The sequence below is a fragment of the Kovacikia sp. CALU 1929 genome, assembly GCF_056784235.1.
Genome location: NZ_JBXBCF010000090.1, coordinates 173,015 through 225,132 on the forward strand (window position 1 = coordinate 173,015; position 52,118 = coordinate 225,132).

Below are 52,118 nucleotides of genomic sequence, written 5' to 3' on the forward strand. Positions count from 1 at the left end.
TGGGGTGCCCCCGATCCATTGCCAGGGTGTACTGGGTCAGGTCATTGGTGCCGATGGAGAAGAAATCGACTTCTCTGGCAAACTGGTCAGCCATCACGGCAGTAGCGGGGATTTCGACCATGATGCCTGCTGCGATCGGCTGGATGCCAAGTTTCTGACTTTCTTCATCCAGCATTCCTTTTGCCATCCGCCATTCTTCCATGCGGGCAATCATGGGAAACATCACCTTCACATTTCCGCTACGGGATGCCCGCAGGATGGCACGCAATTGAGTTCGCAGAATTTCTGGACGGTCGAACCCAATCCGAACCCCACGCTCACCCAGAAAGGGATTTTCTTCATGGGGAATCGGTAAGTAAGGTAGAGGCTTATCACCGCCCACATCCAGAGTGCGGATGATCAGGGGGCGATCGCCCAACACGCTGCCAACCCTTTCATACATTTCGGCTTGCTCGTCTTCTGTCGGTGCCGAGGCGCGATCCATAAAAATGAATTCAGAGCGCAACAAACCTACGCCCTCGCCACCAAGCGATACGGTCTTTTCAGCATCCTCTACGCTGCTGATATTGGCGACCACTTCTACCCGGTAGCCATCGGTCGTGATGGCAGGGGTATCGGCAGCGGACAGTTCTTGTGCTCGACGAGCTTTGAAGCGTATCTGGTGTTGCCTGACCCGCTCCATTTCTGCGGGACTGGGATGCAGGCGCAAAATGCCCTTGCTGCCATCTAAAATGACAGGGGTTCCGTTGGGCAAATCGAGAATTCGGGGTTCGGCTCCGGCGATCGCTGGAATATCCATCGACCGTGCCAGGATGGAGACGTGAGAGGTTGCTCCACCACCCACAGTGCAGAAGCCCAGCACCTTTGACCGATCCATCGTGGCGGTATCGGATGGGGTCAGGTCTTCTGCCAGCAGGATGCAATGCTCAGGGTAGGTAACCGTCGCAACTGCCGAGCCAGTCAGGATGCGCAGTACTCGTTCGCCCACATCGCGCAGATCATTGGCGCGGGCTGCCAGCAGTTCGTTCTTCAGCTTCGAGAGGTGCTCTGCCTGTTGGGTGTAGGTCTGTTTCCAGGCGTAGGCTGCACTACAGCCTTTATCGATCGCGCTGGTTGCCGTATCGATTAGCTCCGGATCTTCCAGCAACTCCAGGTGGGCAGCAAAAATGGCGGCTTTACTCGCATCCCGTTGACCATGAACCTTTGCCCGCAGTGCTTCAACTTCCAGTTTTGCCTGTTGAACGGCTTTTTCCAGCCTGCGGCGTTCTTGATTGGGATTGTCTGCCTTCTCAGAAACGTGAATTTCCTGGTGCGTAATCCGATAGGTATTGCCAACGGCGATACCGGGGGATGCCGCTACTCCCAGGATAATATTTGGATCTTCAGAGCGGGGGCGGGGTGCAGGCTCGGTCATCTCAGACTGGGCAATACTGGCAAGGGCAGGCGCAGGTTTTGCCCCTTCCTCTCCCAATCCGGATCGCATTTCAGCACTGAGGTTAGCGATCGCCGCTGCCGCATCCGGACCCTCGGCAATCAGGCGAACAGTGTCTCGGTAGCCAATTTCCAACCCCATAATGCCCACCACACTGCGGACATTGGCTTTTTTCTCACCCTTTTGCAACCGGATAGTGGACTGATACTTTTTCGCCAGGTTAGCCAGCACCGCTGCCGGACGGGCATGCATCCCAACCGGATTGGGTACCAGAATTGGATCGGAGGTGATGACATTACCTGTCTGGACAGTGGTTTGAGGCGCTTCACTCGCCAGCGTCAGGTTTAACACTACATCGGTAGCACTTCTGACATTCCCAGAGTTGGGTGAAAATTGGGCGACGCGATCGCTATTGGTAATCACGATCTGGGTCAGCAAACTGCGGGCATGGGTGGCAACAAAATCGGCATCAAAATCAATTAAGGGTGCTCCAGCTTCCACGCGATCGCCCACCTTCACCCTGGGCGTAAACCCTTTTCCCCTTAAGGTGACCGTGTCAAGCCCAATATGCATTAACACCTCCAACCCCTCCTGGGTTTTCAGGGTCACTGCATGGTTAGAAGGGTGAAGCTGAATCACTTCTCCATCGCAGGGTGCCAGCAGACTCTGGCTGATGGGGTCAATGGAAATACCGTCTCCCACCATCTTTTGAGAAAAAACCGGATCGGGTACCTGTTCGATTGGCACCAAATGCCCAGAGAGCGGCGCAACCAGCGCCACACTAGTCCGTCGCTGAATCGATGCAACCATGGAACTCATCGATTTCTCCTATTTTGTTATCAAGGTTATTTGTTATCGAGGTTGAAGGGACTATTTTCTTGGAAAACGTAAAGTTAATTCAGCCTCATAAAGGGCTATAAAAAGATGGAGTTAAATAACTTTACAGTGGACAATTCAAACAGAACTGAATCCAGGAATGTAAAAGAAAAAGAGTTTTATAGTCCTCTTTTGCAAACCTTAGAAACAGTTTGTGGATAAACTTTGGAAGTGATATTTGTTTACAAACAGTCTCTTAAGTTAAAGTGTTTTGCAATTGTAGTTAATTATCAATTGGATAGTATTTCTGAACAAAGATAGAGTAACTTAAGCTTCTATTTATACTCCACTACATTAGTTGGCTATTTGTAACACAGCTTCAAAACATACTGTAAAGACCCAGCCAACAGATGCCCATTTATCTAAATAGCAGTTTTTTGGTGCCGCCATCGAATAAGCAATAGAGCATACCAATGCTTCCCTAACGGTTTGTACCCTGCGGGAAGCAATCTATAGCATGACAACTTATACCAGTTCAATATGAGTTTGCCTTAACAAGAGGCTTAAGCCCCTTGTCTACTTTTTGCCGGGATAGCTCTCATTTTAGAGAGACTTATTTTATGGATTACCGTTGAAACCAAGCAGTCAGGGCAACCGCCAACCCATCGGCGGCATCGTCTGGTTGGGGAATATGTTCTAAATTGAGTTCGCGGGTGACGGCTTGTTGAACTTCGCGCTTATCAGCGTTGCCATGTCCGGTTAATGCCTGCTTAATTTGGGCGGGGGTGAATTCAACGAAGGGGACTTGATACTGTGCCAGTACAAGCATGACCACACCACGCGCCTGGGCAACAGCGATCGTATTACCCATTCGGTAGAAAAATAGTTTCTCAATCGAAACCAGGTCAGGTTCCCAGTGCTTCAGCAGCGTATGCAAGTCTTCATAGAGCGTAATCAGCCGCTGCCCCATTTCCTGCCCTGCCGGGGTCTGTACAACTCCGTAATCCAGAACCGTAACCTGCTCAGCAATGCTGCTGGATGGCGATCCCTGGCATGAAATTGCCCCAAATCCCAAAATCGCCAAGCCAGGATCCAGTCCAAGAATGCGTTTTTCCATAAAGCACTGGAGATAAAGGATAAAGGCTGGAGGCTAAATTCATTTTTTAGCCTTCATCCTTTATCTTTCATCCTTCAGCTTTCTGCTCCTGGACACCAAACACCTCGGCAAACACCTTCTGTACCTTATAGCCGGAATCAATCGATTCCAGCGGGTCTTTCCGCAGCCGGTGACGCAGACAAAGAGTAATCACGCGGCGGATGTCATCAATGGTGACTTCCGTGTGACCTTCAAAAGCTGCGAGTGCTTTAGCTGCCCGGTTTGTTACAATGTCGCCCCGCAGCCCGTCTACATTTAGTTCCGCACAGACCTGGGAGATCTTCACCCGCAGGTCGTGATCGATCGCCACATGCTTCAGGCGTTCCTGAGCGCTGACAATCCGCTGTTGTAGCTCATCTTGCTGGGTCTGGTACTTTTCCAGGAAGACAGGAGGGTTCTGGTCAAATTCTGTTCGTTGTTCAACGATTTGTACCCGCAGAACTGGCTCTTTCACCGTCCGAATTTCGGCGTGCATCCCAAATCGATCGAGCAATTGGGGGCGGAGTTCGCCCTCTTCCGGATTACCAGAGCCAACCAGCACAAACCGGGCAGGGTGACGAACAGAAATTCCCTCCCGTTCTACGGTGTTCCAGCCAGAGGCGGCAGAGTCGAGTAGTACATCAACCAGGTGGTCATCGAGCAGGTTAACTTCATCGACGTAAAGGATACCCCGGTTTGCCTTTGCCAGCAGCCCCGGTTCAAAGGCTTTGACCCCTTCTGAGAGTGCCTTTTCAATATCAATCGTGCCGCAAACCCGGTCTTCAGTTGCGCCCAGCGGCAGATCGATCATGGAAACCTTTTTCTGAATAACCGGCAGCTCAATGCCCTGCTCTACCTGCTGGCGAATGGCTTCATCCATTAAGTCAGGGTCGGTGGGGCTGCTGTTGAAGGGGTCATCAGCAACCACGTCCATTTCGGGCAGCAAATCTGCCAGGGCGCGAATGGTGGTGGTTTTGCCCGTGCCGCGATCGCCCATGATCATCACACCACCGATTTTGGGGTCAATCACGTTCAGCAGCAGTGCCAGCTTCATCTCTTCTTGCCCCACGATCGCCGTAAATGGGAATACTGGACGACGACGAACGGGAGCATGGTGAATAGACCGACCGTTCTCAATTGCCGGGGTCGGGCTTACAGGATGAGATTTTTTAGACGGGGCAGATTGACTATCCTCAACAGCAGAGGGTTTTGAAAAGAATTTCACGGCTTTTCCGAACAATTAGGGATTTTGATCACTGCTTTTCATTGTGACATAGAGGGGGACAGGGGATAGGGGGTAGGCTGTCCTCCCAAGGCAAGCGCGATCGCCGTTGTATTGGCAACCATCATTTTGATATAGGTATCGGCACTGCTACCAGGAGACCCAATCGAATCAGAGTAAAGGGGTTGCGGTGCAAGTTTAACGTTGGCTTCCTCTGCAACGGTTGTAATTAGTCGGGGATTAATGGTGGTTTCCGCAAAAATTGTGGGCACTCCTAGGTTCTTGATTGAATTTGCCAGTTTTTGGACGGTTTGGGCGCTGGGTTGCTCTTCGGTGCTGATCCCAATCAAGGTTCCGGCGACGGTCAAACTGTAAGCGTTTGCATAGTACTGAAAGGCATCATGGGTCGTGACAAGCTGCCGCTGCTGGACTGGAATCGTTTGTATCTGTTGGGCAATCCACTGGTCAAGTTGCTGCAATTCTTGAGTCAGTTTGGCAGCATTTTGGGTAAAGGTTTCCTGGTCTTCAGGTGAAAGCCGGATCAATTCATCCCGGATCAGGGCGATCATTTTAATCACATGTTTCACATTGCCCCAGACATGGGGATCGGGGACTTTACCCTTGCTGCTTTCGTTCAGTTCTAGAGGCGGAATAATTTCACCCACTGCCACCTGGCGAGCTTGAATACCCGTTGCCGTAATCAGCCGAATCAATCCGGGTTCCAGGTTATAGCCATTGTAAAAAATCAGATCTGCCTTCTCCAGGGCAACCGTATCGGCAGGAACCGGTTCGTAAATGTGGGGATCGTCCCCTGGCTTGAGAATCGCTACCAGGTTGACTTCATCCCCCGCAATTTGTTGAGTCCAGTCGGTGATTAAGGTGCTGGTGGAGACAACCTCTGGTTTATCCCCAGGTGAGGTCTGTGCACCTTGAGGCGTAGAACACCCCCCCAACCAAAGCCCGATTGCCACGACCAGGGATGGAAGCGTGCAGGAGCGAATGTGTCTTACCATTCCTTTTGTCATACATCTAACTTTTCATAATTCTTTCATCTTTTTTCAGGTTACACTATATTTCATATTCGTTTCATATTTGAATTGGGTAAGGGTCGATGGGGCACGGAGAGGACCTGAAAGCACCTGACACCTGATTTTTGACACACTCTATAATTTCTTGCGATTGAAGGATGGTTCTAAATGATGGGCAATGGGGCGATCGCAGTTGATCATTTAAGCGTCAATTACCGGGCGGTCAAGGCGCTGTGGGATATCAGTTTCTCCCTGGTGCCGGGGCAATTGGTGGGAGTTTTTGGTCCCAATGGGGCGGGAAAAAGTACGCTGGTTAAAGCGATGCTGGGGTTGATTCCGAGCGTGACGGGTTCGGTGGTGTATGGTGATCAACCGCTCATCGATCAGCTAGACCGAACGGCGTATGTACCGCAGCGATCGCAAATTGATTGGACGTTTCCGGCAACCGTCTGGGATGTCGTGTTAATGGGCAGGGTCAAGAAAACAGGCTGGTTTAATCGGTTCTCTGGTGTGAGCCAGCGGATTGCGGCTGACGCGCTGGAACGGGTAGGCATGAGTGAGTACCGCGATCGCCGGATTGGTGCCCTTTCGGGAGGGCAACAGCAGCGGGTATTTTTGGCGCGGGCACTGGCGCAGGAAGCCGATCTCTTTTTCTTTGATGAGCCGTTTGTGGGGGTGGATCAGAAAACAGAAGCGGTTCTCTACCAAATCTTTAGTGAACTTGCCGATGCTGGCAAACTGGTCATGGTTGTGAATCATGACCTGGGTGAGTCAATTACTCACTTTGACAATCTGTTACTGCTGAACCGTGAACTGATTGCCATTGGTGAACGGGAGCAGGTGCTTACCACCGATAATATGGTGCGTGCCTACGGTGGGCAGGTCAAGTTCTTTTCTGACATGGCAGCGTGAGAATTAAACAGCAGGACATCAATAATGCTGGATTTACTGATTGAACCGTTGCAGTACGGATTTATGCAACGATCTCTGATCGTTGCGGTGACGGTTGGTATTATCTGCTCGGTGGTGGGCACCTACCTGATGGTGCAACGCCTTGCTATGCTGGGGGATGACATCAGCCATTCGCTGCTGCCGGGACTGGCAATCGCCTTTGCGCTGGGAGTCAATATTTACCTGGGTGCTTTTGTAGCGGGCGTATTAAGCACCGTTATTATTGCCTGGATTCATACGCGATCGCCGATCAAAGAAGATGCCGCAATGGGAATTGTCCTTTCGTCCTTCTTTGCCCTCGGTATTGTCCTGATTACGCTGATCCAGAAGGAAAACAAAATTGACCTGAATCACTTTCTATTTGGCAATATTTTAGGTGTGACTCAGGATGAAGTCCGGGACACTGCCATCATTGCTGTCCTGGTTTTGCTGAGTGTTTTTCTACTATATAAAGAACTTTTGTTCTACAGTTTTGACCCCTTGGGGGCGCAGTCCGCAGGGCTACCCGTTCACCTGCTCAACTCAGGTCTAATGATTCTGATTGCGCTGACAGTCGTTGCCAGTATGAAAGCTGTGGGAGTGGTTCTGGTTCTATCCCTGCTGATTACACCCGGAGCAACCGCCTATCTTCTGGTTAAACGACTGCACCAAGTCATGCTGGTAGGAGCGGTAATCGGTATCCTATCCAGTATTAGCGGTATGTATTTAAGCTATTTCTATAACCTGCCTTCAGGACCGGCGATCGTACTGGTGGTGTCAAGTTTCTTCACACTGGCATTACTGTTTAGTCCCAGCCAAGGCATTTTAACCAATCGCTTTCCCAAAACCGACTCTTCTCCTTTGTTAAGGGAACTGCGAGGGTTAATCGGGTTGAAGCCTTAGGGTAGTCGTAAGGGCGGGTTTAACGGCACATTCACCAACAGCACTAACATAACGGAAAACCTGCCCCTACAAGGTATTTACCCTTTATGGAATCTCCTGAGTACTACACCTGGCTATGCTGTTTATCGGACGTGCCGTAGCCATTCATGGACTCATGTCCATTCGCGTCCTTTTTTTGCCCGTTACCCTTGCGCGGCATAATGACCCCATAACCTCCATGATTACGCTCGTAGATCACATTGATTTCGTTTGTTTCAGCATTCAAGAACATGTAGAAATCGTGATCAATCATTTCTAGTTGTTCCTGTGCATCCTGCACCGTCATGGGTGACATGGCAAAGTATTTGGTGCGAACCACATGAGATGGCAGCGATGGTTCCCGATCTTGTAACAGATCTGTAACTATTGGTTGGTCATTCAACGCTTCGGCGGTCTTGACAGAAGAATGGTTCTTATCCTGCCGCTTTTCTTTGTACTTGCGCAGTTTGCGTGCAATCTTATCGGCAACCAGATCAATGCTTGCGTAAAGGTTTTCGCTACTCTCTTCTGCACGAATCACAGCACCATTTACATAGATGGTTACCTCGGCTGTTTGCTTAGAATTTATCCGGGGGTTGCGGGCTACGGACAGATGAACATCTACTTCAGTCGTCAGGTTTTGATAATGATTCACCGCCTTTTCGATTTTTTGAGTCACGTAGTCATGGAGTGCATCAGTGATCTCGATATTTTTTCCCTGGATAACAAGCTTCATAAGCTTCCTCCCCGATTCAATTTGGGTGTTAATTCAACCCTAGCACTTTGTATAGAGGCAAACAGTTACCTTTAGAATGTTTTTCCAACCTGTGACAATTCTTGATTCAGAAATGGTTTATTCAATAACATTTTGTGTTGAATTTCGCTTGATTTTTTCATGGAATTAGGGCATAGAGGAGTGTTAAGTGTCAGGTGTTAAGCGCCATTGCCGACTATATACCCAGGAAATTGTGCCCTATGAGATCGCCCATTCCTGGCAGCGATCGCTGGTGGCAGAACGGCGGCAAAATTCAAATCTGGAAGATGTCCTGATTCTGTTGGAGCATCCGCCGGTTTACACGCTGGGGCAGGGAGCCAATTCTGAATTTATTAAGTTTGATCCTACCCAGTCCGAGTCGGAAGTGGTTCGGGTTGAGCGTGGTGGGGAAGTGACTTACCATTGCCCTGGTCAACTGGTGGGTTACCCCATCTTGAATTTGAACTATTACCAGAGGGACTTGCACTGGTATTTGCGCCAATTGGAGGAAGTGTTAATTCGGGTACTGGCAACTTATGGGCTGAAGGGTGAGCGAGTTTCAGGATTGACAGGGGTTTGGGTAGAGGATAAGAAGGTGGCAGCGATCGGGATTAAGGTGAGCCGATGGATTACCATGCACGGCTTTTCTCTTAACGTGCGTCCCGATATGAAGGGTTTTGAGCAAATTGTTCCCTGTGGTATCGCAGACAAGCGAGTGGGCAGTCTGGAACAGTTTATTCCAGAAATTGAGTTAAATGCGGTCAGATTGCAAGTAATCTCTGCCTTTGCGGAAGTGTTTGGCTTACAGATGGTGGAAGAAAGCCCTCACAATCTTGTCCCACCAAAATCGAGTTAACCATTCCCTCTGCGATCGCGGAACCTCCGTAGAAGAGATTACACTCCGAGTCAATGGTGGCTACAACGGTCTGGACGATCGCAAGTATTACTACGATGCAGCCTGCAAAGGCATTGAAGGGAATCGGAGCTAGGAAAACTTGCTCTACACAATAGGTCCGAGCAAAATGAGCCAGAAGAGGTGCCATTGACTCAAGTTGGTCGCCTGGAAAAAATCAGACTAATACCCAGACTGATAAAGAGACCCCCGGCGAGGCGATCGAGCCACTTCCCGATGCTGGTTGCCCTTAGCCATGTCCCTACTGTCCCTGCAAAGTAGCCTAACAGCAGGAACAGTAGGGAGGCGATCAGGCAAAAAATAATCCCCAGGATTGCCATTTGCAGGCTAACCCACTCCAGGGGATTGACAAATTGGGGTAGGAAAGCCAGGAAGAACAGGGCAACTTTTGGATTGATGGCATTGGCAATCAGTCCACGTCCGACAAACCGCCAAAAGTTCTGATCTGAATTAGGGCTGTTGGCAATCCTGGCAAGCCTGGCTCCTTTGCTCTGAAACGCCATAATACCAAGGTAAATGAGGTAGGCGGCTCCAGCATATTTGAGGATTTGGAAAGCCATTTCAGAGGTGGCAATAATCGCACTCACTCCCAGCGTTGCCCAGGCTGTATGGGTTAAACAGCCAAGCCCACAGCCCAGGGCAAATCCCATTCCAGCAGGTCTACCACGGGATAGTCCAAGGCTTAGAACTGCCAGATTATCGGGACCGGGGGCGATCGTCACAACGACCGACGCAATCACAAAACCGAAAAGCTGCTCGGTAGAAAACATGGCTTTCACTTGGGGCAATGCTGGACAGGGAATCAGGTGTGAGGTGTTGGGTGTGAGGTGTGAGAGGTTATTGGCTCTGACATGAGCGCTCCAGCCGAACGGTTGTTACTGATGTGGAGGCAGTCAGTGATCTGTGAATAAACAGGTGGTAGAGGTTTAGGGGTGGTATTTATGACCAATGACCAATGACCATTCTTAACTCTCAACTCCCTTTACGAAACCCTCCCTCCCTTAAATCGGTATCCCTTTACAAGGTAGTAATTTTTAATCCACACACCAAATTGAGTTACGGGAATGGTTCTGGCAACAGAGGTGCGCTCAAATTGAGCCAGCAATTCTGGTTGAATGGGGTGCCAGTCATCCCACAGAATGACCGCATTTCTGCCCTTAAATGGTTCGTCATCGGTATACCAGAAATCGAACTGGTCAATGCGATCGGAAATGGACATGACATTCCGATCGCTTAACTGATATGCCAGTGCAGAAGCCGTTCGATAATCGGTTGCGATCAAAAAGCGGTCTTGCCCTAACTCTGCTGCCTCTGTGGTCACTTCAGTCGCGATGGTATTCCAGCCAAATAACATGCGCGAATCGGGGTCTTCTTGATGGCTGACCAGGGCAGATAATGGCAGAAAGCTATAGTGAACCACCAGCAAGCTGGCGAACAGTAGCCCGTAAAGTTGTCCGCTGAGGAATAGGCGTTTGTGTTTGAGGGAAGCAAAGGAGGGGGAGAGGGGGAGAGGAGGAGAAAAGGGAGAGGAGGGAAGAGAAGGGGGTTGATTGGGTTTGACGAAGTAGTCAGCGGCGAGGGGGAAGAGGAGCAAGTAGGCGGTAATATTCCAGTAGTAAAGGGCGGCGGATGCAAGGGAGATGGCGGTCAGGGTTACGGTGGGAATGATGAATACCCAGAAGGCGACGGATGGGTAAACGGATTTTGTGGAGATGGATGGAGCAGGCTGTTTCAGGCTGCGGAGGAAGCTGATCCAATGGGTTGGAGAAACGAGGAGAAAGGAAAACAGGACAAAGTTCAGAAATGGACCGATTTTTAAGCTGAAATTGCCATTGCTAACACTGCGATTCACGTAATAGCGAAACGACTGAAAATCATTGGAGAGATTCCAGATCAGGATTGGAATCAGGGCACTGGCAGCGATCGCCCCCGCCCAGTAAATTCGGCAATCTCGCCCCAGCGGATGTAACCGTTTGTCGGCTATCACGACTGCCACAAAACCCAGCACCATAAAGGCAGCATTGTACTTACATAGACCAGCGAGGGCGATCGCGACCGCCGCTCCATACAATCGCCAGCTTTCTCCCTTACCGTCTGACAAATAGCCATCCAAAAACCGAATAAACAGGTATGCCGAAATTAGCGAGAAGGTGATCAGCCAGTGGTCATGCCATGCCAACGCCAGGAACAGAAAATACAGCGGCGAAGCCAGCACTAAGAGCAACAAAACCCAAAAGTGTTTGTTGGAGTCCTTCCCGTACAGGTAGCGAACAATGCGGTAATAGGTGTAGAAGAAGAGAATATTGCTGATCAGGTTTGGTAATCGCAGAACAAAGGGCGATCGCCCGACTGCCCCTGTAAATAGACTCTGCACCCAGGCTTGTAAAGGCGGATGGTCATAATAGGACCATCCGGGATGCTGTCCCCACAGCCAGTAATATGCCTCATCGGGATTGGGAAAGGTGTTGAACCAGAATACGAGACGCAGGATAAGGAAGGCAAGCAGAAGGGGGAGAAACATGAGCGTGAGGAGCGAGGGTGTTCGCCTTTAGTGTTCGTGCAAGGGGGGAGGGCTTGTTAGGTAGGGCGGAGATCTGGGGGCGGCAGGAGCCGCAAGAGCGGGGGACAGTTCCCCCGTGCCCCCTGCTGGGAGACGGTTGCGTCCCCCAGACCCCCTCCAAAAGGGTTGATCGGTGGGCGTGGAAGCGCCCGAAAGGTGATCTGTATCAAGTGATGAGTGAGTTTTGTGAAATGAATAGCCCAGGGTGGGAGAGGGGGGTATAAGCTCCTAATTGGGGAGAAGGCGGGGGTGTAGGGTGGCGATTCGGACGATTGATTATGAGATTTGTCCGTCAATCAAGGTCATTGGTTATTTTCAACTTTCAACTCTCAACTTTCAACTCTCAACTGGTTCGTTTTTCAGTTTCTAAAAACGTAACCAATACTCTTTGTGATTGTAGGCGTGACATTCTGGAAGCGTAGAAATGTAATTTGGCAGTTTGCGACAGGAGTGGTGAGATGGGCGCTTGGGGACGACAGAAAATCGGTGCAATGGCGGCTACGGGAATCATTTTGCTGGGTTTAATGGGATGTATTCAGGCGGTCAGTCAAGAACAGGGGAAAACTTTGCCCCACTCCACTCCACAACAGGAACAAATGGCAATGCAAAAACAGTCAGAGGTCAATCCTAAGCTGGTGGCTGCCAATACCCGGTTTGGGTTCAGGCTGTTCTCAGAAATTCTGAAGCAAGACCAGAACAAAAATGTATTTGTGTCCCCTTCCAGTGTGGCGATCGCTCTGGCGATGGTATACAACGGAGCCAATGGTGAAACGCAACAGGCGATCGCAAAGGCACTGGAACTGAATGGTATCACCCTGCAAGAGCTAAATCAGGCAAATGCTGACTTGAAAGCATTGCTGCAAAACCCCGATCCGAAGGTGCAATTAGCGATCGCCAACTCTCTGTGGGCACGGCAGGATGTTGCCTTCAAGCCAGACTTTTTGCAGCGGAATCAGCAGTTTTATGGTGCCAAAATTAACAACCTGAATTTTAACGACCCCCAGGCACCCAAAATTATTAACAATTGGGTGAAAGAAAACACCCGCGGCAAGATTGAAGAAATTGTGGATTCAATTGACCCCCAGGATGTCCTGTTTCTGATTAACGCTATTTACTTCAAAGGTGACTGGACTCAGCCTTTTGACAAGAATTTAACCGCAGACAAGCCCTTTGTCCGAGCAGATGGTAGCCAGAAATCCCACCCGATGATGTCTCAACGGGGAGAATTTCGTTATCTGGAAACGGAGCAATTTCAGGCAGTGAGCCTGCCCTACGGGGAAGGGCGACGGATGAGTATGTATATCTTGCTGCCCAAAAAGGGTACCTCTTTAGCAGATTTCTACCCAACGTTGACGGCTGAAAACTGGCAGCAGCAGGTTACCCAGTTTCGCAGTCGCACCGGTTCTGTTCAGATTCCTCGATTCAAGTTGGAGTATGAGATTGAGTTGCGGCGTGCCCTGTCGGCTCTGGGAATGGCAAATGCATTCGAGGCAAACAAAGCCAATTTTTCTGGGATGAGTGATCTGCAAACTCATATTGATCAGGTTAAGCACAAGACCTTTGTGGAGGTGAATGAAGAGGGCACCGAAGCGGCGGCAGTCACTTCGATTGGAATTCGGGCAACCTCTGTGGATGTCAATGAGCCGTTCACCATGGTGGTCGATCGCCCATTTTTCTGTGCAATTCGGGATAATCAAAGTGGTTCTGTGCTGTTTATGGGGGCGATCGTAGACCCCCAGTAAAAGGAGAATCCGGGAAGGGATAATGAAAGTAATCGCAAGCCTCAACACGTTGTTGCTGTTTAGTTCTCTTGCTCTGCCGGTTGTGGCTCAACCCAGTAATTGCGTCAACTACTGGGTCAATCCCCGTACAGGACGCACAGAATGCTTAGATCCTGGCTCCAATCCGTTGCCCAGCATCCCTTCTGGCTCTCCTCAATCCCCTCCTCAACCTGCCCGCACTCAACCACCTGCTTCCCCTTCCAGACCGGCTTCTGGTCAACCCACAGCATCCCAGGGAACCATGACCGCAGGGCTAGATCAGTTGAAAGCCTGCAAATCCGGTGTGACCTCCATGCCTAACCCCATCCTGGCTGGCAATGTGCGCGTCGCGATCAAAGGCTGGCAGAACAACCGCTGCCTGGTGGAGTATACGATGAAGCTAGATGCCAAAACCCCAGAGTGGCTCTATGGGCGCTGCCGCTACCAGCGACAAACCCTTGCCATGATGACGGACAGAAAAGCCTATGACCAGGCAAGGCAGTATGATAAGACGGGTAAAATGAATGTCGATTTCAGTACCAGCAATCCCCGTGATAGCGCCCTGTCTAATGCTCTCACAAGGGACTGCCAGTTCTTTAAACCACCTGATTCCCTCCTTTCTAAATAGCGAATTTTGGCGATCGATTCCCTCCTCCAACAATTTGAACGTTTCGGTGTTCACCTGGGGCTGGAAAGCATCCAGCGACTCCTGGCAAATTTAGGCAATCCCCACGAACGGGTGCCCATCATTCATGTTGCCGGAAGTAACGGTAAAGGCTCGGTCTGCGCCTATTTGTCAGCCGTGCTGAAAGAAGCGGGCTATCGGGTCGGGCGCTACACCTCGCCTCATTTGGTCGATTGGAACGAACGAATTTGCCTGAACGAGAAACCCATTCCATCCCCCGAACTGGAGAAGTTGCTGCATCAAGTGATTGCAGCCATTCGACCCGATGGACCCTCACCGACTCAGTTTGAGGTAATTACAGCGGCGGCATGGCTCTACTTTGCCCGGCAGCAGGTAGATATAGCCGTCATTGAAGTTGGTTTGGGCGGACGATTAGATGCGACTAACGTCTGCGATCGCCCCCTCGTCAGTATCATCACCTCCCTCAGCCGTGAACACTGGCAGCGCCTCGGTCCCACCCTGGCAAATATTGCCTATGAAAAAGCCGGAATCCTCAAGCCAGGATGTCCTGCTGTGATTGGACAACTTCCCTCAGAAGCAAAAACTGTAGTGGATCAACGGATTGCTGAACTGGGATGTGCAGCGGTCTATCCGGAGCCTGCTGTTTTGGTGAAGGGGGATGGGGGGCAGGGGAGCAGAGGGGCAGAGGGGCAGAGGGTTAGAGAGGTGGAGTATCAGGGGATTCGTTATTCGTTGCCGTTGTTGGGAGCGGTGCAACTAAAAAACTCGGCATTGGCGATCGCGGCTCTACAAATTCTGCGCCAGCAAGGATGGCAAATTTCAGATGAAGCGATCGCCAGCGGCATGGCGAAGACTCGCTGGGCAGGTCGCCTGCAATGGTTCACCTGGAATGGGCACCGGATTTTGATTGATGGTGCCCATAATCCTGCCAGTGCCGAGGTCCTGCGACAGTTTGTGGATGATATCGGGTACCGGGTTCCCGGTATTGACGGTAAATCAGCATCACTAACTCCTAACAACCAACATCTAACACCTGCCTCCCCGAAACCTATCACCTGGGTCATCGGCATGTTATCCACAAAAGACCATGCGGATGTCTTTAAAGCGTTGTTGAGGGCGGGCGATCGCCTTTACCTGGTTCCTGTCCCAGATCATAGTTCCGCCGATCCAGAAAACCTGGCAACTCTGGCTAAAACAGTCTGCCCAACTCTAGCCAGTTGTCAAACCTGTTCAGATGTAATTGTGGCTCTCAAGGCTGCAACCAGCGAACCAGTACAGGATTCTACCTCTCCGCCACCCTTAACCGTACTCTGCGGTTCACTTTATTTGATAGGACATTTCTTCCAGCTAACCCGCCTGACACCCTAGATGACCGTTTGAAAATTGCTGTAAGTCAGTCAAAAGATCGGTCCGTCAACTCCTGCACAAACACTTGATGGGCTGAATCTGCGATCCCAGCTTGCAACGCATTCAACACCTCAATCATCCTACCCTCTAGCAGTGCACTCACCGCTAGCCACAATCCTGGAAACGCACTGCTGCGAATTATCCCATCACTATCAGGTTTAATCGCCACAAACTCTTCATTCTGCAACCGAAACCAACTAAAGCGATTTTCAAAGGTTTGCCATACCAGATATTCCTGGACCCCATTGCGGCGATAGGCATTTTGTTTGGCTCCCAGGTCAATAGAAGCACTGCTGGTCGCAATTTCTGCCACCAGTTCTGGTGCCCCTTCAATGTAGCCATCCTCACTAATCGTCGAGGTGCCACCCGTTTCAATTCGCAGTAACGCATCGGGTTGGGGTTCATTGTCCATATCCAGGCGGGTTGTGGCATTATCTGACCCACTAACCCCAGGAGTCGCCGTACTGTAAACTCCCAGCCAGGTAATTAAATTGAAATGAGGGGTACCGTGAAAGACTCTCACCGGGGATGCCACGTAAACCACTCCTTCAATCAGTTCTGCTTTAAATTTCTCTGGGGTTGCCTCATAGCGACGCTCAAACTCAGCGCGGGTTAAGCGATCGCCACTTTCTAAGGGCGGAATAGAACTGGGATGAGGCTGCAACACCATGATCAACCTCTAGAGCCTGAAGAAGATAGTGTCATTTTAACTGGCTTAATTCCCCCCTGTTCCCCTACTCCCCCCTCCCCCTTCCAACTATGCCAGAATATGAACATCGGACTTTGGAGGATAACTTTATGAAACCGATTCGCCAGGGAGATGTCATCCTGATGCCCATGCAGGCGACCTCCAGTGAAATGGGCAAAAAGCTATCGCACCTGACGCTGGCAGAAGGGGAAGTGACCGGGCACCGACACCGGATCAGTAACGGGCAAGCGGAGCTTTACGAAAAAGATGGCACTCTCTACCTGCGTGTCCTGTCTGATCAGGCAACCCTGACCCACGAAGAACACAAACCCGTTCAAATTCCTCAGGGTAGCTGGATGGTGCGGATCCAGCGCGAGTATGAGCCTGAAGGCTGGCGGTATGTCACTGATTGAGCGGCTGACCCCAGAGCAAGAGGCGGCGATTCCGGTCTATCGCGATCGCTGGCGACGAGTTGCCCTTTCTAGGAGTCCAGTTGACCGGGAAGCGGCAGAATCCAGTATCAAAGCAGCCTATGCTGCAATGGGCAAGCCTCTTCCCCAGGTTCTTTTCTTTGCTGGACCCCATGTGGCAAGAGAAACCTTGGGACAGGTGACTGTGATCCAATGGTTGGAACAGTTTGGCGCTCCTCTGCTACAGATCCCTTTGCTGCTCGACCTGTCGGGTCAGGTGAGATCCCATCTCGCCCCTGCTCTGGTGCCTCACCTGGTTGAGCAATTGCAAACTCAGCCCCTGGAGCAACTGTTTTTTCACCTGCAACAGGGAACTTTTTGGAGACAGCTTGCAGAACTGATTGACCAACAGCAAGAGCAAGAACAATTCGGTGAACACCTGTTTGACCAACTGATGACCCAGTTTTGGGAGCAACAGCAAGCTGAGTGGCGACGGCAAATGCAACAGCAACCAGCGGGTCAATGGTTTGTGCAAATAGGAGACACCTTTGGACAGTGGACTGAGCCATTCACGCGATCGCTGGAAGAGACCCTGTGGCAACCGCTGAGAAGCCAGCCATTCATCCAGGGGTGGGAGCGGGGTTCCCGCCGGATGTTAGGAATATTCAGCCTGTTGGGGCTGGGTTTTAATGCCCTTCAACAGACGACAGAAGTGCTGCATCCAGCTTTACTTGACTATTGCATTTCAGAGTTGAAGGTTCCTCACGATGCAAAGCAATGGCGAGCATTGCGATCGCTCGTAACTGAATGCAACCTATATTTGGCCTTTGAAAAGGGCTGCCTGGTATTAGATCGTCCCACCTGTCTGAGGTTTGACCCAGAAGGTCGGCTCCATGCCGAAGGAGAACCCGCCGTTCAGTTTGCCGATGGCTACCGACTGTATTACTTTCGTGACGTGCAAATCCCTGAGCAGTACGGCTCCCTCCATCCCAACCAGTGGCAATCACGCTGGCTTCTGGAAGAAACCAATGCCGAGTTGCGGCGGGTTTTAATTCAAGGGATTGGCTATACGCGCCTCTGCCAGGAATTACAGGCAGTTGAGCTGGATTCCTGGCGTGAGTACACTTTGCTCAGAATTGATCAGAGTGTGGATGTGGAACCCATCCATTTACTGAAAATGACCTGTCCCAGTACGGGCTATATTCATGCGACACGAGTGCCTCCAGAGCTACAAACTGCCCGTGAGGCAATCCGCTGGATTAACTGGGATGTTGATCCGGCAGAGTTTGTTCAAGAAACCTAAGGGGATTTATAGCTAAAGGCAGAAGGCAAAGGGCAGACTCTACTGCCCTGCTTGCAACACTTGCTCCACCATTAGCTCCAGGGCTGGAAACACCTGGGACTGAATTTTTTCAGTCCCCTTAACTACGACCTCTTCATACAATCCATCCATCAGGATCAGCACGGTCACCTGGGCTTTCTCCGAATCCACAATCCAGTACTCCAAAATTCCTCGGGCGGCATACTCGGAACGTTTGTAGCGGTAATCTCAGCGATCGCTATCATCCGATCCTAACACTCGCCCCCGATCACCAAGGGTTCAACCTCTGGTTCAGACCATTGGCGCTGAAACTGCTCTGACACTAACGGATGGACCACAAACTTAGGTGGACAACCCTGCTTCACATCAACCCGCAAAGCTGAATAGGGACGGCGCTTGCGTGAACCCTGCCCCGATCGCCCAATAAATAAAAGCGATTTCGCGGCTGTACGAACGGCTCTCTTGCCAGAATGCTCAAACGGTTCGCTCAAATCAGGTCCCTCTTGCCTTTGCCGCCGCAGACTAAACCCACTACCACCGCACACAAGCCAGTTGATATGGGCATCCGCATGGCCTGTATCCACGGTATAAAGATGCTCCAGGCAATGGGCATGACCATTGATCACCAAATCTACAATGGGCTGCCCCTGGGTTACTTCCCCAACGGTTGCCGCCACTGCATCCAGCACTTCACGCAGATAGCGGCGGACAGTCAACGTTTGTGCCTGGTACCATTTGGTGGCTTCGGTCACATAAGGGGGGTGATGGAAGAACAGCACCCTTCCCCGTACCGACTCTGTATGCCAGGACTCAATCAAACGCTGCTGGAGCCAGTTAAGCTGCTCGGTGTCAATCTCATCGCCTTCTCTACAGTTCAACTGTTTATCAATGTCTCGCTTTGCCTCCTCCAGTTGCTCTAATTTGGCTTTCAAATCATCTAAGTGTTCTGAGTCTTCTGCTTTATTGGGGTCAAGACGGGCTGAGGTTTCATAAATTTCCTGGATCTGCCGCTCCAGGTCAGCCCGCTGGTTTTCTAACAATCGTCGAAAGTCGATGCCATCGGGTGTAGTCGGTAGAGGAGCCGGTTCATTAAAGGTTGTGGAATCCAGCGCGAAAAAATCAATGCCACCCAAGCGAAAGGTGTAGTAGCGATTGGGCAGGCGGGTGAAGAGACCGGGTTGATAGCGCAGGCAGGAGCCGGTACTGGTTTTAGCCGTGTAATGCTGGTCTAGATGCTGCTCCAGTTCAGTCGGGTTAAGGGTTCGCAGGTAGTCTAAAAAAGCACGGGCGTAGGCATTCCCCTGTCCTGAGCCGTGCCAGCCTATATCCAGATCAAGCTGGGACTTGAGTAATCGGCGAAGGGGTTGGGCTGTCTGTGCCAACAGTCCATAGACAAAGGGAAGGTCGTAATAATCGTGGTTGCCGGGGACGGGTAAAAAGGGCAGATTAAAGACCATCTGGTCGTAGGCAATCTGCTGGGGCTGTTCACCTCCCACGAGAAATTCCCGGTAAGGCTCAATGAAATTTTTGGGGTAGTACTCGCTTGAGCCAACCAGGTAAACGACATCGCCTGTATGGAGAATAAAGCGACAATCCTGCCGATGGCGCAGCATTTGCTCTGCTACTTTGCGTTGAGGATTGTGCCCCCGATGGGCTCCAGAACCACTGTCGCCAATCACCAGAAAGGAAAATTCAGGCTGATCTTCGTGCCCGTCATCCAGGACTAAGCAGGTCTGATCGATTTGCCGTTGCTGGATCAGGGGTTCCTGCCACCGCACACGCTGGCGCATTTTCTGAATCTTGGTCGCGATCGGTGGGTCGGTCACAAATCTCATCGTTGGGTAGCTCCCAGTTTGGTGTATGAAATCCTCGGTAAGACGTGCTGATTTTACCGCTGACTCGGTTATTCCATCAGCTTCCAATGGTATGGAATATTAGAAACTAGCGGGCGTGACTCTGTTAACCTTTTGTTTTTTCCCAGGCGGTCAAATTTCATGAATCGCAATTTTTGGATCACTGCCCTGATTGCTTTTGCAAATTCAATCAGTTTCACGATTCTGATTCCAGTTCTTTACCTGTATGGCAAGCAGTTTGGATTGACTGATTTTCAAACCAGCTTACTGTTCTCGATTTATTCTGGCGCTCAATTTTTTGCCACTCCTGTGATTGGTAAGTTATCCGATCGCTTTGGACGCAAACCCCTACTGATTATCAGCCTGATTGGTACGGTGATTGCAAATTTTGTAGCTGGCACTGCCAGCAGTGCCAGTATTCTATTTTTTGCCCGGTTTCTGGATGGAATCACAGGGGGAAATGTGGCTGTCTCCCAGGCGGTTGTCTCTGATGTGGTACCGTCCCAGGAGCGGGCAAAGGCATTTGGGATTTATAGCGCTCTCACCTTTGGGCTAGGGTTTATTTTGGGTCCAGCAGCCAGTTTGCTAGCGCAGCGGGTTTCCCTGGGGGCAAGCTTTCTGGTATCAAGTGCGATCGCCCTGGTTGCGTTGCTGGTGACAATCTTTTTTCTGCCCGAAACCCTGCAAACCAGAGCCGCCAAGGCACAAAATATGTTTGATTTGGGATTAGGTAATTTGGTCAAAGGGTTGCTGCTGCCAAGAATTGGCATTCTGTTGATCATCAACTTCCTGATTGGCACCACCTTCACCATTTTCACCTTTGCCTTTCAGCCTTACTTCATTCAAGTGCTAGGGCAAAATAGCCAATCTCTGACACTGCTGTTTGTGACATTTGGCAGCCTGACCATGATCATGCAAACCAGGGGAATTACCTTTCTGACCCAGAAGATTAGTCTGGTGTCGATTTTGTTTTTAGGGATTTTTGTGCGGAGTCTGTCTTTTATGTTGATGCCAGTGATTCCCAATATTACTTACTTTGTTGTGGTCAGTATTATGTTTTCCCTGTTTAATTCACTGGTTCAGCCCATGATCACTACATTGATTTCTCTCAATGCCAAGCCAGAAATTCAAGGGACGGCACTAGGCTTAAATGCTTCCTATCTCAATGTTTCCAATGCCTTTGGTCCTGTCATTGCCGGAATGATCATCAATCAAGCCAATCCAATCACCTATGCCTATCCTTTTTATCTGGCTGGAATACTCACCTTTTCAGTCCTGCTATTTGCGATCGCAACCCGCCATCGATATATCCCAACTCACGTCTCCGACTCATAACTGATGTGATTCTCTTGATAGGCAGGAGGTTCAACATGGATCAAAATGCGGGCAGGACCGAACCGTTCTTCTAAACGGGCTTCCACCTCTTCCGTAATGTGGTGAGCGGTCTCCACATCCGTTGCCTTCACAACTAAATGCATCTCAATGAAGATTTGCCGCCCAACTATCCCGCGAGAGGCGATCGCGTGACAGTTCACCACGCCTGACACCTGCATGGCAATGCTATGGATGGCTTCCGGGGCGATCGCCATCTCATCTACCAGCCAGGGCAAGTTCTCCCGAATGACCGTCCAACCACTCCAGAACACCATCAAGGCAACCGGAAACGATAGCACCACATCTAACCACTGAAAATCCCAGATCCAGATCCCAATCAACCCTGCCAAAACGGCGATCGTCACCCAGATGTCACTCATGGTGTGTTTGGCATCGGCAATTAGAATCGGACTACCGACCCGGTACCCAACCCGACGCTCGTAAAACGCCACAAAAATATTGACCCCCAGCACAAGCAGCAATAGCCACAGTTCCGAAGCCGAAAAGGTTACAGGCTCATGGTTTGGCGAAACTATTCGTTCAATTGCCCCTTGCAGAATTTGATAACAGGCAATCCCCAAAAAAGCCGCGATTCCCAGCGCCCCTACCGCCTCAAATTTCTGGTGCCCATAGGGATGGTCGCGATCGGGGTGAGGTGAGGAAAACCGTGTGGCAACCAGACCCAGCACATTATTTGCCCCATCCGTCACACTATGCAGTGCATCTGCCACCAAACTAAGAGAACCTGTCATCCCGCCCACAAGCACTTTCAAACCAACGACAAACAGGTTCAGCAGCAATGTGATCAGCAAAACCCTGCGCACTTCAGAACGGTTATCAGTGACCACAGCAGTTCCTATGCGAACACTTAACTTACTTGTATGCCAATTAGTTTACCGCTTTGGTCACCCTCCCCAGTAACATGGTAAGGGAATCGCTCAAATCCTTACCTTGCTCATGGCTTCTTCCCAACTAACTCTGAATCTGGTTGAAGGTTCCGTCCGATTTAGTTTTACCCCTCAGGCAGCTCAAGAGCTTCAGGCAGCCCTGACGGCCTTAATGAGTAGTCTCAAAACGACGGCAGCCCAGGCGACTCCAGGGGGGCGGGCAACTCCTCAGAAACCAATGGAGTATCAGCATACGGGCGAAGTGTTTCTAGAAATCTTCTGCAATCCCAATATCTGGTCTTCTCCCTTTGCTGCCAAAGTATTAGTCACTCTCAGAGATGACCGAATTCGGTTAACAACGGAAGCTGAACTCAGTCGCCTGGTAGAGGACATTAATCTATACCTGGAGCACAACAGTTAACGCCTCAATCCATACAGTAAAATCAAGGCACCTTCAGCAGAAAGTGTGAATTCCTATGAACTCTGACAACTTTGTGGAATTTCTCCAAAAGGGTTTTCACGTTACCCTCGGCGCAACGACTTCCCTGGTTGAATCAGTGCAAGATGCCCAAAAGCGAGAGGAAAATCTTGCCAAGCTGCAATTAGAGTGGAGCCAACTTTCAGAGGAATGGGCTGAGAAAGGAGCCGTTACAGAGCAAGAAGCCCGTCGCTACGTCGATACGATCCTGAATAACCAGAGTCATTCATCATCTTCAGCAACACCTCCTGATCCCAGGGGTTCCTCCACCACAACTCCAACCCCTACTGTCCCTCCCGATATTCAAACGGAATTACAAGAACTAACAGCGAAAATTGCTGCTATGCGGGCTGAGTTAGAACAGTTAAGAAACTCTAAATCAACCTCCTGATCGCACCTTTTGCCTGCTTGCAGCCGAGAGACTGCACTACGGAATTATTCCATAGTAGGGGCATTGCAGTGCAATGCCCCTACCAGCCACCACCCAGACATTTGAAACACCACCGGTCATGGGTAAACCTGTTCAGCCGATTCCCCATACCCCGTCAACCTAATCGGCACTTATGGATTAATCGTTTTCCCACTCTTCACGGCCCATCAGATCGCCAATTCGATCCCTTAACAAAAAGTTGCAACGCTCAAGCTCGCATTCAATGCAAGCCCATTCACGGGGTGGGATAAACTGGCAAAGAATGTAAATGGGTTGGTGACGGCTGACGGCTCCCTGACGAACAAGTTCACGAGCCTCGTCCTGAATCATATCTAGCGAGTACTGTGCAGACTGAAGCATAATCACCCTTCTGAGCTGGCTAATGGATTATTTCGAACGGAATGTACAAGATATGGGCATGGCTGGCATGGAAGCCGTTAATTGGCAAATACAATCAATTGATTTGCCCAAAATAAATATGTAGTCAGGTATACTGAACCGTTTCCATTTTCGCGTTAATCCCACTTTGATTCTATTAAGAAGCTTTGAAAAAGTCATCAAAGCCTGACCTGATATTTTCCTGTTTTTACCAAAATGTATATTCTGTCAGAGATCTAGGGAAATGGGCTGGGAAAAATTACCCCCTCAGGGGGTAGCCATTTAAAGCAGAAGCAATCACTCAATTTCGGTTCAAACAGAGGTTGCTTTGTCTTTGCTGACTTAGTTCTGTTGCCAGTTGAATGGCGGCGTTCATACTGCTGGCGGTGGCAATCCCTTTCCCGGCAATGTCAAACGCCGTTCCATGATCCGGGGAAGTCCGCACAAAAGGTAAGCCAATAGAGGTGTTGACTGCTCGATCAAACGCCATCAGTTTTACTGGAATCAAACCCTGGTCATGGTACAGCGCCAGATAAGCATCCGCAGGATCTGAGCCATTAGATTTTAGGTTTGAAATTTGGATCCGATGTTGAGCCTCCAGAGAGGATGGATTGCTGCTCCTCTGCTCCCCTGCTCCTTTGCCCTTCTGCCCCTCTGCCACCCTATCGCTCTGTTCCCCTACTCGCCCCACCCCAAACCAGGCTTGACCAGGTTTCACCCATAGCGTGTCTGGTGGAACGGGTCCCTGAAGCTGGACATGGGGCAAATGAGAACGTCTTTGCTTCAGCCAGGGAATCAGCCAGTCAAGCTCTTCCTGCCCTAACTGTCCTTGTTCCCCACTGTGGGGGTTCAGCCCAGAAATCGCAATGCTTGGCTGTTCAATTCCAAAGTCTTGCTGCAAACAGTCCACCAGCAAATCCAGTTTGCGGCTCATTAATTCTGGGGTCAGTGCATCGGGTACCTGGCGGAGGGGAATGTGGGTCGTTGCCAGGAGTGTTCGTAAGGTCCAACCTGTGTAAGGCGATCGCGCCACAAACAGCATGCCAAACCGCTCGACTCCTGCCATTTCTGCCAGGAGTTCGGTTTGTCCGGGGTAATGATGTCCGGCGGCTTTCCAGGCAGATTTGGCAATCGGTCCAGTCACAATACCGTCGAATTTGCCGGCCAGCGCCAAGGCGATCGCTTGTTCCAGGTAGCGAAAACTGACAGCCCCACTGGCTGCACTTTCCTGACCCAAGGTGATTTCCTGCTCCAGAGTAGGCTCGGATATATCAAAAATGGTCAACTGGTCGGGATTAGCCAGGAGCAGCTTGGAGTTGAGCGATCGCAATTGGCAATAGGTCTGTTCCAGCATTGCTCGGCTCCCCACCACCGTCACCTGGTTTTCCTCTGGGATTTGGGGATCTGCCAGGGCTTTGAGAACCACCTCAGGTCCAATTCCTGCGGGGTCACCCACTGTGACTGCCAGTCGAGGGCGAAAGTCTGTGATACCGGGCATGGTGTTAAAGATGAGGTATTTCGAGAAGTGTGATCAATCTGGTTTAAAATGCTTAACACAGTCATTTTCAGTTGATGGTCGAAATCAAGACTACAACGACTATCAAAGCTTGTGAGCATACGCGATTGCAAAGGGAGAACATAACACAATGTCTGGTGAAATCTTTAACGCCGCCATCCTCGCTTCCATTCTTGTCCTGGTTGGTTTAAGCCTGGGCTTTCTAATGCTCAAAATCCAGGGTGGAGAAGAGTGATTTGAAAGGCTGAAGGAGGAAGGCTAAAAAGACCCTTCTTCCTTCGTCTTTTATTTCTTATTTTTTACTAGCGGTTTGTCACCGTTCAGTGTCTGGATGCTCAACTTTAGAAGTTATCGAAATTTCGCCTTCTGCCTTCATCCTTCTGCCTTCCTGCACTAGTCCGTCTCATCTAGATGCTCTGCCACTTCTCGGTAGAGATTAAGCACATGGCTATCTTTCAGATAGTAGAAAACATTGCGCCCCTGCTTGCGGTAGCCGACCAACCGCATGGCTCGGAGAGCACGAAGTTGGTGAGAGACGGCAGACTCGCTCATCTTCACAGCCGCTGCCAGGTCACAGACGCACAGTTCCTGGGTTGCCAGGGCAGATAAAATTCGCAATCGGTTTGCGTCTCCTAGCAGGCTGAAAAACTCTGCCATTCGCTGAGATTTATCAACGCTCAGGATATCACGGTGCAACTGACGTACATGAGCCAGGTCAATCGGATGCTGAACGGCACAATTCAGATCATCCCCCATTTTGCGGGCTGAGCCATCGGGAGTCGGATAATCAGAAACCAATTTAGAGCGAACCATAGAAGATTAGATAAAAGTATATAGACAACACGAAGTTGTTTGTAACCCTGGTGCGCTCAAAATGGCGTTACTGCCAAAAGCAGGTGGTGGGCTGTCCATCCCTCCACCTTACCGCGTAAAACGTCTACTCTGAAGCACGAGTACGCGCAGGCAGAAATCTGGATACGCTGACCGACTTCGCAGTCCGAACTTAGCATTAGCTTACTCCCAGCCTAGCTTACATCGACCTTACATCACCAGACATTGGACGGAAAAATTCTTTGGGAAACCCATCCTGGAGAATTCCAACGGACACTTTTTGAAATATTTCTACACAGTTTTTCTAATTTCCCTGAGAATCTCTCCAGATCAGGCAGCAATTTCTGATAGAATCTTACGAAAAGTTAAGAATTTGTCACCATTCTCTAATGACTCTATTAATCGTTGGTGCAACTGGCACCTTAGGAAGGCAAGTCACCCGTCGCGCTCTGGATGAGGGGTACCAGGTTCGCTGCCTGGTGCGCAGCTTTAAGAAAGCTGCATTTTTAAGGGAGTGGGGGGCAGAACTGGTGCCCGGTGACATCTGTGAACCTGAGACGCTAAAGCCAGCTCTGGAAGGAGTTACGGCTGTGATTGATGCAGCTACCGCTCGCGCCACAGACTCCCTTAGCATTAAGCAAGTGGACTGGGAAGGCAAGTTGAACTTGATCAATGCGGCAAAGGCAGCCCAGATAGAGCGCTTTATTTTCTTTTCAATTTTGGATGCCGAAAAGTATCCGAATGTCCCTTTGATGGAAATTAAGCGTTGTACAGAAGCTTTTCTGGCAGAGTCGGGACTGAGCTATACCATCCTGCGCCCGTGCGGCTTTATGCAGGGGCTAATTGGACAGTATGCGATTCCTATTTTGGAAGGGCAGGCAGTTTGGGTCATGGGCGATACTTCCCCGATCGCCTATATGGACACTCAGGATATTGCCAGGTTCGCGATTCAATCGCTGAAGGTATCTGAAACTGTGAATCGCTCATTTCCGGTGGTGGGTTCCCGTGCCTGGGGTGCCTATGAAATTATTCGGCTATGTGAACGGCTCGCTGGTAAGGATGCAAAGGTTTCACGGATGCCAATTGAGTTGCTGAGGGGTGTTCGCAATGTTACCCGATTCTTTCAATGGACCTGGAACGTATCGGATCGGCTGGCGTTTACAGAAGTGGTGGGTACCGGCAAGGCGCTCACAGCTCCAATGGATGAAGTGTATGCCACCTTTGGGTTAGACCCGAATGAAACCACAACCCTAGAAGCTTACATGCAGGACTATTTCAGCCGGATTTTGAAAAAGCTGAAAGAACTGGACTACGAAAAATCCAAGAAGAAAGAAAAGCGCAAATATCCAAGATTTTAGAGTAGCTGTTTGGGTGGTTGGGGAAAATGTGTGGAATAGAAGTACAAAAGCCGCCGCGATCGCCCAGGAAAACAGCACGAAATGATATAGTCCCTATAACTTAATTCATCTGCCCTTCTGAATCCTAATTGCCACCGTGCCTAAAGCTGGCATTATTTACAACGATATCAAACCCATTGCTTGTCGAATCGCTGAAGAGCTAAAGGACAAGTTAGTTTCCTGTGGTTGGGAAGTTTACCTGGCAACGGGAGTTGGCGGCATTTTGGGCTACTCTAGCCCGAACCGCCCGGTTTGCCATACATCGATTAATCTTCTCAATCCACCGGGTTTTGATTCTGAGATGTCCTTCGCCATTGTGTTAGGTGGGGACGGTACCGTGCTGTCTGCCTGTCGTCAGGTTGCCCCTTACGGCATTCCTCTGCTGACGGTTAATACGGGTCATATGGGCTTTTTAACCGAAACCTATTTGAACCAGCTACCGCAGGCGATCGAGGATGTGGTGGCGGATCGCTACCAGGTAGAAGAGCGAGCGATGCTAACAGTACAGCTCTTTCGGGAAGGCTTCCTGCTCTGGGAAGCGCTTTGTATGAATGAGATGGTAATTCACCGGGAACCGTTGACCAGCATGTGCCATTTTGAGGTGCAAATTGGTACCCATGCCCGGGTTGACATTGCAGCGGATGGGTTGATTATTTCTACCCCGACTGGATCTACTGCCTACTCCCTTTCCGCCGGAGGTCCGGTTGTGACACCGAATGTGCCCGTATTGCAGTTGGTTCCCATCTGTCCCCATTCCCTGGCATCCCGTGCCTTGGTATTTGCCGATACGGAGCCAGTCACTATTTTTCCTGCTAACCACAATCAACTGGTGATGGTGGTTGATGGGAATGGGGGCTGCTACATCATGCCCGATGACCAGGTGAGGATGGAGCGATCGCCCTATGCTGCCCGGTTCATTCGACTAGGTCCACCGGAGTTTTTCCGCGTCCTGCGGGAAAAACTAGGTTGGGGGCTTCCCCACATCGCCAAACCCGCTTCAGTGGAACTGCCTTAGAGATTAAAGGGGGGGAGGAGTTGAGAGTTGAGAGTTGAGAGTTCGAGGTGGCTACTTTTTCACTTTCCACTCTTTACCCCATTTCTTTATGAGGCTGCACTGAACAAGGGGCTTAAGCCCCTTGCCTGACAAGGGTTAGTTCTGCTCATCCTTAAATGAAACTGGTATTACCCAATCCCCCACTTTAAAGGACAAAAATTTGCCGACGTGCTAAAACAGGAAGAACACCAGGAATTAATACCTATTGCTTTTTGGTGCGTCCCTTTAAAATGGGACATATATTTTTCTTTCCTGTGATGCTATGAACCCAACTGCTGTTGAGCCAAGCCCTTCTGTTTTGTTGGTTGAAACTGATGAAGCCTTGTCAAGGCATGTCAGCCTTGACCTTCAGGAATCGGGGTATGACACGGTAGTGGCACAGGATGCGGTGAGTGGGCTGCACCAAGCCTCAGAAATGCACCCGTCACTGATTGTGGTAGACCGGATGCTGTCGGGAGAATCGGGTTTGTGGTTCTGCAACCGCCTGCGATCGCTGGGGAATCATACTCCCGTCTTGTTGTTAATGGCTCGTGATACGGTAGATGACCGGGTGGCTTGCCTGGAAGCTGGAGCCGATGACTATTTCCTCAAGCCCTATCGTACCGATGACTTTCTGCAACTGGTGCGGCTGTATCTGCAACCGGACAGTCCCAATAGCGAGAAGTTACGATTTGGCGACCTGGTTTTGGATCTTTCAACCCGGCGGGCGATTCGTAACGGGCGGGCGATCGACCTGACGATGAAAGAGTTTGACCTGCTCAAGTATTTAATGGAGCATCCCCGTGAAGTACTAACCCGTGAACAGATTCTAGAAAATGTTTGGGGTTATGACTTTGTAGGTGAGTCTAATGTGATTGAAGTTTATATCCGCTATCTACGCCTCAAGATTGAAGACGAAGGTGAAAAGCGCCTGATCCAGACCGTTCGTGGCGTTGGTTACGTAATGCGCGAGTCCTAGTAGGTTGTCAACTTTGTGTTTGTGAGCGTGGGATAGGAAAGGGGTTTATTATTTTGTGGGTTGGAAAACCTACAAAATAATTCTTGACAGACCCCTAGGACAGCAATCTAAATTTTCTCAACGGAGGTTGGGTCAAGCACTAGCGAAACCCAACTTTTTTAATGGCTAGATTTACCACTGGCTGATAGAAGTGCTTGCCTGGTGATGGCGTGAATAGGTGAATGGATGGATGAGTTTCCCACTCGCCCGCCCCCACTACGAAGGACTTTAAAGGGGAATTAAGTCCCAATTAATTTCTGGTTAAATAAAAATATCAAGATCTTGTGAAGATTCACCGTTAGGATCCATGCCGAAGTATAAATATTATCGGTATTTTCACTTGCAACTTTGCGTGGGTTAAATCCACGGCTTGAGCAGAGGGTTACAAACCCTCTGCTGGTTGTGCTGCAAAGAAAAGCTATATTTCCTCACAAGGAGACTTTGATGGCAATTTCCCTGACTTCCCTCGGAACCTATGCTTCCCCTTCCACGGGTTCTGAGATCTCAGCTTTTGACCCCTTGACGCAACGGACATTTATCGTCTCTGGTACTCAGTTCCTGGACATTTTGGATACCAGCAATCCGGCTAGTCCTCGGCTGTTTCGATCGCTGGATACGTCTGCGATTGGTACTGCTAATAGCGTTGCCATTAACAATGGTGTCGTAGCAGTGGCGCTGGAAAATGCCAATAAACAGGCTCCCGGAAGCGTTGCCTTCTACGATGTGGATGGTAACCTGCTCAATACCGTGACAGTCGGTGCCCTGCCCGACATGTTAACCTTTACACCCGATGGCAGGAGGGTACTGGTTGCCAATGAAGGAGAACCCAATAGCTACAATCAGCCCGATTCGGTTGACCCGGAAGGTTCTGTCAGTATTATCGATCTGTCCAACGGAGTGTTTCAGGCAACCGTGAGAACGGCTGATTTTACAGCGTTTAATTCTCAGAGAGATGCGTTGATTGCCCAGGGTATACGAATTTTTGGACCCAACGCTACGGTTGCTCAGGATCTGGAACCTGAATACATCACGGTATCCAGCGATTCCAGCACTGCCTGGATTGCACTTCAGGAAGCCAACGCTCTGGCGATGCTTGATATTGCCAGTGGTCAAATTACCGATATCAAGCCCCTGGGCTTTAAGGACCACAGTTTACCCGGAAATGCTATGGATGCCAGCGATCGCGACGGTCTCAATAATACGGGTCGCATTAATATTCAACCCTGGCCCGTGTTTGGCATGTATCAACCCGATGCGATCGCCTCTTTCACCATTAATGGAGAAACTTACCTGATCTCAGCCAACGAAGGTGATGCCCGTGACTACACTGGCTTTGCCGAAGAAGTTCGGGTGGGCAGTAATAATTACACTTTGGATCCAACAGCCTTTCCTAATGGGGCTGCACTCAAAGACAACGCTGCACTCGGTCGTTTGACAGTCACAACCACACTGGGCAACACCGATGGAGACGGCGATTTTGATCAAATCTACGCTTTTGGTGCCCGCTCCTTCTCCATTTGGGATAGTCAAATTAATCTTGTTTACGACAGTGGCGACCAGTTGGAGCAACTGACCGCGGTTCTTGTTCCCGCTCAGTTTAACTCCGATGGCACTCCTGCTAGCTTTGACACGCGCAGCGATAACAAGGGACCGGAGCCGGAAGGGGTTGCTGTTGGTGTCATTGATGGACGCACCTACGCCTTTATCGGGCTGGAGCGCACGGGCGGTGTAATGGTGTTTGATGTTTCCAATCCCACCAACCCAACCTTTGTGCAATATGCCATTACCCCCGGTGATGTTGCCCCCGAAGGGCTAGTCTTTGTCTCTTCTGAGAATAGTCCCACGGGTCAACCCCTGCTCATCGTCAGTAACGAAGTGAGTAGAACCACAACCTTTTACGGAATCACAACCCAGAATGGACAGGGCTACAAACCTGTGATTAATGGCACAGATCGCAGTGACGTTCTGAGAGGTGGAAGTGTGGGTGAAATCTTCTACGGTTTGGCAGGCAATGACATTATCCTGGCTGGCGGAGGCAATAACAATATCTATAGTGGAAACGGTAACGACCTGATTAGGAGTGGCTCTGGCAATGACATCGTTAACAGCGGCAATGGTAATGATGTTATCGAAGCTGGCAATGGCAATAATCTGATCTACAGCGGAGCGGGCAATGATTTGATCCGAACTGGCTCTGGAAATGATGTCATCTATGGCGGCGATGGCAATGACATCATCTTTGCCGGGGATGGCAACAACCTGATCTTCGGGGGCAATGGCAACGATATCATCTACACAGGTTCCGGCAATGATTCAATTGATGCCGGTGCTGGGGATGATGTTATCTGGCTGGGAGGTGGTCGTGACACAGTAGTTTTGGCTGAGGGGAACGGAACCGACACCCTCTTCAATTTCCAGCTCAACAAAACGACCCTTGCCCTCAGAGGTGGTTTGAGTGTTTCGGACTTGAGTATCAGCCGATTCCGAGGAGGCACATTGATTAAAGTAACTGCCACTGGAGAGGATTTGGCTTATCTGGCAGGCGTCAGGATTGACGATATTACCCGAATCAACTTCACGACGGTTTAAGCAGTTGTTGGTTGTTAGTTATTGGTGGTTAGAAGGCTCTCTAACCACCAACAACTAACACCAGTTCAATATTAGTTGCACTTAACCAGGGGCTTAAGCTCCTGGTCTAGAAGGCTTTCTTCTGTGCAGCTTCAAAGAGAATTGGTATAGCAACTATCTACCGATCCACCGACCCCATAATCACATCGATACTGCCCAGAATTGCCACCACATCTGCGACTTTCATACCGCGCAGCAGATGGGGAAGGATTTGAAGGTTATTAAAGTCAGCCGGGCGGATCTTGAAACGCCACGGGAAAACACTGTCATTGCCCATGATGAAAATGCCAAGTTCCCCCTTGCCGCTTTCCAGACGGACGTAGTGTTCACCGGCAGGAATTTTCCAGGTTGGCGCAACCTTCTTACCAATGAACTGGTAATCAAATCCATTCCATTCAGACTTCGGTCCGGCTGCCATCCGTTGTGCCTCCAGGTTCTCGTAGGGACCACCGGGTAAGCCTTTCAATGCTTGCCGAATAATTTTTACAGATTCCCGCATCTCCCGCATCCGCACCGTATAACGGGCAAGGGCATCGCCTGCGGTTTCCCACTGCACTTCCCAGTCAAAGTCGTCATAGCACTCGTAATGGTCTACCTTACGCAGATCCCACTTGACCCCGGAACTCCTTAGCATGGGACCGGAAAGCCCCCAGTTAATCGCATCTTCACGGGTGATGGTGCCAATCCCTTCGATGCGACGGCGGAAGATGGGGTTGTCGGTCACCAGTCGCTCATATTCATCCACCTTGGGGATAAAGTAATCGCAGAAGTCTTCGCATTTATCCACCCAGCCATAGGGCAGGTCAGCAGCAACGCCACCCACACGCCAGTAATTATTGTTGACCATGCGGTAGCCCGTTGCCGCTTCCCACAGGTCGTAAATCATTTCCCGCTCACGGAACTGGTAGAAGAAGGGAGTTTGGGCACCGACATCTGCCAGAAAGGGACCAAACCAGAGCAGGTGATTAGCAATCCGGTTTAGCTCCAGCATGATGACGCGAATGTAGCTGGCACGTTTGGGCACCTGAACCCCAGCCAGCTTTTCGGGTGCGTTGACTGTGATCGCTTCGTTAAACATGCCAGCCGCATAGTCCCACCGACTGACGTAGGGGACATACATGACCACCGTGCGGTTTTCGGCAATTTTTTCCATACCCCGGTGCAGGTAGCCAATCACGGGTTCACAGTCAATCACATTTTCGCCGTCGAGTGTGACGATTAACCGCAACACCCCATGCATCGAAGGGTGATGGGGACCCATGTTGAGCACCATAGGTTCGGTTTTCGTCTCGATCATTGCCATAAGCGACTGGTCTCCCCTCTGTTCAAAATCTGCAAACTGGCTAAACTCTTTTTAATTATAGAGCTGACGGTTGGAAGAGTTTGTTATCGCTGAGCGATCGCCTATTTACTTTCCTAAATGGAATTATAGGTTGGGCTGGATTATTCTAGCGAAATGCAACCACTATCTCTATCTCCCTGACGAATTACTCGCCCATAAGTGAGTATCTCCTCAACTTAAAGGCATGCTCCTCTTTAAAGTGATCCTGTCATTTGTTGCAGCCAGTTCGTCGGCTGAGAAATTGCAATTTGCTGCTGCAACTGGGAGATCGCAGCTTCTACCGCTGCCAGACGTTTCTCCAACGGAGCATAAACGATACCGAAGAGAGAGTAAGATATGACCGAAGAAATGAGAGTACAAGCTAGTAGTGGTAACGTGTTTGCAGATTTGAGCTTGGAGAACGCTGACGAAATTGCTTGTCAAAGCAGAACTTGCTCGTAGGATCAGCAACATTATCGCTACTCAACAAATGACTCAAGCTGAGGCAGCAGAGGTGTTAAGAATTGATTAACCTAAACTGACCAGAATTACCCAAGCCTGCAACTACAACTAAAAAACTAGGAGAGTGATTGTTAGCTTCCCTATGTTGAGCTGATTTATAACGAAGATAGTTGAGAAAACTGGCAAGTTCCATCAAAACCTCTTCAGGAAGAGCGCTGACTGCTTCAAGGAGCTGTTGCCGTTCTACAGTGCTTCTGTCCATCGCTAAATCTCAGAGCTAGACTCCCGTTATTTTATCCTGTCACTTATTGATCAGGCTATTCGCTGTCTGTCGCGGCAGATAGCAGCTAAACAAGAAAGTTTGCATCTTCTTCGTTGACCAGTTCTTTTGCAAGAAACTACATCAGTCGAAACTTGTTAACTTTTGGAAGTCTCTGAACTTCCATAGTTCAGCCAATGGTATATGAGAATCTCGTTACATCTACTCAATCTGCCAGGCAACTATACTAATAAATAATTTTTGGTATCTAGCGTAAACTTGATTTTATTGAATGACTTCTTACTAGTGAATTGTGAACAATCAAGTTACAGTTGCAGTGATCGATACTGGAATTTCACCAGAGCACCTGGGCAATCCTGTGATGCTTCCTGGCATTAACTTGAGTGGCGAGGGTGAAGTTGACGACACCAATGATAACGGCACTCATGGTACAGCCGTTGCCAAAAGTATTCTGTCTATTGCACCTCATACGCGATTAGTTCCGATTAGACTGATGAACCGACGGGGATCTTTGCGCGATCGAAAGAAAGTGGAAGAAGCGTTTGAATGGATACTGGAGCATCGTGAATCGTTAGAAATTAATATTGTCTGTGCTGCCTTTGCTGATTTTAGTCATTCAACCTCTGATGCCGAACATCGGGGTAGCCGACTACAACAACAGATAGCAGATCTGCGAGAGATGAATGTGGCGACGGTTGCACCAGCCGGAAATTGGTATCCAGAATTTCGGCATAAGTCCCCGCAAGGAATGGCTTGGCCAGCAATTATTCGAGAGGTAATTAGTGTAGGTGAAGTGGAACGATGGAAGGGTGGGTTCCGGCTAACAACTCATACCCAGCGTCTTCATATGACATTTGGTACGGGTTGCCACACCACAATTTTCGCTGAACCCAGTGAGTTTGGCAAAACAAGTGGTGCAGTAGCAATAATTGCTGGGATTCTGTGCGTTTTGAAGAAAGCGGAACCTCAGACAAGAACCGATATTCTGCTCAAACGTCTAGCCAGAGAAACAAAAAAAAGCGATGGTGAGACTGCACTGAGATGGTCAATGATAGATCTAAACTATACAAGGTCAATAATTAAAGCAGCTGTGTCTGCTGCGAAACCGCAGGCTTGAAATCCTGCTCCTAGATACAAACTCAGTTTCTCGGCTTTCTTAGAAAATGCTCCTGCGCAAGCAAATGAGGCACCTACCCCACCTAAAGAACTCCCAGCAAACCCAGTACCTTCAGAAGCTGCATCAGATGAATCAACATGACTGAGTTTAATAGAATAATCAACAATTGTTACTAGAAGACTGATAAGAGTTATAGCTGAAATACCCTGCATACACCGAGTTTCCCATTTATCCTGTTCACTCAATTTATAATAGTAGGCAAGTAAAGCAAGGAATAAATTGGCACTATTCAGCCCTATCATAGCCTGCGCCATACGGTCCTTTTCTAATTCCTCAGGATCTATACTAAATGAACCGGTTACGAGCGCTACAAATTCAATTAAAAATGCGAAAATCTCAAGTTTCCCTACTGTGGCTGGAATTCTTCCAAAAACCAAGTATCTAGGTTCACCTTCTAATACCTCATACCCCTGAGCAATGGGTTGGTAAAGTTTGACTGAGATTCCAGTAAATATCAATGCTAGAAGTGAGCACCCATAATTAATAATGCCAGCGACTTCACGACCACTAGTTGCCGACTGTACTACTATCGCTTGATGATCAAAAACGATAGTATTTCCTCCTTGAAAAGGTGATTTTCCAAGAATCAACTTACTGATTATTGTAGATATAACAGCAAGTGGTAGCGTTATACTTTCTACAAGGCTAAAGGATGTATCCACTGATACTAATCCACCTGTAACCAACTTGACTAGCTTTTCAATAAAAGGAAATCGGATTTTTGTAAACAGAATGTCGCGAACAAGATCTGCCAAAAGTTCCATTACGTCGAAAACTGCCAAAATTAGTCTCTTGACTACACGAATCAATCCTTTGAGAGTATCCAAACCTGCTGATATAAACAGATTCTTCAATGTCTCAAAGCTTAAATCCTTAAGATTGGGGGTTCCTCCCTCGCCAAGAAACTCAACTATATCTGTTTGAATGTTTTCAAACAAACTCCAGGCTTCATTCATTACGGCAAATAAAGTATCCTCAAGAAAAGAGCTGAGAGAATCTAAGAAATTTTGAGAATCACCTGGAGTTTCAATTTCAATAATTTCATCTAACAAGCTATTGACTTGCTCCGTAACCCAGGTGACAGCGCTATTCCCAGTCATTTTATCTATAACATCTTGTATTGGTTCTGTAGCATTTCTAAGTGTATTTAAAAAACTATTTTCAGAGGTTGGTTTGTCAACCTTTCCAGTAGAAGCAGCATCTGCATCCCACTTTTCAAGTTCAGCAAGGATGAAGTCAAATCCTTTTTCTATTGCATTTTTGATGTAATTATTGGAATTTTTAAGCAATAGGATAAATTCATCTACTCCATCGACTATTAGATCGCGCATACGGAGAATATCTTGCCAATCAAAGAGAAATTTTAGATATTCCCAAGCTGCTTCAAGACCTGTTTTAACCTGTTCCCATAGCCATTCAAAAAAGTTACCTGCTTTTTCAAGAGAGTCAATGACAAAACGTTTAATCTGATTGCCAATAGCACAGACAAACTCGAATACCTCCTTAGCTGCCTTCTTGACCTTCTGTATTACAAAGGTTATTCCAGCTTTCGCCTTTTGGAATAATCCTTCAAAAAAGTCTGAAATTCCTTCACCAAGATTTTTGAAAAATTCTCCTGGGTTTTCAACTGCATCCAGAATTTGGTCGATCAGACTGCCTTCGACAATTTTTACGCTACCGTTGCTATCCACCTGAATACCCCAGCGGTAGCCATCTGGCACTACTTCAGTGCGTAATTTAGAGCTAAAAGCTTGGTCAGCATGCGTTTCGGAAACCCCTGCTACAACTCCACTTGCTGAGTTTGCCAGTGTAGCCACCTGATTCAATGAAGCAGCCACAATATCAACCTGGCTACTATCTGCCCCCATTCGGAAACTTTCTGGCAACAATGGCACCTCACCTTCTGGTGTAGAAATTGTTGCAGTTCTCAGTTCATCAGCCGTAATCGATTTAAATCGCTCATGTACTCCATTGGCAGGGTTTACATCAATACACTGCTCGAACCCATCGATTTCAAACCGATAGATGGCAGGGGTGAAGGATTTGACGCGATCGAACAGGCTGACAGCACCATTTGCATCGGTTTCAGTTTCAAAGGAAATACCAGGTCCAATAAACACAGCATTGCCATTCAAAACAACACTGGATAGGACAGAGGCAGACACTTTAACTTTGATCTCCGGTGTAGGAATGCTGCCCTCGCCGAGTACTCGCAGGGTCGTGCCATAGCAAGTCACCTTTGTCACCTCTTCAGGGTTGGCAACAGCCAGAGGGCGCTCTTGCCAGACACCCTGACCTTCATCCCGGCACAGAAAAGCTGCGTTGCCATTGGCATAGACCATCAGCAAAGAAGTCGTCAGATGTTCATCACCATGCACAGGGGCGATCGCCTGTACGCCAACCCGCAAACGCAATGGGTTGCCCCATTCCTGGGCAGCAGCAGGTTTTCTAACAACATTGAGATCGCCGTTTTGCAACAATGCCCAAACAGACATTGTGCCATCCCCCACATCCCCCACGATCAGATCCTGTACATTGGGGGCAATATCAGGTGATGCAACAACGATCGGGTCAAGCGTTCCACCATTAATGCCAACCTGGAGGATGTCGAACGCCCGAATTTGGTGAACTCCCTGACCCCCAACGTAAATATCAGTACCAAAATAGGTTCTGCGTCGTCCCTTTTGAACTTGTTTGGTCAATCCTGACTCTAAAACGTTGGCTCCTGCCGGACAGGGAAACGCTTCTACGGGAGGAATGGAGTCAAAACTTCCATCAGGTTTATAGCTTGGGAAGGGACGGAAGGAAAGGTCGCGTTTGCCTACACTGGTGCCTAAAACAGCGATTCCAGAACCTAGCAACGGATGCACTGCTACTTCAAAGTCCAGGATTTCTTCCAGAGTTACGGCAGTGGTAAAAACTAGCGCTTGGGCAAAAGACCGTTGGGTATTGCTACGAAGTAAATATAGAGTGTCATTTGGACCGCGATCGCCCGCCAGCACGATTGTCCAGACACCATCCCCACCATCTAAAACCCGGATACCTTCAACACGAATATCCTCCCGGCTACCGCAGTCTATCCAAGAGATGTTCTCCCAGTCACTAGTACGGCTGCTCAGGTCATAAGCAACAAAAACGCGGCTTCTTTCGGAAGACCCATCATCTACCGCAACAGCAATGGTGATGCGATCATCCTCCGTCCAACCAGCAGCATGGGCACGGACTCGAAGATTATCCCCTAAAACTCCCTTAAATGCGCTACTAACCTCAATCAGTTTCCAACCGTCACCACTTTTAGACTCATCATCCTTACGCACAAGATAAAGATCATTTTTGTTGCTGATTGTTAGCACCATTGGTGTTACGACAGCACCCTTTTTATCAGGAATGGCAACCATCCGCCGCTGAAATCGCCCATCTGCATTTGGATCAGAAAGATCTTCTCGACCAAACGTACGGGAAGATTCCATATAGTCAATAATGTCTGTTCCAACCGTGAACCGAGCTGTTTTGCCCGTTACATCGTTAGCAGAAAAACTCAGTACATGGGGAGAATTCATAATACTTGACCTCAAAATTGCACGATGATGAACGGTATTCGGCAGTGATTATTTCTGAAGAATAAGGAGAACTGGATGCGGTTTTCTAATGGCAGATCAAGGCGCTAGATAAATGACATCGAATAAAATATCTCCCGCAGATGAAAAACGAGGATTTTGGAAGCTAAACACTCCCGCGCCTGGAGGAATAAAAGACTGTTGGCTCAGATCCATCTCAAGCTGGGTGAGCGCTTCTGTTAAGTGGGCTTTGAGACCTGCCACGAGATCGCTCTGTTGATTTTCCAGCTTTTCCGAGACGGTACGACCGATAAACTTCATCTCTTTGAGTACACCTCCAATGGCATCCAGGACTTTAGCACCACCCTTAACTTCATCCTTATCTATCTGCATTGATTCAAACTTCAGGTCACTCAAATCTGGCTCTAGATCAAACGTTGAACCGCTACCTCCACCCGTTAACGTCAGTTGGCTAGAGAACTTTCTATGCCCCTCTTGACGTATCCACTCTGTATGGTAACCACCTAATTTCCCAAGCTTTTTAGTGTATCCATCCATATGAGCATAACTAGCAACACGTCCGGTTAGGCTTAATTTATTAGTGCCAGGAACGATAGCAATCTCCAGATTCCAACTCTTGCCAGCGTTCCATTTCCGATCAATGATGTCGCTTGTTTCGCGTCTCTCTTCCGATGCATCTGAAAAGCTCCACTTTATTTGGGATACGTCTCGAACTGGGGATCTTTTCAACTTTTCGAAAACCCGTCCCATCAGGTACTGATCTACAAAGCGTTCTTTACTAATCGCCATCGTTCCTGAGATCAAACCCTTTGTTCCATCTAGCATGGCAGGGCGAACCCAGTTATCTTTGAGTGCAATTCTGGCTGTATCCCAATCACTTGGTAGAGGTCGTCTGGAAAACATTCCTAGATAACTCAGAGTGCTTGCTTCTGGAACAGGATCAGATTTAACGTTGAAAATAAAGTCGGTTAGGGCAAACGTCGGAATTGCCCCTTCAGATCGGGTCTTGCTACGACGCACTACAGTTCCTAACATGAACTCACCATTATTTCCTTGTAGCAAGGTATTCAAGCTACTTCTTGCCTTTTCTGATGCGCCCTTTGGAACATCAGGAGGAATATTAATATCCTTATTATCAGAGAGGAGAAGATCGACATCTGTAAACTTCATGAATAAATATTCAATGGAAAATACAGAATCAGGCAAACCAGATTCTTGAATGCATTTGGATGCAGCTTCGTGCGCTTGAGGATCAATTTCCCTAAGTACGTTTAAATCGCAAGGCTTTTTATCAAGATCTGTGAGAAACGAGATACTCCAATCCTTTATTTTCCAGGATGATTTCTCTTCACTTTCTTCGTCAAAGTAAAAAACTGTGCCCGACTTTAAATGAAGTGTGACCTTAACCTGCCCAAGTTTGCCACTATCAACATTTAAGCTAATAGTTAAGGGTGCAAATTCTGCTTCCAATCCATAGGAAGACGGAGTTCCATCCTTTTTGAGTGGGAAAATGCTAACTAAAGCAAAATCTTCCATCTCACCAGTGGTGGAAAACTCGGAACGGGCAATCCATGTTTCCCAAGCCGCTTTCATCTGGTCATTGATCGCCTTTTGAGCAAGGGCAAGACACATATCGAAATCAGTTAGAGAATTGCTTGTATCGCTTGTCTCAAGTGAGCGAGGAACAGCAGGATGAGGTTGTTGCGACTCCTCTACGATCATCTGAGTGAACGTTTCCCAGGGACCAATTTCTCCACGGTTAGCCACTACCTGTTGACCACCACCACCTTCTGCACAAACATATTGACCGTTAGCCGTTTGCAATGCGACTTTGTTATCGCCAAGCTCCACTAAAGTGAACGTTTCCCAGGGACCAATTTCCCCACGGTTAGCCACTACCTGTTGACCACCACCACCTTCTGCACAAACATATTGACCGTTAGCCGTTTGCAATGCGACTTTGTTATCGCCAAGCTCCACTAAAGTAAACGTTTCCCAGGGACCAATCGCACTACGGTTAGCCACTACCTGTTGACCACCACCACCTTCTGCACAAACATATTGACCGTTAGCTGCTTGAAGTGCAATCTTTGCCATGATTGAGAACCTGTTGAGTTTTTTCCAGAAACATTCACGCAACTTGAACCTGAGGACGACTAAGGAGGGCTAACAGTTGTGAGAGCAATGCAAAAACGTCTCTTAGATGAAACCTTAGCCCGTATTCTCAGGGGTTTCTCCCCATTGCTAATGCGTCTAAAACCAAGTGCAATCTTGCTGCCGATCAAGTTACATTAAGTGCATTGGTGAAATCTTGCACCGGATTGCTGCTTTTGCACAAAATTGCTATGACTTGGAAAATTTTTTTGGGGTCACGCCTGTCAATCGCTTAAAGTGACGATTTAGATGACTTTGATGGGTGAAACCACAGGCGATCGCCACCTCTGAAATTCCCATTTTTCCGTCTTTCAGTAAGAGCTTTGCCCGCTCCACCCGCTGACGAATCACGTATTGGTGAGGAGTCAGCTCAGTTGATCGCTTAAAAGAACGGCAAAAGTGATAGGCGCTAAGTTGGGCGATCGCAGCTAATTCCTCCAAACTCAACTCCTGGTCTAGATGGTCATTGATATAGCCCGTCACCAGTTTCAACTGTGTGAGAGACAAGCCACCCAAATAACGAACAGACTGATGGCTATGGGCTGAATAATTTCGCAGAATGTGAACTGCCAGGGCAGTTGCCATTGTCTCTGCATACAGTCGTTCACCAGGTCGATGGGCTTCTAAATCTGCTTTGAGTGCCAGCCCAATCTGAAGAATGAGAGGATCGTACAGGGGGTTCTGAGGCAGTAACTCAACGTGATCAACTGCTAACAATTCGGCGGCGTTGCGAGTCAGCAGCTCTGGCTTCAAACTGATCGCGAATCCTTCGTGTGGTTGATTCCACGCTCCCCAGTGAGCATGCTGCATGGGAACAAGAGACATACCACCGTGAAAAAGCATCTGCCGCTGCACCCGACCTCTTGCAACTCCCTCGATTTGCCAATCGAGCTGAAAACCCTGTCCAAGTGTGACCGCGATCGCGTAGTGATCGAAACATAGTTTTGGGGTTTCTCCTGATGGCACAGGATGATGGTACTCTAAGTTGAAACTACTCCACCCCGCTTCGGCACTCGTCAACTTAGGGGGTGGTAGGAATTGTTCAGAATATCCTGGAGGGGAATCAGAATCGTTATGGGGCTGGTTTTGATCGGAGTCGAACGGCGAGTTTGAGGGCGATCGCGACATTCCTATACTTTCTTTGCTTCACAGGTAATTAACTATGTAACATTTTTACTCCTGTAAATCAATTATTTCTCAATCATTGCAGCGGTACTGGAAGCACCCAAGTTTGGGTCGTTTGACTGGTACACCACCTATCTTTTCATCGGGTTGTCGCTGATGCAATCCTTGCCAGCAGGACAATTTCGGACAATCCTGGCGCATACGTTGGGGCATTTATCAGGAAAACACTCTCGCTTTTCCTGTGGAGTATACCGGATTGCCGCATGTCTGGCTGTTGCGGTCGCAGCAGCAAGGCGATCGCGCCTCCGTCCTGCTCTCCCCCTTTTCCATTTGATTTTTGATTTTTGAGTTGCTGCCCTCTGCCCCTTACCCTATATGGTAATTGTGGTCAAAAGCTGCTGTAATGGGTGGGTGCGATCGCGTCTACAAGTCTATGTTTGGTGAACCTGCTCAGAAAGTGTTGATTAAAACCCGCACGGGGGAAACCTATCAGCCCTGCTGGGTTTAATATCAAGTGTTTAATCAGAAGACGGTGATTGGCGCATTTAAAAAACTCCGTTGTATGTAGTGGGAACCTCGCTTGAATGCGTGGCGCTCTCTGAAATGGTTCAAGCCCTTAAACAGGAATTTGGAGACGAGCTGGTGGCAGAGGAAGACGAAGCGATCGGGGAAACACTAGAGGATGTGGGAGAGGAGTATTGATCACTGCTTTTGGTTTTTCCCATAGCGGTTGCCATCAGGGTTAGGACAAATTAGAAAGCGTAAAACCTTATTCCGCCGTCCTTTCCCACCCGACACCTAACACCCGGCACCTGCTATATGTCTGAGACCACCCCGGATAGAACTGACCAACCTGCTTCGGAGTTTAGCCATATCCCCGTGTTAGGAGCAGAAGTGGTGGCAGGGTTAGCAGTTTGTTCAGGCGGGCATTACCTGGATGCAACGGTGGGGGGCGGTGGGCACAGTCGGTTAATTCTGGAGGCTGCGCCGGATGTGCAGGTAACAGCTTTAGACCAGGATGCTCAGGCGATCGCGGCGGCGCAACAGGCACTTTCCGACTACAACGGGCGGGTGCAATTTCACCACACCAATTTTGCCATCTTTGATGCCGTCAACATTCAATTTGACGGAATTCTCGCTGATCTAGGAGTGAGTTCTGCTCAATTTGATATTTCTGATCGCGGCTTTAGCTTTCGTCTGGAAGCACCGCTCGACATGCGCATGGATCAAAGCCAGGAGTTGACTGCGGCGGATATGATCAATTACTGGGACGAAACAAAACTGGCAAATATTTTCTACACCTACGGCGAAGAGCGGTTGTCTCGCCGCATTGCCCGTCGAATTGTGGAGCGGCGACCATTTCAAACCACAACGGAACTGGCAGAGGCGATCGCCCACTGTGTCCCCAGGGCGTACCGTTACGGTCGAATTCACCCAGCCACCCGTGTGTTTCAGGCACTCCGGATCGCCGTCAACCGCGAACTGGAAGTGCTGGAAACGTTCCTCAACCAGGCTCCCCAGTGGCTGAAGCCAGGGGGTAGAATTGCCATCATCAGCTTTCATAGCCTGGAAGACCGCATCGTCAAACACCGTTTCAGAGAATCGGAGTGGCTCACCGTCCTGACCAAAAAGCCGATTTTACCCACAGAAGCGGAAGTCGAGAGCAATAGCAGGTCTCGGTCAGCAAAACTTCGGGTGGCGGAACGGGTGTAATTTTTTGTTAGACTAGTACTCATATACTAAAAATAGTGGATTGGACGGCTCTAATCGGCACATGGGCAGGATCGTGGTACTGAATGTAGTGCTAGATTCTTAAATTTCTCACTGAAACCGCTAAATATAGCTTAGGATCAGAAGTCTCAAGTAGAGGGCTTCCCTTGAGCCGCTTGCCTAAATTTCTGTTCAGTTTCAGTTAAAGTCTGTTCAGCCCGTTATCCCTTCCCACTCCCGATTGATTTCACTATGGTTCAGGAACTGAATTTCCAGGCATACAGCGATCGCCTGCCGCCCCAGAATATTGATGCGGAGGAGTCGATTCTGGGCGGTATTTTGCTAGATCCAGAGGCAATTAACCGGATCGCGGATCTGTTGCGCCCGGAGGCGTTTTACCTGAGTGCCCACCAGGAAATCTACCGGGCAGCGCTGGTGTTGCAGAGCCAGGGAAATCCTACGGATTTGATGAGTATTACCTCTTGGTTGCGCGATCGGAGTTTGCTGGAAAAAGTAGGCGGGCAGAGCAAATTAGTGCAACTGATCGATCGCACCGTCAGCGCTGTCAACATTGACCAGTACGCCACCCTGGTGATGGAAAAGTACATGCGCCGCCAGTTAATTCGAGCGGGCAATGAGATTTCCCACCTGGGGCACGACTCCTCCGTGGAACTGGAGCGGGTGTTGGATGAAGCGGAGCAGAAAATCTTTGGGGTTACCCAGGAACGTCCGCAGCAAGGATTGATGGCGACGGCTGACATTCTCACCCACACCTTCACTGATATTGAGAGTCGATCGCTGGGCATGGTGCTGCCCGGTCTTTCCTGTGGCTTCTATGACATGGATGCCATGACTCAGGGCTTCCAGCGTTCCGACCTGATCATTGTGGCGGGTCGCCCGTCAATGGGGAAAACGTCCTTTGTCTTGAATATTGCTCGTAACATTGCCGCTTTTCACAAACTACCAGTAGCGGTCTTCAGCCTGGAAATGTCGAAGGAGCAGTTAGTCCAGCGCTTACTGGCAAGCGAAGTTCGGATTGAGAGTGGTCGGTTGCGGGCAGGGCGGATCAGCCAAAACGAGTGGGAACCTCTCGGACACGCCATCAGTACCCTGTCCCAGTTACCCGTTTTCATTGATGACACCCCCAGCATCAGCATTACCGAGATGCGCTCTAAGGCACGACGACTTCAGGCAGAGCAGGGGGGTGCCCTCGGTCTGGTGATGCTGGACTATTTGCAGTTAATGGAAGGGGGTAGCGATAACCGGGTGCAGGAGTTATCGAAGGTGACGCGGGCACTCAAAAGTCTGGCGCGGGAACTGAATGTCCCGGTGATTGCGCTGTCCCAGTTAAGCCGGAGTGTGGAATCGCGCACCAACAAGCGCCCAATGATGAGTGACTTGAGGGAATCAGGCGCGATCGAGCAAGACGCGGACCTGATTATGATGCTGTACCGGGATGAGTACTACAATCCCGACACGCCCGATCGCGGCATTGCAGAGGTCATCCTGTCCAAGCACCGAAACGGACCGACCGGAACCGTAAAACTATTGTTTGAATCCCAGTTCACGCAGTTCCGTAACCTGGCAACTCCCAATCGGAATTATTAGCCAACTAATTCATCGCCTCAAACGCAATGGACAGAGCCGCTAAAATGTTTGCGCTGATGCCACGGGTACCGGGAGGTAAGGTTTCCATTGAGCGATCGAAATCTGAGCGACTGGTCGGGTTCAGATCATTCCAGAAGGCATGGATGACGCTGACAGGATCGTTGCCCAAAGACAGTTCACCCTTGGAGGCAATGGTTTGAAAAGACCTCTCACCCCTCACTTCATTCTAAATTCCCCGATTCTCCATTGCCTGTGCCAGCCGGTTGAGCGCGTCGGCTGTTTGTTGTTGTACAGCAATTGCAGCATCGGGGGCGGCAGCTTCTTCAACGGCTTGCTGACGCTCGAACCGTCTCTTGAGTTTCTCGTAGGCACGAATCACCAGGAAGATGGAGAAAGCGATGACTAGAAAATTGATGACTGTTGCGAGAAACGCACCATATTTGATCGCAGTACCCGGAATTACCAGACTGTTTAAACTGTCAACGTTGGCAGCTTGCAGAGCGGGTGCCAAAATGGCTGGAGTGATAATGTCTCCCACAAAGGATTCAATAATTTTCCCAAAGGCACCGCCAATGATGACGGCTACTGCCAGGTCAACCACGTTCCCCTGAATGATAAATTTGCGAAAGTCAGCCCAGAAGCCCCCATTTGAACGGGTCATAATTGTCAACTCCCCATAAATTTTTGAAATCGTATTGAGATGGAGGCATTATATAGCAGGTGCCAGATGCCAGAAAAAAGGTAGGCGAGGTTTAGAAAAGAATTTGGACGGTGTTACGGTCATTCCAGAACCAGGATTAGTTAAGATGGGACTAAAGCGGAATCATTGCGAGTAATTAGGTTCATGACTGCTGAGGTTTTGGTCGAAAAGAAGAAATTAGCAAAGCCACCCCTGGAAATTTACCATCTGGGCGATCGCGTCCTGCGCCAGCCTGCGAAACGGGTCGCTAAGGTTGATGTCGAGATCAAGCAACTCATTCGCGAGATGCTGCAAACGATGTATAGTGCCGATGGGATTGGGTTGGCTGCGCCCCAGGTTGCGGTTCACAAACAGTTGATTGTGGTCGATGTCAAACCCGATGAAGCAGCCACGCCGCCGCTCATTTTGATCAATCCCACCATTACCAGGGCAAGCGCAGATATTGTAGTGACCCAGGAAGGGTGCCTCAGCATCCCCAATATTTATCTGGATGTGAAGCGACCGGAAGCAATTGAGGTTTCCTATAAGGACGAAAATGGTCGTCCCCAGAAACTCTCGGCAACTGGTTTGCTGGCTTGCTGCATTCAACACGAAATTGACCACCTGAATGGGGTGTTGTTTGTAGATCGGGTAGAAAATAGCTTGCTGCTGAACCAGGAACTCGCCAAGCATGGTTTTTCAACCAGAGCCGTTCAACCCGTTCCTTAGAAATCAAGAATTCTGACAGAGCCACTCCGCCAAATCGCCAATCAACTCCGCACCCTTGCCCGACAGCTTGAACGTTTCTGGGAGGAGCAGAGCAAAATAGTCGTGGATTACAGTGCTACTGATTACGTTGAGCGCAGAAAAATAGAATCGAAAAGAGATCGGCAAACCTCAAAATATGCTTCTGCCGCAGGGATGCTATTGTTTGAAGCCTTTGAGCAGGGAGCATTTCGGAAGGACTATGGACTGTGTAATATTTTTGGGGAAAGGCGAAAACGGCAATTGACCTTGACTCTTAGACCTGAAAGAACGAACGACCATCGTGCTCTTGAAGCTTGTGCAGAGCGCCTATTTATAGAAGTTTGTCGGCACTGGCTAAAACATGCCAGACGCGGCTTTGATTGGCGCTGGAAGTATCGTTATTTAGAACCAGAGCAACGTTATGCTTTGATTTGTCGCTCTCTTGCAGATTATTTAGAGCAAGAAAGTGAAGCATCCCAATCACCGACAGAACAACCTCCAGATCCCCGGTGTCTGGGATGTTGACTCAGTTAACTAATCTACGCTCAACAAGACACCGGGGATCTTGGTAGCACCATTCAACCCTATTCTGGAACAGCAGGCACAATTCTTAAGTGTGAAGTGCCTTGCATGATAAACAAGGGCTTTGGACAGTAAACTTTATCATGGTAGGTTCTGGACAATGCCCTATCAGAGCTTCTATCGTTCAATGTTTATGGGTTCTATCAAAAGGATTTTAAGATTGTGACTCCAAAAAGCGGTGTATTTTTGGCTGGCTCCTGTATCTCGGCGATCGCGGCGGTCGGTTCGGTGTTTGAGCTTTCCTCTGGGAATCCGGAATTAGGTAATGCAATGACGAGTACTATTCTGGCAGTAACCATTCCCTTAGTGGTCATCTTCTTTATGGCAGCCGTTCGCGATGCCAGGGCAAACCAGAAGTAACCCTCAACAGTAACACCTGATTGCATTAATGACGGGACAGGCTCGCACGATCGCATTTCTCCGGCAGTTAGCCCACCCCAACTCGCCAGAGCAGAAACAACCCCGCTACCCGCTGCCGGTAACGGAAAGTCTGGCGTTGGGGCGTGATCCGCGCTGCCAGGTGGTGCTAGATCCCTTAATTCATCGGTCAGTATCCCGGCGACACGCTGAAGTTGCCCCTGTTTTGGGATTCAATGTTGCCAATGGCGATCAATTCTGGCAAGTCTGCGATCTGGGCAGTGCGAATGGCACCTATGTCAATGGGCAGCGGTTGAAGGGTTGTCAGGTCTTGCAGGCGGGTGACTGCATCATGCTGGGGCAGGATGGTCCCCAGTTTATGTTTGAGTCTGAAACCAGTACCGAGCCACTGCCGGAGGTTCCATCCATCAAGGGAGCCAGGTTGCCTGCTTTACCTCTCCACAAGTCCTCTCTGCGCCCGACCCAACCACCCCCTGCCAGAACCCCGCCTCTTCACGAACCTGAACACGTTAGCTGGACGCAACTGTTCCCCATCTTTTCGACGGGGCGGCATTTAACAGCGAAAGCCTATCTGCTGCCAGGAGTTGCCACTGTTACCTTTGTCGTATCCCTGTTTCTCTCGGTTGGGGAACCGGCACTGTTTAATATGCTGCTGGCAGCCTATTTGGCAGGGGCAGCTTACTACTTTATTTACCAGCTTTGCGGGAAGCACAAACCCTGGTGGCTGCTGGTAGCATCGGCGGCGACGACAGCACTGCTATTGGTTAGCCCGGTGCTAGATCTGTTCATCTATGTATTCCGCACTGTTCTACCGGGAAGCCTGCCAGGAAACGATGCCGCTGTCAGCTTTCCGGTGCTGCTGATCAAAATGTTTTTTGGAGCCGGGTTGATGGAGGAACTGTTGAAAGCAGTTCCCATTCTGCTAGCCTGTCTTTTGGGCATGGGGTTGCGATCGCCCCTGCGGGAGCGGTTGGGGGTGAGAGAACCCCTAGATGGCATTTTGTTAGGCAGTGCTTCGGCGGTTGGCTTCACCCTGGTAGAAACGCTGGGACAGTATGTACCCGACATCTACAAAGCCACGTTGACCGCTGGTGAGGGAGCCGCCCAGCTTGCCAGCCTGCAATTGCTGATTCCCCGCGTCATGGGTTCTGTTGCCGGACATATGGCATACAGCGGCTACCTGGGTTACTTCATTGGCTTAAGCGTGCTACGCCCCCGCCGTCGCTGGCGAATTTTGTTGGTTGGCTATCTCACTGCCTCGGTTCTCCACACCCTTTGGAACGTAACTGGCACCATCAGTCCGGTCCTTCTGGCAGTCGTCGGTGTGATGTCTTACGCCTTTCTGGGAGCCGCCATTTTGAAGGCAAGGGAACTGTCTCCCACGCGATCGCAGAATTTTGCTACCCGGTTTTATCAGTGAGGAGTGGGAAGGGAAGGACGCGAAGAGGGTTGAGAGTTGAGAGTTGAAAATTAAGAGTTGAGAGTTGAAAGTTCAGAAGTAAATATCTCTAACTCACCCCTCACCCCTTTTTTTCCTCTGTTTCCTTTTCTTTAACAACCTCTCACCCCTTACCCCTCACTTTAAATCACCGTCCCATCTGGAATCACCGCATTTTTCAGAACTACAACAATACCACTGCGGATGTAAAAGCCCAGGTTTTCTCGCTCCGCTTCTTCGACCCGATCTTTATTGATAATTTTTACATTGCAGCCAATGCGAGCATTTTTGTCAATAATGGCGCGACGGACGATTGTATCGGAACCGATTCCAAGCGCTGGAATATGGTTACTGTCACAGTCCTCTCCGCTTTGACGTTCGGCAAACGGTTGATAATAGTCAGCCCCCATGATCAGAGCATCCTCGATCGTGCTACCCGCTTCTACCCGCGATCGCACCCCCAGAACAGAGTGGGTCACTGCACAATTCTTGAGAATACAGCCTTCACTAATAATGGATTCCCGAACATGACAGTCGAGCAGCTTGCTGGGAGGCAAGAAGCGGGTGCGGGTATAAATCGGTGCCTTCTCGTCATAGAAACTGAACGGCGGGCGGGGTTGTTGGGTGAGTGCCAGGTTGGCATCGTAAAATGCGGCGATCGTCCCAATATCTTCCCAGTAGTCGTTAAACAGATATGCCTGAATATTGTGGCTATCGGCACACAGTGGAATGATTTCTTTGCCAAAGTCAGTCTGGTCTGGGGAATTCCGTAACAGTTCACCCATCACCTCTTTCTTGAAGACATAAATCCCCATAGAGGCAATGTAGGGAAACTGCTTCGCTTCTGTGTCAGACAGTCCCAGGACAGTGGTATCCACTGCCATTGCTTTCAGAGCATCCCCCTTAGGCTTCTCACTGAAATTAATCACCCGCCCTTCAGAGTTGATTTTCATCAAGCCAAAGTCTGAAGCACGGCTGTTGTCCATCGGAACAACAGAAATGGTGATATCGGCACCCGTTTCTCGGTGACGACGGATAAAATCGGCATAATCCATCCGATACAAGTGATCACCGGACAAAATCAGGTACTCATCCACATCCCATTCCTGAAACAGCCAGAGATATTGCCGCACTGCATCTGCTGTGCCCTGGAACCAATTCGGATTTTCTGGCGTTTGCTGAGCTGCCAGTACTTCAACGAATCCATCATTAAACCCACTAAAGATGTAGGCGCGGGCAATATGGCGGTTCAACGAGGCGGAGTTGAACTGCGTCAAAACGTAGATTTTATAAATCTCAGAGTTAATGCAATTACTGACTGGGATATCAATCAGTCGGTACTTACCCGCAATGGGGACAGCAGGCTTAGCCCGTTGCTTAGTCAGCGGATAAAGGCGAGTTCCTGCGCCACCGCCCAAAATAATTGCTAATACTTTTTTCACAAGTCCCCCCATCTGCCAATCGCTATCCCACTTATTAGTGTGAGACGGGATGGGACAGTTTGCAAGGTCTCCAGGCAACAAGAAGCAACTATTTTTGGCAAATTTATTCTGCCTAAAGGTAGATCTCAGGCGAAACTCAGTCGATGGAGGGTTAATTGGACAGGGGGTAGGGAGATGGGGAGATGGGGATGAAGAGGGTTACGACCTGAGTAAAATATGCCCTTAAATGTAGACACGTTATTTCTCTGGGAGTTTGGAACCTGGGGGCAAGAAGTGAGAGCATTTTAGCTGGATTGTTTAGCAAGAATTATATTTTGACGGGCGGGGCGATCGCTGACATCACATTAAAATAAGGAGACAAACGCAGTGACCATTGGACAACAGGAAAACTCTCGCCTCCGCTGGATTACGTTGAATTCTTCTGAGACAACGGTTGATCAGGGGAAAGATATCCGACAGGGGTTGCAGGAAACCCCCAAATACCTTCCCTGCCGATACTTTTATGACGATCGCGGCTCCCAATTGTTTGAGCAAATCACGGATTTGCCAGAGTACTACCCTACCCGGACTGAACAGTCCATTTTGGCAACCTACGCCCTTGAAATTGCCCAGCTTACAGGTTCCTGCGAACTGGTTGAACTGGGTAGCGGTAGTTCCCGTAAGACGCGGATTTTGCTGGAAGCCTACAACACTCTGCACAACGAACTGCAATACTGCCCTATCGATGTTAGTGCCGGAATTCTAAAAACCACCGCCCTGGAACTGTTACACTCCTACCCCCGGTTAAAGCTGTGTGGGCTGGCAGGCACCTATGAACAGGCACTTGCCCAACTTCCAGTGAGAGAATTGGAAAACCGGATGCTGATCTTTTTGGGCAGCACCATCGGTAATTTAAATGTGCAGGAGTGCAACCGCTTTCTCAGCCGCATTCAGAATGCCCTCAAACCCGGTGAGTTTTTTCTACTGGGTGTGGATCTGCAAAAGGATACCGCCATTATTGAAGCGGCCTATAACGACTCTCAAGGCATTACGGCTGCCTTTAATCTCAATATCCTCAACCATCTCAACTGGCGCTTTCAGGGAAATTTTGCGCTGGAGCAGTTTGAGCATTGGGCATTCTACAACCCGATCGCCCATCAGATCGAAATGCATCTGCGTAGCCTGGAAACCCAAACCATCAAGCTGGAGGCACTTGATTTCCAAACGACTTTGCAGGCGGGTGAAACTATCCACACGGAAATCTCTCGCAAGTTTCACCTGCCCACTCTGACAGAACGGCTGGAATCCCATGCGCTCAAACCACTGCAAACCTGGACAGACCCAAATACCTGGTTTGGTCTGGTTCTATGCCAGCGCCAATGTACTGGTACTGAGTGCCCTTAAAGTTGTGAACAAAGTAGAGCGATCGCCCATCTCACTGCTCCAACCAGTTCGCCAGATCTGTGACATCAGAGAAGTTGAGTAAGGCAACTGCCAATAGACTTGTTGCGGAATAAGAATTTTTAAGGGAAATTCTTCCCTTGTCAGTTCCATCGAAGTTAAGCCGCCATCAAATAGAAGTTCCATAGCCCCGTTGCGGTCAACATCGAACGGTCATCAAAATTAGTCACACGATTTCTGTAAACATCGCTCACAATCCTGTATCGTTTCACTCCCGCAAACGCATTCTCG

At 49.4% G+C, this 52,118-nt stretch carries 48 protein-coding genes and 1 pseudogene (1 of these 49 cut by a window edge); 26 read left to right on the top strand and 23 right to left on the bottom strand.

All coding sequences use genetic code 11. From position 1 onward, the window contains the following. The 4 genes from ptsP to AC1S52_RS25235 form a co-directional block, all read right to left on the bottom strand. Nucleotides 1-2,251: the 5' portion of a phosphoenolpyruvate--protein phosphotransferase gene (ptsP, locus tag AC1S52_RS25220; RefSeq protein WP_482031799.1), read on the bottom strand. It extends 308 nt beyond the left edge of the window; only the first 2,251 of its 2,559 coding nucleotides appear in the window; it begins with the start codon at nt 2,249-2,251; its stop codon lies beyond the left edge, outside the window. 622 nt (nt 2,252-2,873) lie between these two features. Continuing rightward, nucleotides 2,874-3,365, bottom strand: a complete 492-nt coding sequence (gene ruvC / locus AC1S52_RS25225; RefSeq protein WP_482031800.1) for a crossover junction endodeoxyribonuclease RuvC — start codon at nt 3,363-3,365, stop codon at nt 2,874-2,876. 67 nt (nt 3,366-3,432) lie between these two features. Then, nucleotides 3,433-4,608, bottom strand: coding sequence for a magnesium chelatase ATPase subunit I (gene bchI, locus AC1S52_RS25230; RefSeq protein WP_482031801.1), 1,176 nt, complete (start codon nt 4,606-4,608; stop codon nt 3,433-3,435). Nucleotides 4,609-4,646: 38 nt separating this feature from the next. Then, nucleotides 4,647-5,618, bottom strand: a complete 972-nt coding sequence (locus tag AC1S52_RS25235; protein WP_482031802.1) for a metal ABC transporter solute-binding protein, Zn/Mn family — start codon at nt 5,616-5,618, stop codon at nt 4,647-4,649. Nucleotides 5,619-5,801: 183 nt separating this feature from the next. Between AC1S52_RS25235 and AC1S52_RS25240 the strand changes: the two genes are divergently transcribed. Then, complete coding sequence (locus AC1S52_RS25240; RefSeq protein ID WP_482031803.1) at nt 5,802-6,545, top strand: metal ABC transporter ATP-binding protein; 744 nt, start codon at nt 5,802-5,804, stop codon at nt 6,543-6,545. Between the two features lie 63 nt (nt 6,546-6,608). Further along, the gene (locus AC1S52_RS25245) at nt 6,609-7,466 is read left to right on the top strand and encodes a metal ABC transporter permease (RefSeq protein ID WP_482031804.1); all 858 of its coding nucleotides are present in this window, start codon (nt 6,609-6,611) and stop codon (nt 7,464-7,466) included. A 103-nt stretch (nt 7,467-7,569) separates the two neighbouring features. On the opposite strand, the gene hpf is transcribed toward AC1S52_RS25245, so the two are convergent. Then, nucleotides 7,570-8,220, bottom strand: coding sequence for a ribosome hibernation-promoting factor, HPF/YfiA family (hpf, locus tag AC1S52_RS25250; RefSeq protein ID WP_482031805.1), 651 nt, complete (start codon nt 8,218-8,220; stop codon nt 7,570-7,572). Nucleotides 8,221-8,407: 187 nt separating this feature from the next. Between hpf and lipB the strand changes: the two genes are divergently transcribed. Beyond that, entirely contained in the window at nt 8,408-9,094 is a 687-nt protein-coding gene (lipB, locus tag AC1S52_RS25255; protein ID WP_482031806.1) for a lipoyl(octanoyl) transferase LipB, read from the top strand. Then, entirely contained in the window at nt 9,072-9,227 is a 156-nt protein-coding gene (locus AC1S52_RS25260) for a hypothetical protein (RefSeq protein ID WP_482031807.1), read from the top strand. Before lipB ends, AC1S52_RS25260 begins: the two co-directional genes overlap by 23 nt. Before the next feature lie 58 nt (nt 9,228-9,285). On the opposite strand, the gene AC1S52_RS25265 is transcribed toward AC1S52_RS25260, so the two are convergent. Next, on the bottom strand, nt 9,286-9,921 hold the full coding sequence (locus AC1S52_RS25265; protein WP_482031808.1) for a LysE family translocator: 636 nt from the start codon (nt 9,919-9,921) through the stop codon (nt 9,286-9,288). 212 nt (nt 9,922-10,133) lie between these two features. Continuing rightward, nucleotides 10,134-11,672 (bottom strand): ArnT family glycosyltransferase, encoded by a 1,539-nt coding sequence (locus AC1S52_RS25270; protein WP_482031809.1) that lies wholly within the window; start codon nt 11,670-11,672, stop codon nt 10,134-10,136. Between the two features lie 497 nt (nt 11,673-12,169). Between AC1S52_RS25270 and AC1S52_RS25275 the strand changes: the two genes are divergently transcribed. From AC1S52_RS25275 to AC1S52_RS25285, 3 genes are read left to right on the top strand one after another with little or no spacing between them, the layout of a single operon-like run. Next, nucleotides 12,170-13,453, top strand: coding sequence for a serpin family protein (locus AC1S52_RS25275; RefSeq protein WP_482031810.1), 1,284 nt, complete (start codon nt 12,170-12,172; stop codon nt 13,451-13,453). Between the two features lie 22 nt (nt 13,454-13,475). After that, nucleotides 13,476-14,099, top strand: a complete 624-nt coding sequence (locus tag AC1S52_RS25280) for a hypothetical protein (protein ID WP_482031811.1) — start codon at nt 13,476-13,478, stop codon at nt 14,097-14,099. 6 nt (nt 14,100-14,105) lie between these two features. Next, nucleotides 14,106-15,485 (top strand): bifunctional folylpolyglutamate synthase/dihydrofolate synthase, encoded by a 1,380-nt coding sequence (locus tag AC1S52_RS25285; RefSeq protein ID WP_482031812.1) that lies wholly within the window; start codon nt 14,106-14,108, stop codon nt 15,483-15,485. A 25-nt stretch (nt 15,486-15,510) separates the two neighbouring features. Here the strand turns inward: AC1S52_RS25285 and AC1S52_RS25290 are convergent, their stop codons facing one another. After that, nucleotides 15,511-16,194, bottom strand: a complete 684-nt coding sequence (locus AC1S52_RS25290) for a Uma2 family endonuclease (RefSeq protein WP_482031813.1) — start codon at nt 16,192-16,194, stop codon at nt 15,511-15,513. A gap of 128 nt (nt 16,195-16,322) precedes the next feature. Between AC1S52_RS25290 and AC1S52_RS25295 the strand changes: the two genes are divergently transcribed. Further along, nucleotides 16,323-16,625, top strand: coding sequence for a hypothetical protein (locus AC1S52_RS25295; RefSeq protein ID WP_482031814.1), 303 nt, complete (start codon nt 16,323-16,325; stop codon nt 16,623-16,625). Continuing rightward, complete coding sequence (locus AC1S52_RS25300; RefSeq protein WP_482031815.1) at nt 16,591-17,925, top strand: DUF6745 domain-containing protein; 1,335 nt, start codon at nt 16,591-16,593, stop codon at nt 17,923-17,925. Before AC1S52_RS25295 ends, AC1S52_RS25300 begins: the two co-directional genes overlap by 35 nt. Before the next feature lie 39 nt (nt 17,926-17,964). On the opposite strand, the pseudogene AC1S52_RS25305 reads toward AC1S52_RS25300, so the two are convergent. Both AC1S52_RS25305 and AC1S52_RS25310 read right to left on the bottom strand, forming a co-directional pair. Continuing rightward, nucleotides 17,965-18,159 (bottom strand): annotated as a pseudogene (locus tag AC1S52_RS25305) (Uma2 family endonuclease); the annotation flags it as partial. Between the two features lie 35 nt (nt 18,160-18,194). Then, a complete protein-coding gene (locus AC1S52_RS25310; protein ID WP_482031816.1) occupies nt 18,195-19,778 on the bottom strand; it encodes a metallophosphoesterase family protein in 1,584 nt (527 codons plus the stop codon). Between the two features lie 159 nt (nt 19,779-19,937). Between AC1S52_RS25310 and AC1S52_RS25315 the strand changes: the two genes are divergently transcribed. Beyond that, entirely contained in the window at nt 19,938-21,131 is a 1,194-nt protein-coding gene (locus tag AC1S52_RS25315) for an MFS transporter (RefSeq protein ID WP_482031817.1), read from the top strand. Here AC1S52_RS25315 and cdf31 read toward each other — a convergent pair. Then, nucleotides 21,113-22,018 (bottom strand): CDF family zinc efflux transporter Cdf31, encoded by a 906-nt coding sequence (gene cdf31, locus AC1S52_RS25320; RefSeq protein WP_482031818.1) that lies wholly within the window; start codon nt 22,016-22,018, stop codon nt 21,113-21,115. The two genes, AC1S52_RS25315 and cdf31, sit on opposite strands and share 19 nt — an antisense overlap. Before the next feature lie 109 nt (nt 22,019-22,127). On the opposite strand from cdf31, the gene AC1S52_RS25325 reads away from it, so the two are divergent. Next, complete coding sequence (locus tag AC1S52_RS25325) at nt 22,128-22,478, top strand: hypothetical protein (protein ID WP_482031819.1); 351 nt, start codon at nt 22,128-22,130, stop codon at nt 22,476-22,478. 55 nt (nt 22,479-22,533) lie between these two features. Beyond that, nucleotides 22,534-22,926 (top strand): hypothetical protein, encoded by a 393-nt coding sequence (locus AC1S52_RS25330; RefSeq protein ID WP_482031820.1) that lies wholly within the window; start codon nt 22,534-22,536, stop codon nt 22,924-22,926. 177 nt (nt 22,927-23,103) lie between these two features. On the opposite strand, the gene AC1S52_RS25335 is transcribed toward AC1S52_RS25330, so the two are convergent. Then, on the bottom strand, nt 23,104-23,325 hold the full coding sequence (locus AC1S52_RS25335; RefSeq protein ID WP_482031821.1) for a DUF4327 family protein: 222 nt from the start codon (nt 23,323-23,325) through the stop codon (nt 23,104-23,106). Nucleotides 23,326-23,644: 319 nt separating this feature from the next. Then, nucleotides 23,645-24,841: a 4-hydroxythreonine-4-phosphate dehydrogenase PdxA gene (locus tag AC1S52_RS25340; RefSeq protein WP_482031822.1), complete on the bottom strand. Its 1,197-nt coding sequence runs from the start codon at nt 24,839-24,841 to the stop codon at nt 23,645-23,647. A 148-nt stretch (nt 24,842-24,989) separates the two neighbouring features. On the opposite strand from AC1S52_RS25340, the gene petM reads away from it, so the two are divergent. Next, a complete protein-coding gene (gene petM, locus AC1S52_RS25345; protein WP_482031823.1) occupies nt 24,990-25,094 on the top strand; it encodes a cytochrome b6-f complex subunit PetM in 105 nt (34 codons plus the stop codon). A 158-nt stretch (nt 25,095-25,252) separates the two neighbouring features. On the opposite strand, the gene AC1S52_RS25350 is transcribed toward petM, so the two are convergent. Further along, on the bottom strand, nt 25,253-25,672 hold the full coding sequence (locus AC1S52_RS25350; RefSeq protein ID WP_482031824.1) for an ArsR/SmtB family transcription factor: 420 nt from the start codon (nt 25,670-25,672) through the stop codon (nt 25,253-25,255). A 407-nt stretch (nt 25,673-26,079) separates the two neighbouring features. Here AC1S52_RS25350 and AC1S52_RS25355 point away from each other — a divergent pair, with 407 nt between their 5' ends. The 4 genes from AC1S52_RS25355 to AC1S52_RS25370 all read left to right on the top strand — a co-directional run bounded on the left by AC1S52_RS25355 (nt 26,080) and on the right by AC1S52_RS25370 (nt 31,727). Further along, the gene (locus AC1S52_RS25355; RefSeq protein ID WP_482031825.1) at nt 26,080-27,048 is read left to right on the top strand and encodes an SDR family oxidoreductase; all 969 of its coding nucleotides are present in this window, start codon (nt 26,080-26,082) and stop codon (nt 27,046-27,048) included. Between the two features lie 136 nt (nt 27,049-27,184). Continuing rightward, nucleotides 27,185-28,102: an NAD(+) kinase gene (locus tag AC1S52_RS25360; RefSeq protein ID WP_482031826.1), complete on the top strand. Its 918-nt coding sequence runs from the start codon at nt 27,185-27,187 to the stop codon at nt 28,100-28,102. A 301-nt stretch (nt 28,103-28,403) separates the two neighbouring features. Beyond that, nucleotides 28,404-29,099 (top strand): response regulator transcription factor NblR, encoded by a 696-nt coding sequence (gene nblR, locus AC1S52_RS25365; RefSeq protein WP_482031827.1) that lies wholly within the window; start codon nt 28,404-28,406, stop codon nt 29,097-29,099. A 483-nt stretch (nt 29,100-29,582) separates the two neighbouring features. After that, the gene (locus tag AC1S52_RS25370) at nt 29,583-31,727 is read left to right on the top strand and encodes a choice-of-anchor I family protein (RefSeq protein WP_482031828.1); all 2,145 of its coding nucleotides are present in this window, start codon (nt 29,583-29,585) and stop codon (nt 31,725-31,727) included. Nucleotides 31,728-31,884: 157 nt separating this feature from the next. On the opposite strand, the gene AC1S52_RS25375 is transcribed toward AC1S52_RS25370, so the two are convergent. Together AC1S52_RS25375 and AC1S52_RS25380 are read right to left on the bottom strand one after the other, a co-directional pair. Continuing rightward, entirely contained in the window at nt 31,885-33,069 is a 1,185-nt protein-coding gene (locus tag AC1S52_RS25375) for an NAD(P)H-quinone oxidoreductase subunit H (protein ID WP_482031829.1), read from the bottom strand. Nucleotides 33,070-33,604: 535 nt separating this feature from the next. Beyond that, nucleotides 33,605-33,811: a hypothetical protein gene (locus AC1S52_RS25380; RefSeq protein WP_482031830.1), complete on the bottom strand. Its 207-nt coding sequence runs from the start codon at nt 33,809-33,811 to the stop codon at nt 33,605-33,607. Nucleotides 33,812-34,121: 310 nt separating this feature from the next. Here AC1S52_RS25380 and AC1S52_RS25385 point away from each other — a divergent pair, with 310 nt between their 5' ends. Next, a complete protein-coding gene (locus tag AC1S52_RS25385) occupies nt 34,122-34,946 on the top strand; it encodes a S8 family serine peptidase (protein ID WP_482031831.1) in 825 nt (274 codons plus the stop codon). Here the strand turns inward: AC1S52_RS25385 and AC1S52_RS25390 are convergent. From AC1S52_RS25390 to AC1S52_RS25400, 3 genes are all read right to left on the bottom strand, one after another. Further along, nucleotides 34,892-38,566 carry a hypothetical protein gene (locus AC1S52_RS25390; protein WP_482031832.1) on the bottom strand — a complete coding sequence of 1,225 codons (3,675 nt, stop codon included), beginning with the start codon at nt 38,564-38,566 and terminating at the stop codon, nt 34,892-34,894. The genes AC1S52_RS25385 and AC1S52_RS25390 overlap by 55 nt on opposite strands. A 96-nt stretch (nt 38,567-38,662) precedes the next feature. Beyond that, on the bottom strand, nt 38,663-40,681 hold the full coding sequence (locus AC1S52_RS25395) for a fascin domain-containing protein (RefSeq protein ID WP_482031833.1): 2,019 nt from the start codon (nt 40,679-40,681) through the stop codon (nt 38,663-38,665). 246 nt (nt 40,682-40,927) lie between these two features. Further along, nucleotides 40,928-41,704 carry a helix-turn-helix domain-containing protein gene (locus AC1S52_RS25400; protein ID WP_482031834.1) on the bottom strand — a complete coding sequence of 259 codons (777 nt, stop codon included), beginning with the start codon at nt 41,702-41,704 and terminating at the stop codon, nt 40,928-40,930. A 315-nt stretch (nt 41,705-42,019) separates the two neighbouring features. Between AC1S52_RS25400 and AC1S52_RS25405 the strand changes: the two genes are divergently transcribed. From AC1S52_RS25405 to dnaB, 3 genes are all read left to right on the top strand, one after another. Further along, nucleotides 42,020-42,211 (top strand): hypothetical protein, encoded by a 192-nt coding sequence (locus AC1S52_RS25405; RefSeq protein ID WP_482031835.1) that lies wholly within the window; start codon nt 42,020-42,022, stop codon nt 42,209-42,211. A 471-nt stretch (nt 42,212-42,682) separates the two neighbouring features. Next, nucleotides 42,683-43,576 (top strand): 16S rRNA (cytosine(1402)-N(4))-methyltransferase RsmH, encoded by an 894-nt coding sequence (rsmH, locus tag AC1S52_RS25410; protein WP_482031836.1) that lies wholly within the window; start codon nt 42,683-42,685, stop codon nt 43,574-43,576. 249 nt (nt 43,577-43,825) lie between these two features. Next, a complete protein-coding gene (gene dnaB / locus AC1S52_RS25415) occupies nt 43,826-45,181 on the top strand; it encodes a replicative DNA helicase (RefSeq protein WP_482031837.1) in 1,356 nt (451 codons plus the stop codon). Nucleotides 45,182-45,185: 4 nt separating this feature from the next. On the opposite strand, the gene AC1S52_RS25420 is transcribed toward dnaB, so the two are convergent. Together AC1S52_RS25420 and mscL are read right to left on the bottom strand one after the other, a co-directional pair. Beyond that, nucleotides 45,186-45,350 carry a hypothetical protein gene (locus AC1S52_RS25420; RefSeq protein ID WP_482031838.1) on the bottom strand — a complete coding sequence of 55 codons (165 nt, stop codon included), beginning with the start codon at nt 45,348-45,350 and terminating at the stop codon, nt 45,186-45,188. Between the two features lie 57 nt (nt 45,351-45,407). Beyond that, complete coding sequence (mscL, locus tag AC1S52_RS25425) at nt 45,408-45,842, bottom strand: large conductance mechanosensitive channel protein MscL (RefSeq protein ID WP_482031839.1); 435 nt, start codon at nt 45,840-45,842, stop codon at nt 45,408-45,410. A gap of 183 nt (nt 45,843-46,025) precedes the next feature. On the opposite strand from mscL, the gene def reads away from it, so the two are divergent. From def to AC1S52_RS25445, 4 genes are all read left to right on the top strand, one after another. Beyond that, nucleotides 46,026-46,589 carry a peptide deformylase gene (gene def, locus AC1S52_RS25430; RefSeq protein WP_482031840.1) on the top strand — a complete coding sequence of 188 codons (564 nt, stop codon included), beginning with the start codon at nt 46,026-46,028 and terminating at the stop codon, nt 46,587-46,589. Nucleotides 46,590-46,691: 102 nt separating this feature from the next. Then, complete coding sequence (locus AC1S52_RS25435) at nt 46,692-47,132, top strand: hypothetical protein (RefSeq protein WP_482031841.1); 441 nt, start codon at nt 46,692-46,694, stop codon at nt 47,130-47,132. Between the two features lie 219 nt (nt 47,133-47,351). Next, entirely contained in the window at nt 47,352-47,549 is a 198-nt protein-coding gene (locus AC1S52_RS25440) for a hypothetical protein (protein ID WP_482031842.1), read from the top strand. Between the two features lie 28 nt (nt 47,550-47,577). Next, the gene (locus tag AC1S52_RS25445; RefSeq protein ID WP_482031843.1) at nt 47,578-48,987 is read left to right on the top strand and encodes a PrsW family glutamic-type intramembrane protease; all 1,410 of its coding nucleotides are present in this window, start codon (nt 47,578-47,580) and stop codon (nt 48,985-48,987) included. A gap of 161 nt (nt 48,988-49,148) precedes the next feature. On the opposite strand, the gene AC1S52_RS25450 is transcribed toward AC1S52_RS25445, so the two are convergent. Further along, nucleotides 49,149-50,447: a glucose-1-phosphate adenylyltransferase gene (locus AC1S52_RS25450; protein ID WP_482031844.1), complete on the bottom strand. Its 1,299-nt coding sequence runs from the start codon at nt 50,445-50,447 to the stop codon at nt 49,149-49,151. Nucleotides 50,448-50,813: 366 nt separating this feature from the next. Between AC1S52_RS25450 and egtD the strand changes: the two genes are divergently transcribed. Next, on the top strand, nt 50,814-51,830 hold the full coding sequence (egtD, locus tag AC1S52_RS25455; RefSeq protein ID WP_482031845.1) for an L-histidine N(alpha)-methyltransferase: 1,017 nt from the start codon (nt 50,814-50,816) through the stop codon (nt 51,828-51,830). On the opposite strand, the gene AC1S52_RS25460 is transcribed toward egtD, so the two are convergent. Next, nucleotides 51,792-52,013 carry a hypothetical protein gene (locus AC1S52_RS25460; RefSeq protein ID WP_482031846.1) on the bottom strand — a complete coding sequence of 74 codons (222 nt, stop codon included), beginning with the start codon at nt 52,011-52,013 and terminating at the stop codon, nt 51,792-51,794. The genes egtD and AC1S52_RS25460 overlap by 39 nt on opposite strands. Between the last annotated feature and the right edge of the window lie 105 nt (nt 52,014-52,118).

Coding starts and splice junctions, on each gene's coding strand:
- ruvC (WP_482031800.1), bottom strand. CDS start 3,365: ATGGAAAAACGCATTCTTGGACTGGATCCTGGCTTGGCGATTTTGGGA.
- AC1S52_RS25235 (WP_482031802.1), bottom strand. CDS start 5,618: ATGGTAAGACACATTCGCTCCTGCACGCTTCCATCCCTGGTCGTGGCA.
- AC1S52_RS25240 (WP_482031803.1), top strand. CDS start 5,802: ATGATGGGCAATGGGGCGATCGCAGTTGATCATTTAAGCGTCAATTAC.
- AC1S52_RS25245 (WP_482031804.1), top strand. CDS start 6,609: ATGCAACGATCTCTGATCGTTGCGGTGACGGTTGGTATTATCTGCTCG.
- hpf (WP_482031805.1), bottom strand. CDS start 8,220: ATGAAGCTTGTTATCCAGGGAAAAAATATCGAGATCACTGATGCACTC.
- AC1S52_RS25265 (WP_482031808.1), bottom strand. CDS start 9,921: ATGTTTTCTACCGAGCAGCTTTTCGGTTTTGTGATTGCGTCGGTCGTT.
- AC1S52_RS25270 (WP_482031809.1), bottom strand. CDS start 11,672: ATGTTTCTCCCCCTTCTGCTTGCCTTCCTTATCCTGCGTCTCGTATTC.
- AC1S52_RS25275 (WP_482031810.1), top strand. CDS start 12,170: ATGGGCGCTTGGGGACGACAGAAAATCGGTGCAATGGCGGCTACGGGA.
- AC1S52_RS25280 (WP_482031811.1), top strand. CDS start 13,476: ATGAAAGTAATCGCAAGCCTCAACACGTTGTTGCTGTTTAGTTCTCTT.
- AC1S52_RS25290 (WP_482031813.1), bottom strand. CDS start 16,194: ATGGTGTTGCAGCCTCATCCCAGTTCTATTCCGCCCTTAGAAAGTGGC.
- AC1S52_RS25295 (WP_482031814.1), top strand. CDS start 16,323: ATGAAACCGATTCGCCAGGGAGATGTCATCCTGATGCCCATGCAGGCG.
- AC1S52_RS25300 (WP_482031815.1), top strand. CDS start 16,591: ATGAGCCTGAAGGCTGGCGGTATGTCACTGATTGAGCGGCTGACCCCA.
- AC1S52_RS25310 (WP_482031816.1), bottom strand. CDS start 19,778: ATGAGATTTGTGACCGACCCACCGATCGCGACCAAGATTCAGAAAATG.
- AC1S52_RS25315 (WP_482031817.1), top strand. CDS start 19,938: ATGAATCGCAATTTTTGGATCACTGCCCTGATTGCTTTTGCAAATTCA.
- AC1S52_RS25325 (WP_482031819.1), top strand. CDS start 22,128: ATGGCTTCTTCCCAACTAACTCTGAATCTGGTTGAAGGTTCCGTCCGA.
- AC1S52_RS25330 (WP_482031820.1), top strand. CDS start 22,534: ATGAACTCTGACAACTTTGTGGAATTTCTCCAAAAGGGTTTTCACGTT.
- AC1S52_RS25335 (WP_482031821.1), bottom strand. CDS start 23,325: ATGCTTCAGTCTGCACAGTACTCGCTAGATATGATTCAGGACGAGGCT.
- AC1S52_RS25340 (WP_482031822.1), bottom strand. CDS start 24,841: ATGCCCGGTATCACAGACTTTCGCCCTCGACTGGCAGTCACAGTGGGT.
- petM (WP_482031823.1), top strand. CDS start 24,990: ATGTCTGGTGAAATCTTTAACGCCGCCATCCTCGCTTCCATTCTTGTC.
- AC1S52_RS25350 (WP_482031824.1), bottom strand. CDS start 25,672: ATGGTTCGCTCTAAATTGGTTTCTGATTATCCGACTCCCGATGGCTCA.
- AC1S52_RS25355 (WP_482031825.1), top strand. CDS start 26,080: ATGACTCTATTAATCGTTGGTGCAACTGGCACCTTAGGAAGGCAAGTC.
- nblR (WP_482031827.1), top strand. CDS start 28,404: ATGAACCCAACTGCTGTTGAGCCAAGCCCTTCTGTTTTGTTGGTTGAA.
- AC1S52_RS25370 (WP_482031828.1), top strand. CDS start 29,583: ATGGCAATTTCCCTGACTTCCCTCGGAACCTATGCTTCCCCTTCCACG.
- AC1S52_RS25375 (WP_482031829.1), bottom strand. CDS start 33,069: ATGGCAATGATCGAGACGAAAACCGAACCTATGGTGCTCAACATGGGT.
- AC1S52_RS25380 (WP_482031830.1), bottom strand. CDS start 33,811: ATGGACAGAAGCACTGTAGAACGGCAACAGCTCCTTGAAGCAGTCAGC.
- AC1S52_RS25390 (WP_482031832.1), bottom strand. CDS start 38,566: ATGAATTCTCCCCATGTACTGAGTTTTTCTGCTAACGATGTAACGGGC.
- AC1S52_RS25395 (WP_482031833.1), bottom strand. CDS start 40,681: ATGGCAAAGATTGCACTTCAAGCAGCTAACGGTCAATATGTTTGTGCA.
- AC1S52_RS25405 (WP_482031835.1), top strand. CDS start 42,020: ATGCAATCCTTGCCAGCAGGACAATTTCGGACAATCCTGGCGCATACG.
- rsmH (WP_482031836.1), top strand. CDS start 42,683: ATGTCTGAGACCACCCCGGATAGAACTGACCAACCTGCTTCGGAGTTT.
- dnaB (WP_482031837.1), top strand. CDS start 43,826: ATGGTTCAGGAACTGAATTTCCAGGCATACAGCGATCGCCTGCCGCCC.
- mscL (WP_482031839.1), bottom strand. CDS start 45,842: ATGACCCGTTCAAATGGGGGCTTCTGGGCTGACTTTCGCAAATTTATC.
- def (WP_482031840.1), top strand. CDS start 46,026: ATGACTGCTGAGGTTTTGGTCGAAAAGAAGAAATTAGCAAAGCCACCC.
- AC1S52_RS25445 (WP_482031843.1), top strand. CDS start 47,578: ATGACGGGACAGGCTCGCACGATCGCATTTCTCCGGCAGTTAGCCCAC.
- AC1S52_RS25460 (WP_482031846.1), bottom strand. CDS start 52,013: ATGGAACTTCTATTTGATGGCGGCTTAACTTCGATGGAACTGACAAGG.